We start from the raw sequence: 57,671 nt of genomic DNA, 5'->3' as shown, positions 1-57,671 counted from the left end.
TTTCATAGCCTTGATGTGATCTCTTAGATAATCGATCCTATAGTCATCTTCAACATAGCCATTCTCATCAGGATTATCCTTGGCTCCAAGACCATTTTCCACAACAAACAATGGTTTTTGATACCTATCATATATTTCATTCATTGTTATTCTAAAACCTAGAGGGTCAACTTGCCATCCCCACTCAGTTTTTTCCAAGTAAGGATTTTCAATAGTTTTAATCAGATTAGCTTCATCATAATTTGTAGCATCAGCGCCTATAGCCCTTGTTGTATAATATGAAAAAGATATAAAGTCAACAGTATTTTCTCTTAATATTTTTGCGTCTTCTTCTTTCATTTCAGGCATTATACCAAGTCTTTCATATTCTTTTAATTTATAGTTTGGATAGTAGCCTCTTGCTTGAACATCAACGAAGAAGTAGTTGTCTCTATTTGCCTTTTGGGCTGCAAATATGTCCTCAGGTTTCATACTAGCAGGATAATATTCTCCAGCTGCTAACATACAACCTACTTTAATATCCGGATCAATCTCATGGGCAATCTTTGTAGCATAGGCACTAGCCATAAGTTCATTATGGATAGCTTGTGCTCTTACCTTCTCTACATCCTCTCCATCTTCAAAATATAGACCTGCTCCCATAAAGGATGCTGCCAAAATAACATTAATCTCATTAAATGTGAGATAATATTTAACCTTGCCCTTAAATCTTTCAAATATAGCTCTTACTAGATTTTGATAGAAGTCTACCACCTTCCTATTTCTCCATCCACCATATTCTTTTACAAGATGCATAGGGAAGTCAAAGTGAGTTATAGTAATCAAAGGTTCAATATTGTACTTTAAACATTCATCTATCAAATCTTCATAAAAACTCAAACCTTTTTCGTTAGGAGCTTCCTCATCTCCATTTGGAAATATCCTAGTCCAAGCTATAGAAAACCTATATACCTTAAAGCCCATTTCAGCAAATAAGGCTATATCTCCTTTGTACCTATTATACATATCTATAGACTCTTTTGCTGGGTAAAAATGTTCATCATCAAAATCAAACATTTTCTTCCTACCAATAATAATTTCTTGCCTGTCAGGGCCAACTGGACATAAATCTACATTGGCCAGCCCCCTACCATCAACATCATAAGCTCCCTCGCATTGATTGGCAGCAGTAGCCCCTCCCCACAAGAAATCTTCTCTAAAAGTCATTACTTCCTCCTAAATAAATAAAAAGTTAAATTCTAACAGTCACGCTATTGAAGTTATTAGAATTTAACTTTCAAAATTAATTAAGCATCTATTTTCGCTTGTTTTTCAAGAGCTTTTGCACTTATCTTTATAAATGGTAAGTACAACAATACTCCCAAAATTATTATTACTAGCTGAACTAATACCGCTCTTATATCAGCTCCAGTAGCTAGATAAGCATTTAATAAAGGTGGCGTTGTCCAAGGAACCATAACGGTTACCTTGTTAATAAACCCTATTGCAGTCGCTATATAAGCTATTACAATTCCCATAACTGGTGTTAATACAAACGGAATCATCATAGGTAAGTTAAATACAATTGGGAAACCAAATATTACAGGTTCATTTATATTGAATATTCCTGGTAAAACAGAAAGCCCTGCTATTTGTCTATATTGTTTATTTTTTCTAAAAAAGATAAATAAAGCAATTAATAAGCATATAGTTGATCCTGTTCCACCTATCATTCCAAAAGTAGGTACAAATGTTCCATTGATAATGTGTGGTATCTCTTGACCGCTACTTGCAGCCGCCATATTTTCATTCATATTTACTAAAAGTAAAGGATCAAGTATTGTACCATTAACTACTGTTTGGTGGATTCCAAGGGTGAACAAGAAATTACCGGTACTATATATAAGTAGTGTACCTAAAAGAGAAGTATTTATTTTTCTTAATGGCTCTTGGATAATTGTTGCTATTAAAGTAATTAAATCCTTATCAAATAGGGCAAATAAAGCAAAAGATACCAAAGAAAATATAAGTAGAGTTAATATAGAAGGTATTAAGTTATTGAATGAGTTATTTACGGCTGGTGGAACATCTCCTCCTATATTTATCTTAAGTTGCTTAGTATTAGATAACCTTATGAATACTTCTGTTGCCAAAAGTCCTATTATAATCCCACCGAACATTCCTGTAGTTCCTAAGTTTGTATAGGACAATAATCCAGAAGCTTGAATGTTTTCTTGATTTATTCCTGTTACATCTATTACTTGCGGCATCATAACTATAAGTGCAGCAATAGAAATCATAGAAGCAGCAATCTTATGTTCAAAATTCTTATTTGTAGACAAAGTGTATCCTACCAAACCACAAATTAGTAATCCAGACATATTTAACGTTGCATTTTGAATTGATATAGCCCAATACTGAGCTACTTGTATTTGTGCTTCATTTAAAATTTTAGGTAAAATAACTGAGTTTACCAAAACTGCGATTCCTGCTAAAATAAACAAAGGTAGCATTATAGCAAAAGCATCTCTTAGTGATCTCAAATGAACTTGAGAACCAAACCTCATTGATATTTCTGTAAATTTATCAGTAAATGATTTTGATTTTGTATTTGTCATCTTATTTCTAGGTCCTTTCCGTTAGATTCATATACTTGCTTTATATAATTAAAGCTTTTCTTTTTTATCCTCTTTAGATCTCTCAAATCATGGTTTCCCCTATTTACATACACAGTGCCATATCTCTTTTCCATATTTCCAGATGAAGATAATATATCAATGAGTCCCCATCCTAAATATCCTATGCACTCTACTCCCATATCCATAGCCTTTAGCATAGCTTCTATATGAGATTTGTGGTAACTAATTCTTAAATCATCCTCTATCAGCTCACCTTCCTTGTATTCTTCTCTAATACCAATTCCATTTTCAAAAATAAATAAAGGAAGGTTGCATCTATTATATATATCAAGCATAGATATTAATAGACCATCAGGATCAATTTCCCAATTCCACTCACTTCTATCAAGATATTGATTATCAACCATAGATGAAGTGTCAAAAGGATCATAATCATGTCCCATATATTTTATAGTTTGAGATTGATAGTAAGAAAAAGCAATGAAGTCACTTTTCATTCCGTTTATCAACTCTATTTCATCGTCTGACTTATCTAAAATTACTTCACGATTTTCTAAGTATTTATCGAATGTTTTTAAATATCCCTTGCCATTAAAAATATCTAAATACAATTTATTTGAAAAATCATCGTAAATATTTCTTAAATAAGTGTCCTCTGGTTTTGAAGAACTTGGATAAAAAGTAGAGTAGGCTAACATTCCACCAATTTTAAGATCTTCATATTTTTCGTGTATATATTTTTCTACCTTTGCATGAGCAAGAAAAGTATTGAATTGTATTTGATATAAATTGGTTAAATTTTCCTCTTTATTACTTCTAGCTATAAGAAAAGCACCAGTTGTAGAATATAAGTTATGTTCATTGAAAGTTATCCAATATTTAACTTTCTCATGATATCTATCAATTACAATTTTTGCAAATTTAAAGAAATAATCCACCACTTCTTTTGATGAAAATCCGTTATATTCTTCACTAAGTTTTAACGGCATATCAAAATGGTATAAACAAATAATAGGCTCTATGTGATTCTCTATTAAACAATTTATCAACCTATCATAAAATTGTAATCCCTTTTCATTTATTTTACCAAATCCATCTGACAAAACTCTTGACCATGATACTTGAAATCTATAGGCATTTACTCCCATTTCTTTCATTAATTCTATATCTTCTTGGTATCTGTTATATTCATCAATAGCCACCTTCCAATCACTTGTATTTTCAGTGGCCTCTCTTATATCATAAACAGATTTTCCTTTACCATCAATATTGTATCCACCTTCAGTTTGCATTGAAGATGTTGAATTTCCCCACATAAATTTCTTATTCATTTATATATCCTAATTAAATATTTTCAGTTATTATATCCTGCATATTCTTAACTCCCATAGGTGTTGGCGCATAAGCATTAAATGGTATTTGAGCTATCTTTTTACCTGTTTCATCTGCTCTTTTTTTATAGTCATCATACAACATCCTTATTTGGGGGCTAACTAATATCATTTCATAAGTATCAGAAGTAAAAATATTTTCGCTATTTCCACTTGTTGTTGCATCAACCTTGATATCAATTCCTTCTTTTTCTAAACTTTCACTTACTTTTTTAGCCATCAAGGAACTTGACATTCCTGCATTACATATTAAAATAACTTTTCTCATTACTTTCCCTCCATCTTACTTAATTTCTCATATAAGTTCATAAATCTCTTAGCATTTTCCATTGCTGTTATAGCCATTGTTAGGTGATCTTGGGCGTGAATTAGGATTATATTTATTTCATTCTTTTCTCTATTAGCTTCTGCTGTTAGTAAATCTGTTTGAATTTGATGGCAAGCTAAGAATTCTTCATTTGCCTTATCTAAAGATTCCTTAGCTCCTTCAAAATCATATTTTTCAGCCTTATCCATTGCTTCACTTGATAGACTTCTGGATTCTCCAGCATGAACTATTATCTGAAAAGCAATTTCATATAGTTTTTCACTATCCATCTTCTTATCCTCCCAAAAATATTCTCTTAAACTCTTCTATATTTTTTGATTTTTTAGCTTTTTCTACTTGACTATCTTTATTTAAGAATTCTCCTAATTTTTCATAATAAGCATTCATTTCTCCAATTTCATCTCCTACAAATAAGGAGTAGATCAAGCTTACCTTTTCGGCTTGCCAGTCTATAGGATTTTTAGGAATTAATACTATTGAAAAGCTGTCCGTATCTACATTGTTTAGGATATGTGGTAAAGCCACGTTGTTATAGGCTGTAAAGGACATTTTTTCTCTTTCTCTAAATTGTTTTAGTATTTCTCCAGCATCCAAGTTGGCTTTGCTCGATGCTATTTCTGCTATGAATTCTAAAGTCTTTTCTTTGTTTTCTAAATTACAGTCTTTGATAAAGATAGAATTTTCAAATATTTTATCAATTTCTCTCCTAGCATTTTCATTAATAATACTATCAATGTTGTCGAAGTCTCTTTGTTTAAATATTACATCTACATAGACGATAGCTGTACTTGTATTAGCTTTTATGTCAACAGATGACACAATAAAGTCAAAGCTATCAAGGTCTACCTTATCGATATTATTTAAATCAATGAGGGTTAGTTTGTTGATTTGATCTTTATACTTTTTTTCTATCTGGGTCTTCATTATTTGAGCTGAGGAATTGCCAGAGCCGCATACTACTAGGATGTTCCTCTTTTCATTTAGTGGACTTTCCATAGCTGATGCAAAATGAAGGGCTAGGTAGCCAATTTCATCATCTGGAAGGTTGGATTTGTAAATCTTAGTTAAAGGTCTACTTGCTATTGTTGCCAACATAAAGGCTATTTGATTGTTTTTGATATCATCCATAATCGGATTTTTCATTGGCATGCCATAACGCAGCCTCTCAATCAAGGGACCCAAATGCAAGGATAGGGCAAAAAACAAATCAATGTTAGACCTAAAATCATATTTTGTAACCTTGTAGACTTCATCAATCATTTTTTGAGCTAGAGATGATACTTCAGGAGAAACTTTCTCATAGTTGGTTACGGCATTTTTTGTAATCAAATGCATTGTTAAGTAGAGAATTTCATCTCTAGGAAATTCTACATCAATATTTTTACTTAATTCATCTACCACAATTTTTGCTATATTAAATTCATCATAAGTTATTATCCTATTTGATATATCCTCGGATATTTTAATAAATTTACCATCTCTTATTCTAAGTATGGATATATAAATATGGATTACTAGGTTTTTGAAGTTAACATAGGGTAGATAATAGGATTCTGGAAATTTTATATTAGAAATTATATCTTGTATCTTATAAAAAAGGTCCTCATCCTCATCCTTAGCAAAAATCTCTGCGTCTTCTCCTATTTCATTTCTTATTGCAAGTCTTATGGCTTTCTCATCACCAGATATTTTCATTCCATAGTAGGGTTTACTAATAAGTTTTATATTATATTCACTTAGAAGCTTTCTTACTTTTTTTATATCTTTATTGATTTGAGAAAGTGAAACATAAAACATATCCGCTAATTCTTGTTGCTTAATATAAGAATTAGAAAACAGAAGGAGTTTTAATATACTCTCTATTCTAAATTCTTTATTAGGATTTTCTTGATGAAAATATGCGTATTTGAACCAGTCGTGTTTCAGGAATTCTTTGAACATATCCTCATCGTATATCTTAAATATATAACCTTTTCCTGTTTCTGATTTTACTATCGCCCCCTTATCTTTTATGTAGGAATTTAAAATCCCTATTTCTTTTTGAATGGTCTTTGAACTAAGTTCTAAATTATCTCCAATTTCTTGTGATGTATGAAAGCCATAGTCACTTGTTAGAAAATCAAATATTTCCTTAATTCTTGTCTCAATCATATAATCACCCTTAATAATAAGTATAATAAATTCTTATGAAACCTCAACACAAACATTTTCCTTAACTTCTATATATCACTTGTTAGGAATTTTATTATATTATTTTAAGCAATATCTATCCACTATCTTATACATTGCAAATATCCATATCTTTTGTATACTATTAATGATATAAAATATAAGGAGGGATTTTGTGAATTGTATTATTGCCCAATCTGGTGGGCCTACTTCTGTTATTAATTCATCATTAGCTGGTGCTATTAAGGCGGCTATTGATTTTGGTTATGAGCATATTTACCTTAGTCTCCATGGAATTGAGGGAATTTTGAAGGTCGATTTTAGGGAAGTTGATAAGGATAAGTTTGATGGGATTATTGATAGGCTAAAGTCTAGGCCTTCTTCTATCCTGGGATCTTGTAGGTATAAGTTGGCTGATGATTTTGATGATCCATCTTACGAGAAGATTTTTGCTAATCTAAAGTCACTAAATATTGATACCTTTGTTTATATAGGTGGTAATGACTCTATGGATACTGTTACCAAGCTTAATTCTTATATGGAGGAGAAGGCTATTACAGGGATTAATGTTGTAGGTTGCCCTAAGACTATTGACAATGATCTTAATGGGATGGATCATTCTCCAGGTTTTCCTTCTGCTGCCAAGTTTATTGCCACTACTCTAAGGACCTTGAGGACTGATGTGGATATTTATGATCTTAAATCTGTCACAGTCGTTGAAATTATGGGCCGCCATGCAGGCTGGCTGGCTGGATCTTCTCTAGTAGCCAATTATGATTACCCAAAAGACCTTGTAAATTTGGTCTATCTTCCTGAGATGGATAAGTCTATAGATGAGATGATGGATGAGATAAGTGAGAAATTAGCTCATGAGAATAATCTTATTATCGCCCTAGCTGAAGGCTTTAGGGATAGGGATCTTGCCCTTGACAAGATTATGTTTGACCATGCCAAAGACGGTTTTGCCCATCCTATAGTAAGTGGTGTCGGTATAAGGCTTGCTGATTATATCAGAAATAATCTCGGCATCAAGTCCCGTTGTGTTGAATTAAATATCCCTCAAAGGACTTCTGCTATTATTAGTAGGGTTGATGCTGATGAGGCCTTTAATCTTGGCTATAGGGCTATGAAGCTTGGTAGGGATAGGACTGATTTGGTTCCAGTTTTGAGAAGAAAGTCAAGCGATCCTTATGAAGTTTTCTATACAGAGGTTAAGCCATCAACCATAGCCAACAAGGAGATGAAGATCCCAGAGGCTTGGCTTAAGGATTTTGAGACCCTAGAAGCTAATATGATTTCTTATACTCTTCCCCTAATCCAAGGAGAAGTTGACCAAGTTTACGAAGATGGTATGCCTGTCTTTGTAGACCTTGACGTCTTTATTAAGTAAGAATTTATAAGACTAGAAAAATGGACCAGTAGAATCCACTCGGATCTTTCTACCAGCCCATTACTAGTCTTTTTTATTTAACTATTACAGCTATTCCATCAGGTATTACTGTAACTATTGAGTCCTTACCCATTATTTCATCTGCCTTTTCCATAGCTTCATCTAGGCTCTTAGCTGGAATGAAGTGGAAATCTTCTAGGATCTTGCTATCGTAATCTGATACAAAGATTACTGCCTTAGCCTTTAGGAGAATTCTACATAGGATTTGTGATTCCCATTGATCAGGAATAGTTTCGATTTTTGGAGTGTCTAAGAATTTTTGGTAGAGTTTTTCTACATCTGGCTCTTCTATGAAGGCATTGTAGAAAGCATCTCCACCTGTACCATCTCCAGCCTTACTAGCTACTATGATTACACCGCCATCTTTGAGGCTGGCTTCTGCTGCAGTCATAGATTTTACAGTTTGATAGATGTTTTGATCTAGTGGATAGCCACCGTTGGATGTGATAACTATGTCTGCTTCTTTCTTGTCAACGCCTGCCTTATCCTTTAGCCAATCTGTACCTACTTGGTGGGCCTTTTCAAGGTCACCTGCTACTGCATAGATTATTTTCTTTTCAGAATTTATTACTACATTTACGATATATTCAAGACCTAGGGCCTTGGCAGCTGCTACCATGTCTACGTGGATAGGATTATTATCAAGGTTACCAGTTCTTGCGTATTGGCTATTGATAAACTCTGCATTGTGGTTATACATTACTGCCTTTCTTGAACAACATCCTGGGAACACGCTCTTTCTTCCACCAGAAAATCCTGCAAAGAAGTGAGGTTCTATAAAGCCCTCTGCTACTAGGAGATCAGCTTCTGCTGCTAGTTTATTTACAACTATATCTCCACCTGAAGGAAGTTTTTCGTCAAGGGTAACTAGCATTGACTCGTCATCACAGTCGTGGATATAGATATTTTCATTATTATATATTTCTTCTCCAAGCTTGTTAACTAGCTCTTCCTTAGAAGAATTTCTGTGGCAACCTGTTGCAACTAATAGGGTAATGTCAGCATCAGGGTTTCCTTCTCTAATTTCTTCTAGCATAGGAGGCAAGATAAACTTGCTTGGTACTGGCCTAGTATGGTCGCTTATTAATATAACTACCTTGTCCTTGCCAACAGCAAGATCTTTTAGTTTAGGAGATTCGATAGGGTTCTCCATGGCCTTTTTTACAAGAGTCGCTTGGTCATCTGTTGGGGTGTACTCTTCCAAGTGACTGGTTAAAATCCCTAAAATTCTACTATCATCGATTTCAGTTTCTTGATAAGTTTTGTCGTATGGTACTTTTATATTCATATAAACTCCTTCTGCCCTCCTTCATGAAAAGCTTTTTCTTGTTTTTATTATACAAAGCCGGGTCGATTTTTTCAAATTTTTTATTAACTTTATTAGATACTTTATCTTCCCTTGATTGTAATCTTTCTAATATTTTTCATATTTTCAGAGATTATAAATATATATAAGTCCTTTTCACTTCTAATGCTAGTTGCAATAGCTCCGTCTTTTTCTTCTATTTGATAATCATTTATAACTTCTTTTATTTCTATAGAATCTTCTTCTAGCAAATCTTTTCTTAGCTCTTTTCCATTTATCCTAATAGAAGAAAGGTCGGTGGTTTCTGATACAGTCGATGTTAGCTTGATAGATCGTATCTTTAAATTATCTATTTTACTCATATCTCCTACAATTTTTATAAAAGTCGCCTTAAATTGGTTAAATTCATAAATTGTTTTTTCTTCAAGGGTCATTTTATTTTTATAGAAAATTTCACGATAAGAGGAATCATCTTCTGATATAAAAAACCTATATACTTGGTCTTGACTAAGGATTTCTATATCACCGATTAGCTGTTGGGTGTCAAAATAATAAACAATCTCACCCTCTTCTAATCTTTTCCCCAAAGCAAAATCTTCTATATAGGCACCTTTTTTGTAAGTTTCTTCTATAACTTTGAGTTTTAATGTAAGAGGAAGTTTTAAATTAAAGTCTTCTACATGAGCTCTTATATTAAGCTCTCCTTTTTCCCAAAGCTCATCTATAGAAAAATTATCATAAAAAACTTTCGATCCTGTAGGCAATATTTGACCCTTATTGTCTATAAGAGAAGTTTGCTTAGGTAAAATCAAATCCTCATAAGGGTAAATATTTTTGGTTAAATTCAAAGCTTCTAACCTATATGACCTATCCTTTAAATTATTTAATATTTTATTCTTAAGTAAGCTAGGCCCTTCTACTTTATCATATGTTCCTATCTTCTTTTTAAATGAATTTTCTAAGTTTATCCTAGTTTCTCCAAGGTCTTTGTTTTTTGCAGTAATCTCTATAGGTCCTGACTTCAAGGCCCTTACTACAAGCAAAAGTCTTCCTCCATAGGCTTTCTTATGGTCTGTCAAAAAATCACTAAAATCGCTTTGTAAGCCATTATCAAGGGCTAGTATCTCCGCATTTGGCGAAACTTCTATATGAATTTCATCATCCCTGCTATCGAGTATATCCCCCCTAGTATCTACTATATCAATGCTTATAAAGTTAATATTATCATAGCCATCTCCCATATTTTCATAATAAGGACTTAAGCTAAGTCTAGGAGCATCTTTGATACTTGTTATAAAATTTCTTCCTATAGTATTTTTTATTACATGGCCATCATTATCATAGGATATGGCCTTTATTGCCCCTTCTTTAAAAGGAATTTCCCAGGTCATAACTAAAGATTCATATCCTTTTTTTCCACAAACTTTCCTATAAGTATGGCCTGCCTTAGTTTTAATTTCTTCTAGGCTTTGTTTTCCCAAAGACTTCTCTTTTCCCTTTTCATCAATGAAAATAAGTTCTACCTGATGGGCATTTGTATAGACTGTAATAGGAATATCTCCCCCTATTTTTTCCATATCCTCTTTGTTATAGCTAGGAAGAATATGTGTTGTTATATCCTTATCATTCCATTGGGACCTATAAAAATAATATGAGTCCTTGGCAAAGCCTGCTAAATCAATTATTCCAAAGAAAGAAGACCTAGGAGCAGGGCTCCCATAAAAATACCCCCTGGTTATTCCATTGTATGGTGTTGGCTCTCCTAGATAATCAAATCCTGTCCATACAGCCTCTCCTGCAACAAAGTCCCTTTTAATAACATCATACCAAGCCTCGCTCGCATAGTCTCCCCAGCCTACAGTAGACTTATCAAAAGAAGTTAATCTCATGTCTTCAGATAAATCCCCATCTATCCTATCATAGGTTGCTCTAGAGTTTACAGAGGATACTGATTCGGATTGCCATAAAATCCAGTCAGGATGATCCTTATGAATTTTATCATACTTAGCACCATTACAATAATTAAGGCCAACAATAGCCCCTTCTTTAGTTAGATAATCTTCCATCTTGACAAATATCGGATCATAGCCATCTCTTAGGCTATTATCTCCCAAGGTCAAGATCCTATTCTTATCAATCTGTTTAGAGAAAGTCAATAGATCTTCTAGAATATTTGGATATATAGACCTTTTGGCCTGGTTAGTTCCACACAAGATTTCATTTCCTAAAGAATAGGCTATAATTGATGGATCATTATAGTCTCTTTTTAGAGTTTCCCTTAAATCATATTGGGCCCAGGTCATATCTTCACTTGAAAACATAAGCTGACTTTGACCAATTTTTTTATCGAAGAACCTAGAATAATCGTTATAATCATTATTTTTATCTAAAATCCAACCATCAAATATTTCTTCTATAAGAAGGAAGCCTAGCCTATTAGCAAGGTCTATAAATTTTCTTGAAGCTGGATTGTGAGTTACCCTAATAGCGTTTGTTCCCATATCTTTTAGGATATTAAGCTTTCTTTCGCTTGCTCGGTAGAAGTCTCTAGCCCCCAAAGCCCCATTATCATGATGGAGACATACTGCCTTTAACTTCATATTTTCACCATTTAGACTAAAGCCAGTATCCTTATCAAATTTATAATATCTAAAGCCATAAGGAGTTTGTATGGTATCTAGGACTTTATCCTTTTCTTTTATAGAAGATACCAGCCTATATAAATTAGGATTATCCACATCCCAAAGCTTAGGATAAGAAATTTTAAATTCTTGGATGAATTTTTTTGTTAGATTATTATCAATTATAAGTTTGTCACTTTCGTAAGATTTAATGAACTTATCTTCAAAATATAGGTCATGACTTATAGTAAATTCTCGTCTTATAGGTGATTTGTTTATTATCTTACTTGAAATTTTTATGCTAACTTCAGAATCTCTATCTTCTAAATTAGAAGTGTCTATCCTTAAGCCATAAAGGTCAAAGGCCAAATCTTCTGTTATTATAAGTTTAGCAGACCTATAGATACCAGAGCCTGAATACCACCTTGAAGTAGGAACGGGGTTATCAACCCTAATAGCTAAGGTGTTGGGCTTATCTATATACAAGTAGGAGCTTATATCAAAAGCAATTGGTGTATAACCATGGTGATGACTGCCTAGATATTTACCATTTATATAAAAATCGCTATCACAGTAGATTCCATCAAAATATAAAATATATCTTTTCGCCTCACCTACTATGAATTTTTTCCTATAAAGTCCCACCCCTCCAAGTTTATAAGCACTTTGAGCTTCTCCAGCCTCGCAGTAGGGTCTACTTATAGAATAATCATGGGGTAAATCGATATCTTGCCAAGATGAATCATCAAAAGCCGTTTCAAAAAATCCTGGAGCATCCCCTAAAGAAAATTGCCACAAGTGGTCAAAGTCATATGACCTCTGACCTACGCCTACATATTCTACTTTCCTAATTTCACTATTTATTTTCATGACCATCCTCTCTTATTTCAGGTAGAAGATTTAAGCTAAATTTAAGTTCTCTTGATTTTATTAAATCCTTATGACTTATCCTAGTTTGCCTATATTTTTTACCATCTAGGCTTATACTACCCACAAATTTCTTATGAGGATAGTTTTCTTCTACCCTTATTGTTAACTTATTGTCATTATAAAGATTAACCTCCATCTTGTCAAAAAGGCCTATACCAAGCTCATAGAAGCCACTTCCAGGACTTAGTGGGTAAATTCCCATAGCTGATAAGATATACCAAGCTGCCATAGACCCATTATCCTCATCACCAGGAAAGGCTCTAAAGTCATAAGAAAAATAATTTAACAGTAAATTTTTCACTAGGTATTGGCTCTTCCAAGCCTTACCCACCAAATTATACATATAAGGAAGGTGGAAAGATGGTTGGTTATAAATTGACATTTGCCCAAAATGAGAATCCTTCATTTCGACCATCTCATGGATATCTTCCTTGTAGGCTCCTACTTTATAGGCCGAGTCCATATTTGATAGCCTATCAAGTCTTCTTTCAAAAGCTTCTTTTGAAGTAAAAAGTTCTATTAATTTATCATAATCATTGTAGGTATTATAAGAATTTTGGTAGGCTGAGCCTTCTGTATAAGGAGAGCCCCAGGCTAGAGGATCAAAATCTTTTTGAAAATTCCCATCCTTATCCTTGGCTAGTAAAAACTTAGTTTTTTTATCAAAAAGCTTAGTCCAAGTATGGGAATAATCCCTATACCTATCCCTTATCTCATCTTCGCCTAAGATATCACACACTACTGATATAGAATAATCAGAAAGGCAATTATCTAGACTTTGATTTACTGATTCATAGTAATTACTAGGTATGTATCCTAGGTCCCTAAAGATTTTGCTGGCTAACCTTCCATATTTTCCCTTAGGATCTTCTTTGTTTGAAGTCTCTATCATGGCAGACAAAAAGTCCCTTGCCTTGTCAAGTCCGATACCCTTAGATAAGCTATCTGCTATAATATTATCAACTAAAGTTCCTGGCATCATACCTCTTTCATCAGGTGATAGCCACTTAGGAAGATAAGTTGTTTCCTTGTAGAAATTTAAAATCCCTTCCAAAATATCTTCTAAATCTTTCTTAGCTATAAGGCTTAAAAGTGGAAAGAGAGTTTTTTGTCCATCCCAGAAACCGATATTAGTAAAATATTTTCCCTCATATACTTTCCTATCCTTGGTATTATAGTGGTAGGCCTTACCAGTCTCATCCACTTCATAAAATTTCATAGGGAACAAAAATGCCCTATATACACAGTGGTAAAAAAACTTCACTTGGTCTTCTCTATTATAGGGATCATATTTGGAGAAGTTATCACTGTACGCCTTATTTTCTATCTTAAATATATCAAAATACTTATCCCAAGCCTTTTTACTCGCAGTAATCATCTCTTCTAGGTTATCTGGGCTTTTGTAATAATTATAGGCTGCCATCTTATTTGATATGAAAGATGTAGCAGCTTTTAGCTTTAAATTTTTACTAGAAGTTAGGATATAATAACCATCTCCCTCTTTTTTTAAATCGAAATTTTTATCCAAGCTCATTTTAATATACATGGTTAGCTTATCATCTTCACACTCTGTAAAATTTATTACTTTGCCATAGATATAATTTCCCTTTTTTTCTAAACTAAGACCCTCGGCTCCTAGTCTAATCTTGCCATTAGCCTTGCTATTTAGACTTATGATAAAAGATTCTTCATATCCGCTAAAAGTTAGCTTATCTCCATTTTCATAATTTAAAATAGAAAAATTCGGCCTCAAGATAGACTCTCCCACCTCGTATCTTACATATTCATTTTCTGAGAAGGGTAATATTTCTAGATAAGAAAAATCTCCCATCCAAGGACTTGGCTGGTGGGTTAATCTTAAGCAAAGAAGTCTCCTATCATTTGGATTAAAGAAAAAAGAAGAATCTTCTCTACTTTTTAAAGTTAGATAATTATTGCCATGGGGGCTTCCTACCAAGGGCAGGGTATTCCCATTAGAAAATTCTCTAGTTGAATCACTTCCAAGTCTTATATCTGTATATCTCTTATCCTTTAAAGTATCCTCTATTATACCCATCTTCTACCTTCCAAATAAATTTTGCTATACTTATAGATTAACTCTTTCATAGCTGTGACATCTTTTATTATCATAGACCTTGCCCTATCATCACTTATCCTGGCCTTATATTCATTTTCAAATGATTCTGGTATAGTAAAGGCTCCAAATTGTGAGATAAAATCTTGCCTATCTTTTTCCTTTAAATTCTTCTTTAAAAAATCTATCTTGTCTATTATTTCTAGACCCTCTGCCAAAGACTCAAGCCTAACAGAGCTTGCTGGTCTCTTATCTTTCTTTATATCCTTGCTAGGATAGATAAGGGAAGTATCCCCCGACTCAAAATAATAAAAAGATAAGTCTGACCTAGGATCTTTTACATAAGCGTCCAAGGCCCACCTGAGGAAGCCATCAAAGCCATTTAAGTAAGCATAAATAATTACAAATATCGCCTCATATGAATCTGAATAGATAAAGGTATTTGGATATATACCGCAACAAATATATAAGCTAGTATATAGGCCAACTTCTTTTCTTTCTTTAACATAAGATAGGCAATCGTAATTTATACTTGGCAAGTCAAAGGAGATTTCATCAACCTTGTTATATAGGCTAATATTTTTCTTATCAAAGGATGTTTGGTAGGCAACTTTAAAACTTTTCCCATCTTTATTCTTATATGGTTGCAAAAAATCTAAAGCTTCTTTTACTTGACCTACTTTCCTCTCATCAATTGCTATGTAGGTTCTATCAAAGAGATTTTTTGAATCGAGATGAGCTATAAAATCTCTTAAGAACTTATGCCAAAAATCCCTATCAAAGCCTTCTTTGTCCCAAGGTATGAGAGAAAAAGCATATATTTTCTTAAACTTATCTATCCCTAAATTTACATAAGAATCAAAATGTTCATAATTAAAGCTTAAGTCCTCATGACTTATCCTTACCATAGATGGATATGGATCATAAGTCTGATGGTCCCAAGGCTCATCGATTATACTTGTAGTTAGGGTATCTCCCCTATAAGCCTTATATAAATTAAAAACTTCGCTTAAAATTTCCTTGTGGTCTTCCTTAAAAAAATTTTCATCAGAGATTTCATAATACCTAGCCTCAGAGTATGGGTACTGCCAAAGATTTAAATCAAAATCTGCTCTAGTCTTATCTATTGGTAAGATTTCAAAGGATAAGTCCACTTTTAAGCTCTTATTTAGATAATCTATAAAAAGACTTCCTTTATATACCCCTTTGTCTTCTAAGGATGTTGTAATATAAAGATAAAAATAATTTATAGACTCTCCCTCAAGCCTTAGTGAATTTTCATATTCTATTAGGTCGAAAGCTTCTATTTTAGGGAAATTCTTATCTCCATCTTTGCTAAAAGATCTCCCTATATGTCCCCTTACCTTCTTAATTGTTCTAACTTCTAGCCTATCTTGTTTAATTATAAGATTGTTGGATAAAAAATCGCTAGTCCTTATATTTATATCTATAGGATAAGGTTTCTTATTTGATATTCCATATTTAATAATAAGCTTATCTCCCCTATAAGCGTAGGAGCTAATATTGCTTTCATCTATTTTAAAGTCCTGTACGGATCTTGTTTGTAAAATAAGTAAGTCATCATTTTCAAATATCATAAGTCCTCCTTAGTAATATTGTACAAAAAAAGGCTTTCTTAGCAAAGAATTTCTAACTGGCTAAGTATTTGATTTTTAATATACTATATATGAGTTTTTAAGCACTTTAAATAAAGGACTTTATGTGCTATAATCAAGGTATTCAAGACATAGGGGGAAGTATGAATATAATTATAGTCGGTGCAGGTATAATAGGCTCCTACCTAACAAGCCAACTGGCCGAAGAAGACCACAATATCCTAGTTATAGAAAAAGATAAAGATATATTAGATAGACTACTAGCTGTAAATGATGTGATGGGAATTTTGGGAGATGGAACCGATCCTAAAATCTTAAAGGAAGCTAATATCAAAAACTGCGATATCTTCGTAGCCCTTACCCTAGAAGATGACATCAATATTATAGCCTCAGTTATGGCCAAGAACCTTGGTGCTAGATATACCATAGCCAGGGTAAGGGAACCAAAATATACCAATGATGTCGAATTCATGAGATCATCCATGGGCGTTGATAATATTATCAATCCTGAATACTATGCTGCCAAGGAAATTCAAAGGACCCTCAAATACCCTAAGTCCCACAGCGTAGATTCCTTCTTCCATGGTGCAGTTAATATGATCCAGCTTGAGATCAAGAAAGACTCCGCTATGCTAAATAAGTCCTTGATGCAACTTTCTATGGAAGGCTACCTCAAGGATGCACTAATTTGTATAGCAAGGTACAAGGACAATATATTTATCCCCGCAGGTAATCATGTTCTTAAAGAAGGTGAGTTTGTCCATATTGCAGCAAATAAATCAGTCCTTAGTAGGATTTATAAGTCTGAAGTAGGAGATGAGGGGTCTATAAAAAAAGTAATGATCATAGGGGCATCCAGGATTTCCTACTACCTTACCAATTTGTTACTAGAGAGAAATTTTGAAGTTACCATTATGGAGATTAACAAGGAAACTGCAATTTCTATCCAAGAGGCCTTCCCAAAGGCTGTAGTTATCAATACTGACGGAGCAAATCCTGATGTCCTTACAGAAGAGAGGGTTACATCCTACGATGCAGTAATCGCCCTTACTCCAACTGACGAAGAGAATATTCTCATCTCCCTTCTAGCCAAGAGACTGGGTATCAGTAATATAATAACCAAGGTAGATAATACCAAGCTTCTTAAGATTACCGGCCTACTAAATATTGACGATGCCATTACCAGTAAGCGTGCTGCCAGCGACTTTGTCCTAAGACTAGTTAGAAGCAAGGAAAATGCTAACGGCTTTTCCATCAAAAACCTATACAGACTAGAAGATGAAAATGTAGAGGCTATAGAATTTAATATCATAGAAGATAGCAAGATTATAGGCAAAAAATTAAAGGACCTTCCTATAAAGAAGAACACCCTAGTAGCCTACATCAAGGATGGCCCTTATGGCAAGATTTCCATAGCCAACGGTAATTCTACTATCAAGATCGGCGATAGGGTCCTAGTTATGACAACCAACAAGGATTTCTCTGAAATTGATAATATATTGGAGGAAGAATGAATACAGGTATTATAAAATATACTCTAGGAAAATTGCTAGTAATCTTGGCAGGTCTTATGTGCCTACCCCTTATAGTCTCCCTCATCTACAGGGAAAATATGATAGATGTCTTATCCTTTAGCTTGCCCATATTAATTTCATTTGGACTAGGCAAGTACCTTCAAAAAAAGGGCGATAGTAGTGGAGATTTTTACCTAAAGGAAGCTATGTTTATAGTTGCTGCTGGTTGGATTATCTTCTCCTTATTCGGGTCCTTGCCTCTACTAATGACCCCAGAAGAATACAATACTCCCATAGATGCTATCTTTGAGATGGTATCAGGCTTTACCACAACAGGAGCAACAGTTGCAAGAAGTGTAGAGTCCCTGCCTAATTCTATAATATTTTGGAGATCCCTCTCCCACCTAGTAGGAGGTATGGGAATCTTGGTCTTTACCCTGGCAATTCTACCAAAGACCAACAGGAACTCATCGCTCATAATGCAAGCAGAAGTCCCAGGACCAACCTTTGGTAAGATAACATCCAAGCTATCAGATACAGCCAGGGCCCTCTATATAATTTACCTAATAATGACACTAGTAACTGTAGTCTTTCTCTTGTTTGGTGGAATGAGCCTATTTGACTCCTTGATCCATGCTATGAGTACTGCAGGAACGGGTGGCTTTGGTAACCGAGACCTATCTATCGGCTATTATAATTCAAGATATATAGAAATAGTTTTGTCCATAGCCATGTTTGCCTTTGGGGTAAACTTCAATGTCTACTACTATTCTATCTTTAGAACCCTAAGAGAGGGAACTGATAGTGAAGAGCTTAGAGTCTACCTAGGAATCACAATTGGAGCGAGCCTCCTTATCTTCCTAAATATCTTCTCAAGCTATGCAGATAAGTCCTACGCCCTATCAAACTCCTTCTTTGCCGTAACTTCAGTTATGACAACGACAGGTTTTGTATCAGCTGACTTTGGCACTTGGCCCCTATTTTCAAGACTGATATTAATATTCTTGATGTTTATTGGAGGATGTGCAGGATCTACTGCAGGAGGACTCAAAGTATCGAGAGTTATAATATTGGTAAAACGTGGTATCAACCAAGTAAGGCAATCCCTCCATCCTAGGAGAATAACCATGACTAGACTCGATAAAAAAAGAGTGGACGAAGAAACCGAGACATCAGTTGGCAAGTACTTTGCACTTTTTATCCTAATCTTTGTAGTCCTTATCCTAATAGTTGCCCTTGATGTAAATGACTTCCAATCAGCCTTCACAGCAGTAGCAACCACCTTCAACAATGTAGGCCCTGGTATAGGAGAATTTGGTCCTCTGGGAAGCTTCGCAGAAATAGGCCTCCTATCAAAGATATCCCTAACCATAGCCATGCTAATGGGAAGACTAGAAATATTCCCAATCCTCCTTATGCTAAGCCCTTACACCTATAGGGACCTAAGATCAAAAAGCAATAAATAAAGATTGACGGGGCTATTGTAAGAACACTGTGTTTACAACGCCTCAATATTGTAATATTCTTTAAGCAAAGGAGATTAACTATGGCTACAATTAGAGAAAATGGCACCTCTTTTAAATTAAAACTAAATTTCCCAATCAAGGAAACTATAGAATCTATAGATGTAGGAAGAAGAATAGCTACGGATAATAGTCTATAATTCTATGATAATATGATGATTTGAGGAAGGCTCTTGAAGTATAAAATAAAATTTACCAAAAATTTAAAAAAGACCTAAAATAAGCTAAAAAACAAGGAAAAGATATTGATAAGCTATTCGAACTTGTAGGCAAAATTGCTAAGGCTGAAAGACTAGATGAAGAATATAGAGACCATTTATTAAATGGAAACTATAAGTGGACTCGAGAATGCCATGTAGAACCAGACTTTTTTCTAATCTATGAGAAGTTTGATGACATTTTGGTTTTATCACTCGTAAGGACTGGATCTCAGTCTGATTTAATTAAATAGAATGTTTAGCACCTATCGAAAGGTAGGTGCTTTTTTGATTCCCAAAATTAGGAGGCGAAGTATTGGTAATGATAATAAAAGGATGCCACCCCTTAGTTTTAGGACAGCATCCATAAAATTATTATATTTTTCACTTGGCATCTATTAATTTTGTTGGCTTAGCCTAGGATTTTTAATTAAAAAACTTCCTTTCGATTCTTTCTTTGATGGCTTCGACACTGAAGCCTAGTTCTTCGATTACTTCATCTCCCTTGCCTGAGATGCCAAACCTATCGATAGCTATGTTTAGACCATTTGATCCTGTCCATTCTCCCCAACCGAAGCTAGATGCCATTTCTATGGATACCTTTCTTACATTTTGTGGGAGGATTTTTGCCTTGTAGGACTCGTCTTGGGACCTAAATAGTTCCATGGATGGCATGGATACAACTCTTACTTTTTTGCCGTCTGCTTCTAGGGCCTTAGAAGTATCTAGGGCTAGGGCTACTTCTGATCCTGTTCCTATTAGGATTAGGTCAGGGTTTTCTGCATCTTTTATGATGTAGGCACCCTTTTCAATTCCTTCTACTTGCTCTGTTTCTTCTAGATTTCTTACATTTTGACGGGTTAGGGCTAGAACTACTGGGCTTTCCTTACTCTCTAGGGCTATCTTCCAAGCAAGCCTTGTTTCATTGGCATCTGCTGGCCTAATAAGGATAGCATTTGGAATTGATCTTACCATGGCAAGTTGTTCGATTGGCTCATGGGTTGGACCATCTTCTCCTACAGCTACACTATCATGGGTCATAACATAGGTTAGTGGAAGCTTACCTAGGGCAGATAGTCTTAAGGCTGGTTTTAGGTAGTCTATGAAGACAAAGAAAGTAGATACATAGTGGAAGGAACCTCCATGGGCCATAATTCCATTTCCTATAGCAGCCATGGCAAATTCACGAACTCCATAGGCTACATTACGACCTACTGGATTTTGATCTGTCATAGCATCTTCACCACTTATATTAGTTTTGTTAGATGAAGATAGGTCAGCACTTCCACCCCAGAAGTTTCTTGTAAGTTTGGCAATCTCTTGGATTATCTCTCCACTTGATGACCTGGTTGCTATATCCTTCATGGAAGAATCATAGGATTTAATTTGATCCATAAAGTTCTCAGGTAATTTTCTATTAATTCCCATCATTAGTTCTTCGTAGTCATCAGCATAGGATTCTTTATAAGATGCTAAAAGTTCTTCCCAAGCTTTTTCTTCTTCCTTACCCTTGGCTAGAACTCCTTGTCTAAAGGCATCGTAGACTTCTTCAGGGACTTCGAAGTCCTTGGCTTCCCAGCCATAAACTTTCTTGGCTGCCTTGAAGTCATCTGCTCCGATTGGCGCTCCATGAACCTTGTTAGTGCCTTGATTTGCTGAACCATAGCCTATAATAGTTTTAATTTCGATTAGGCTTGGCCCTTCCTTATTTTCCTTGGCCTTTTCTATAGCCTCATAAATATCTTCGAGATTATTGCCGTCTTCAACCCTTAGATAATTCCAGTTAAGAGCCTTTGCCCTCATTTCAATATTTTCAGAGAAAGAATCTGATAGGTCTCCATCAAGGGAAATATTATTTGAATCATAAAGAACGATTAGCTTGTTAAGGTTTAGATGACCTGCAAAGCTCATTGCTTCATAGGAAATACCTTCCATCAAGTCCCCATCCCCACATAGGGCATAGGTGTAGTGGTTTATAATATTATAATTTTCCTTGTTATATAGACCTCCTAGGTGCTTTTCAGCTAAAGCAAGACCTACAGCTTGACCTATTCCTTGGCCCAAAGGACCTGTTACAACCTCAACCCCTGGTGTAACTCCCCTCTCAGGATGACCTGGAGCCTTAGATCCTACTTGTCTAAAATTCTTTAGTTCATCAATAGATAGGTCATAGCCTGCTAGGTGCAAGAGAGAATAAAGCATGGCAGAACCATGACCTGCTGACAAAACAAACCTATCCCTATTAAACCAATCAGGGTTTTCAGGATTAGCCTTCAAAACTTTATTAAACAAAACATAAGCCATAGGAGCAGCACCCATAGGTAGACCAGGGTGGCCACTATTAGCCTTTTCGATTTGGGCAATTGATAAAGCCCTAATTGCATTAACTGCTAATTGATCGTTATTAGTAAACATGAAATCTCCTTTTTAAATCTTCTACTTATACTTTACTATAAATCGTTTTATTTTTAAGGAAAAAGACCCATAGCCGAAGCTACAGATCTCAAAATTATTTTCCTTCAAAAGCCTCCCAATCTTTCTTAAACTTATCGATGCCTTGGTCGGTCAAAACATGGGACCATAGCTTTTCAAAAAGATTGCCAGGAACTGTCGCTATATGGGCACCAGCAAGAGCTGCATCTTCGAAATTCTTGATACTTCTAATAGATGCCGCTATAATCTCACAATCGAAGCCATAGGTATCTATTATAGTCCTTATATCATAAACTAGCCTCGCTCCGTCTTCCCCCATATCATCAATCCTTCCCATAAAAGGAGAAACATAACTTGCCCCAGCCTTCATGGCCATAAGAGCTTGGGACAAGGAGAAAATCAATGTACAATTTGTCCTAACGCCTTCCTTGGATAGGATATTAATTGCCCTTAGTCCATCTTCAGTCATGGGGATTTTGACAACAATATTATCTGCCCACTTACTAAGATCTCGTGCCTCCTTGACCATGGACTCATAGTCATAAGAAGTAACCTCAGCTGATATCGGACCCTCGACAAAAGATGCTATCTCAGAAATAACTTCCTTAAAATCCCTCCCCTCCTTATTGATAAGAGAAGGATTAGTAGTAACCCCATCACATAGCCCCAAATCGTTAATTCTTCTAATCTCATCAACATTCGCTGTGTCTAGAAAAAACTTCATAACCTACTCCTTAAAAATATAAAACTGGAATCAAACAATCTCATATACTATATTTAACTCAAACAATTCTTTCCTATCCTTTACTATCTTATTTATCCTAGAATTCACGCTATTAGGTATAAATTGAGGCTCTATACAAAAGCCTTTTCTAGCTTTGCTAACCTCACTTTCAATGATATTGCTCCCTGTATAAAATTGAAAGGCTTCTTGGTCAGAATAAATATTTAGGACAATATTCTCATGTGAGACTCGGGCAAGTTTAATTATATCTTTATCCTTAGAATCACTGATGTAATTTATATCATAGCCATAAGTTCCGATAGAAGAATTTTTAAATTTCTTCATCATATCACTTAAATAGCTATCCTTTCTAAGGTCAAATTCTGTCTGATTAACGCTGTCAATAGATCCAATAGGAATTTTTTCTTCATCAAAAGGAGTATATTTTGAACTATAAATCGTAAACTGATGGTTATCCATAGTATCATCATCGCTCAAATTAAAATAAGTATGATTAGTGATGTTCATAATAGATTTCTTAGCTGAATTAGAAATATATTTTATTTCTACTTTATTAGAATTAAGTCTAAATTGAGCCTTCACATCGCTTAAGAAGGGGTCGGCTTTATAAAGGCTCAAAACTATTAGATCATTGTTAATTATTTCCTCAGTCCAATATTTTCTATCAAAACCATATTTCCCAGAATGAAGATTAGAGTTTCCATCATTTTTCTCCCAAATCATTTTCTCTCCATCTATTACAAATTCAGCGTTTTTTATTCTATTAGCGTTTGGTCCTATTGTAGCACCATAGAAATTCTTATCTTCTAAGTACTTTTCATTACTTTCATAATTAAGGACAATATTTCTCTTATATTTTTTAGAATAAATTTCTTTAATCCTTGCCCCATAATCGATTAGTGTAATACTTAGATAATCATTCTCTATAGTAAATTCTTTCGTATTATAGCTCCTGCAATTTCTTATAAACATCTTTTAAAGATTTATAGGTGCTTCTATAGATATCATAGTATTTACTATATTCTTCATGATAACCTCGATTGTACATATATTTTTTATCATTTTTTATTGCAATATTAACTGCACTTTTTATATCCTTATATCTTCTTGATCCTACAGATGCCAATATAGCAGCTCCTAATGTTGTACCTGATCCCTCTTTTAAAGTATAAGTATCCAACTTAAAATTATCACTTATCATTTGGCAAAGGATTTTACTCTTACTTCCTCCTCCTGTTAATGCCATTTCTTTAATATTAACATTAGCAGTTTCTCTCATAGCATCTAGACAATCTCTCAAGGAGAATGAAACTCCTTCAAATATTGACCTTGATATCTCTTTCCTACTATGAGTATTGGTTAATCCTATTAGGGTTCCCCTAGCATAAGGATCCAAGTGTGGTGATCTTTCTCCCATTAGATAAGGCAAATATACTAGCTTATTTGATCCTATCTCAACTTCATCAACATCTTTATTTACCTTTTCTAAGTCTTCATTTGGGTAAAGATTTCTCTTTAGCCATTCAAGAGAAAGCCCAGCAGCTTGAGTTACTCCCATTACGTGCCATTCATTTGGTATAGCGGCACAAAAAGTATGATATCTACCTTGATTATCAATAACCATATTTGATGTATGAGCAAAAACTACACCACTCGTTCCAATAGTTGTAAAGGCATCCCCGTCTTCTATAACACCACACCCTATGGCTGCAGCTGCATTATCTCCTGCTCCAGCGACTATGCTAACCTTAGCCGAAAATCCATACTTTAATGCTATATCTTCCTTTAAATACCCCGTTACTTTACAAGACTCATATACCTTAGGTAGAAGTGAGTAAGGTATTTCCATTTTTTCCAATAGATCTTTATCCCAGCATCTATTTTTTATATTTAACATTTGCATTCCACTAGCATCTGATACATCTGTTGCGAAGTCCCCTGTTAAATAAAATCTAATATAATCCTTAGGTAGTAAGATCTTATTACACTTATCAAACAAATCTTTTTCATTATTTCTTACCCATTGAAGTTTGGCTAAAGTAAATCCTGAAGATATAGGATTAGCAGTCGTTTTGATTATATAGTCATAACCTAATTTTTCAGTAATTTCTACAACCTCATCACTACTTCTTTGATCTAGCCACAAAATAGCATTTCTTAAAACCTTGCTATTTTGATCAAGCATTACAAGTCCATGCATCTGACCAGTAAGACCTATACTCTTTACTACTTTCATCTGATTAGGATAATCATCCTTTAGATTCAAAAGAACAGTGTTTAAGGCATCTATCCAGTCAGAAGGATTTTGTTCTCCCCAACCATTTTGAGGCTCAATAATATCATATGAGCTGGTTTGGGCACCTATAATTCTGAACTTTTCATCATACAAAATAACCTTTATAGATGATGTTCCTAAATCTATTCCGATAAAATTCACTTTTATCACTTCGCTTCAGGATACTCGTTACATAACAACCTATATGGTGCTTCATCTTCCTCTATTTCGGGGAATCTACCAACATCTTCATAGAATCTGTTATCATTATCATCATCATTGCATTTAGAAACTTCTCCAACTAAAACTGATCCTGTACCTTGTTTTACAGAAAATTTATGATATTGATGAGGCCACAAAGTAATGCTTTCGCCTGGTTTTAATTCTATTGTAGTTCCAGGCTCAACATAATATTTTCTACCATCAGAATCCACCAAAACTCTTTGATCTGAAAGTCCACCATCACCATCATCATTATAAACTGTTATCTGAAGCACCCCTCCATACCTATTAATTATATCTTCTGATTTATTCCAATGGAAATGAAAAGGGAAAGTTTGTTCTTCTTTTATCATAATTACTTTTTCTGCATAAACCTTATTATGTGTACTATTGAATTTGGGATTACTATTACCATTTCTACAGGTAAATAAAGAAAAACCTACTTTTTCAAAATTATTTAATCCCGCATCAGTAATGTCCCATCCTAATTTATTACTTCTAATTTCATCATATTCATCACTAATATTTTTCCAATCATCAGGAGTCCATTCGGAAAATGGAGGTAAAGTTATATGTGCCTCCTCTAAAAATTCTTCCATATCTTTTATAGCATTATTTATTTCAGATCTTTTCATAATATCTCCTTTGTTCTATTCCTCTTATATTAATTGTAAAAGAATATACAAAGATAAATTTATCCTTGTATATTACATACATGATTTTATTTTATTTACTTAACTGAACGTTAAATTTTCTATTTCATCTTCTTCAATAGATTTAATATCTTCAGTAGGTAATGTATTCATCTTTTTTGAGTCCCTTTTTAAAAATTGCAATACTATCGCAAAAACTAACGATCCTATTATTAATGCTAAAAGCCATAAGAAAGGATTATTGAATCCTGGCATTGCTATTAAACCTCCTGAAGGAACACTTGATTCTACTCCCCAATAACCTATTAAAGCTCCACTTACAGCTGAGCCTATACCAGTGCAAATTGTTATTCTTATTAGATCATTTAATATTATTGGAAATGATCCTTCTGTTATTTGGAAGCATCCCATTACAAACGCTGTCTTTAAAGAATCAACTTCTTTATTTGAAAATAAAGAACTCTTACCTCTTAATTTAGAGATAAAGTATCCTATTGTTAAACCAAAAGGTGCTATCATGCTCGCTTGAATTAAATTTGCAATTATACCACCATAACCTTCACTCAAGGCTCCAGCACCAAAAGTGAATACAACTTTATTAATTGGACCTCCATAATCTATTGAAGATAGTACTCCTACCAAAGCTCCGAACAAGACTGATTGACCCTGGTTATTTCTCATACTCTCTAATAAGTTGTTTATAAAATTTGTTAATGCTATTATTGGTATACCAACTGCATATTGCATTACTAATCCAGTAACTATTGTAACTATGAGTGGTAATATAAGCTGTGGCAACAATCCTTGTAACCATTTTGGTAATTTTGCTGTTTTTAAAATAAAACTAGTCAAAAATCCTACTAAAAATCCTGTTACTATTCCACCTAAAAATCCATATCCGTTAAATTTACACAATAATCCCATAGTAAAGCCTGGGGCTATACCCGCTCTATTTGCTATAGAATATGATATTCCTGTAGATATAATTATAGGAATAAATCCAAGAGCCGTTGCTCCTAATGTACTAAATAAATTCGGAATAGAAATCGTTTCTCCAGTAAGTTCTATAACACTACCACCAAGTAAATTTCCTATTACCATTAACATACCGGTTGAAGCAACATAAGGAATCATAAATGCTATAGCGGTCATTAAATGCTTTCTAAAATTTATATTTTTCATGTTTTACTCCATAATCATTTTTTCGATTTTTTGTATTATTTTATCTGCTGAATTTATAACTAATCTTGTTGGCACTTCAACAACTTTTTTATTATCAAATCTATCTCTCTTTAAAATGCTTACATCTACTGCTAAAATCACTACATCAGAAGAGTCTATATCTTCTTGAGATAATTCATTCTCTATACCAATAACACCCTGTGTTTCTGTTTTTATTTTATGTCCTCGATTTTTTGCTGCTTCTATTAATTTTTCTTGTGCAATATATGTATGAGCTATTCCTGCTACACATGCACAAACACCTACTATCTTCAAAACCATCTTCCTCCTAAATAAAACATTCTATGATATCTTTTTTAGTTTTAGAACTTAACAATTTTTTTAAAGTTTCTTCATTAGCTAATTTTTTAGCCACTTCTGATAAAAGTTTTAGATGATTTCCAGCAAATTCATTATTGTTTTCAACAACAAACATAATTATCATTTTTACACCATTACCATCTAAACTTTCCCATTCTATCGTATTATTAAGTTTTGATATGCATAATGTAGTTTTAACAACACTATTACTTTGACCATGAGGAATAGCAATATAATTTCCTATCCCCGTCTCTCCTAAACTTTCTCTTTTATAGACATCTTCTAAAAAATCTTTCGAATCTTTTATATAATTATTGTCATATAAAGTATTAGCCATTTCTTCAAGTGCTTCTTCTTTATTTTTACTATTAAGGTTGAGAAGAATTAATTCCTCTTTTAATACATCTCGTAAATCCAATTTTTTTCTCCTAATATAATTTTAATTTATCATCAGATCTAAATAATTTTATCTTATGTTCAATAACTTCTTGCATTTTTTTAATACATCTAGGATATATTACATTTGGTTCTCTAACCCCTTTGTCAGTCAATACTTCTCTGCACTCCTTATAAAAAGCCGCTTTAATATCTGAAGAAATATTAACTTTATTTATACCATTTCTTACTGCTTCACTTATCTCACTATCTGGATTACCTGATCCGCCATGTAAAACTAAAGGAATATCAACTAATTGTTTAATTTCTTTTAAAATATTTATTCTTAATTTAGGTTCAAAACCTTCTGGATATAATCCATGAGCAGTTCCTATAGCAATAGCTAAAGTATCACAATCTGTTTGTTCTACAAAATCCTTGGCATCTTTTGGGTTAGTATAAATAATTTCATCTGCACCACCCTCTACACTTTCTTTATCTTGTCCTATAGTTCCTAATTCTGCTTCTACAGAAACATTAAGAGGTCTTGACATAGAAATTATTTCTTTTGTTAATTTTATATTTTCTTCAAAGCTTAATAAACTAGCGTCAATCATAACTGATGTAAATCCATCTCTAATTGCTCGCAATATTTGCTCTTTAGTAGAACCATGGTCTAAGTGTAATACAACAGGTAATTTTGATTTATTCGCTCTATCCTTAATCATTTCTACGAAACTATCACCTATAAATGATAATTCATCTGGATGTATTGCTATAATGACTGGAGAATTCAATTGCTCACACTTTTCCATAACTCCATTAAACATAGGAGCTGAGGATATATTAAAAGCAGGCACTGCAAAATCGTTTTCTTTAGCTACTTTCAAAATTTGTTTCATATTTACTAGCATAAAATCTACCTCCAATGTAATAATATTTCTTTTTAACGCGCCAAAAAAGAATTTTATGAAATTTTATTTCTTATATGAAAGATGTACCGTTTTTTTTTATTTTGTCAAATCCTTGCCAACTTTTTTTTAAAAAGTATATTATCTATACAATAAAGTGAGGATAATATGAGTCTGTTAAATAAAAAAGTTCTAGATACCATACGAGATAAATATAGCGATCTATATTCTGCTGAAAAAAAAGTTGCAGATTTTATTCTTAATAACCCTAATAAATCTGTAAATATGAATGTTAGTGATTTATCTAAAATCTCAAAAGTTAGCGAGGCTACAGTTGTTAGGATGTGCCAGCATTTAGGGTTTAAAGGATTTTATCAAATGAAATTACTACTAATGAAAGATATTGGAAGTAATCACAAAAATAACGAGAATATTAATAATCCGATAGAATTTATTAAATCTAAAAGGTTTTCAACATTTGAGTCTATTAATTACGAAGAAAATTTAAATTCTATTGAAAAATTAATTAAATCAATTCAAACATCAAATAATATTTATATTGATGCAGCAGGAAATACTATTCCTATAGCTAACGACCTAGAGTTTAGACTTAATAGACTTGGTTTTAGAGCTTTTACATCTCAAGTATCTGAAAAAATTATAAATTATATTATTAACGGTGAGGATAATGATATTTTTATTTCAATTAGTAACTCAGGGCTATCTAAATCAGTGTTACAATCATCAGAAATTGCTAATAATAAAAATTTAAAAAGTTTTGCAATAACATCCGATATTTCTTCTCCATTAGCTAAGCAATCGGATTATTGTATATTTTCTGGCAATAATTATCTAGTCAAATATAACCAATTTCATGGTACAGAATCTCACATAGGTGAACTATTTATTAATGATATAATAATATTTTCACTTTCATACATTCTTAGCAAAAGTAAAACTGAAGGAAAACTTGACTCTGAATTAGAATATTTTTCATCTTGGAAAATGTAGCGTATTAAAACTATCTATATTATATAGTTTTTTAATTTTTGATATAATGTTCAATAGATTCGCTTCATTACATGAAATACACAATTTTCGATTTTATAATTAAATAACTATGGTGATGTTGAAAAGAAAATTATAATCTTATTAACATCACCAATATTATTTTATATTTTTTCCTTAGTCCATCAATTTCCTAAACATTGCTATTACTTCTTCTTTTGTGGCTTCACGTGGGTTTCCTCCATAGCAAGCATCGTTTAGGGCATCTGTTGCTAGTGTATCTAGATCTTCTTCTTTTATTTTGTCTAGTTTGGTTGGGATTCCTACATCTATTGATAGTTTTTCAACTGCATCTATTGCTGCTTGACGGTATTGGTCTTGCTTCATTTGATCAACTCCATCTACTCCCATTGCTCTAGCAATTTCTTTGTATCTTTCTCCAGTATAGTCACGGTTAAATTCCATTACTATTGGCAAGAACATTGCACAGGCTACTCCATGTGCTACATCATAGTGAGCAGATAGGGTGTGAGCCATTGAATGGTCGATACCAAGTCCCACATTTGAGAATCCCATACCGGCTATATATTGGGCAAGAGCCATTCCTTCTCTTCCTTTTTGTTCGTTATTTACTGCACCTCTAAGGTTTTCTGATATAAGTCTAATTGCTTCTAGGTGGAACATATCTGTCATTTCCCAGGCACCTTTTGTTATATATCCTTCGATAGCGTGAGTTAGAGCATCCATTCCTGTTGCTGCTGTAAGTCCTTTTGGCATGGATGACATCATGTCAGGATCTACTACCGCAATTAGTGGTATATCATTAGGATCTGCACAGACGAATTTTCTTTCTTTTTCAGTATCTGTTATTACATAGTTTATTGTAACTTCTGCAGCAGTACCAGCTGTTGTAGGTACGGCAATTATTGGTACACTAGCATTTTTGGTTTCTGCTTCTCCTTCTAGGCTTCTTACATCTTCAAATTCAGGATTAGCTATTATTATTCCAATAGCTTTTGATGTGTCTATTGATGATCCACCACCAATTGCTACGATACAGTCAGCTCCAGATTTTTTAAAGGCTTCTACACCATTTTGTACGTTTTCTATTGTTGGATTTGGTTTTATGTCTGAGTATACTTCGTAAGCTATTGAGTTTTGATCTAATAAATCTGTTACCTTTGTGGAAACGTTGAATTTGATAAGGTCAGGATCTGTTGCTACAAAGACTTTTTTGTAGCCTTGGTTATTTATTTCTCCAACTATTTCTTTTATAGCTCCTTTACCATGATATGAGATTTTGTTTAGTACTATTCTATTTACCATTTTTTCCTCCAAATTTTATATGGTTAGCATTTTATATTTACTAAGAATATATGATATTTTCATTTCGAGATTATTATACAATATATTAAATAATTTTGTCAAAATAATATTTTACTTTTTGCACATAGAAAAAGCGAGTGCCTAAACCCGCTCATTGGTTTTCTATTTGTTTAGCTCTTCTACAAAGGCTTTTACGTGGGCTGGGAGGTCTTGTGGAGACCTACTTGTTATTATTTTGTCGTCTACTACGACTTCGCTATCTTCCCATTTTGCTCCAGCGTTTATGATATCATGTTTTATAGTTGGGGTTGATGTTGCTTTTTTGCCATCAAGTATGCCTGCATCTGCTAGAACCCATGGGCCGTGGCAAATTGCTGCTACAGGTTTTTGTTGGTCGTGGAGGTTTTTGATGAAATCTACTGTTTCTCGGTGTTTTCTCATGCCATCTGGTGAGTATCCTCCTGGTATATAGGCTCCATCGAAGTCATCTGGATTGGCTTCTTTGCTTGAGATGTCTGATTTTACTAGATATCCTGCCTTTGATGGATATTCTTTGTCTTTTTCGCTTCCTACTAGGACTACTTCAAAGTCTTCTCTTAGTCTATAGTATGGGTATATTAATTCGCTTTCTTCGAATAATGCTTCTACTAATACTGCTATTTTTTTCATAGTGTCTCCTTTTTTCTTTATATCTGTATTCTTTATTTACTTACCCATGATGACCTAAGTTAAACATTTTAGGAAAGCCCATAGTAAAAGAGCCACCTAGGGCAGCTCTTCTATTGTTCATTATAGAATTTTTTGGCAAGGATTAGTGAACCTTCAGAAGGATTAGTGTATGGATCTTTGATTTTGATTTGGTTAGCAGATTTTTCTTCGATTTTTTCGATTAGTATCTTACCTAGGTTAAAGATTCCACCCGAGTAGGATACTTCTACTTCCCCACTGAAGTTTAGTCCAGCTATTATGGAGTCTATTACTAGGGCTCCTTCTGTAGCTATATCATCAAGGATTTCTTTTGAGTATTTTTCGTCCTTGTCAATGGCTTCTCCGAGAAGTTTTGATAGGTCTGCTATCTCATCTCTTCTCATTTTCTCTGCCTTGTCTATTACTTCCATATCGTCATTTATTCTCATACGGTCTTTAATCATTTGATAAAGGTCAGTTTTTTCATAACGACCATCGCTCATTTTTGTAAAGATGTTTAGGAATTTGAGTCCTATATAGTAGCCACTACCTTCATCTCCTAAAAGTGGTCCCCAGCCACCTGATCTCATAGACTTGCCTTCTTGGTCAACTCCATAGCCTATTTGGCCTGTTCCTAGGACTAGGTTAATGCCAGGATTGGCGTTTAATGATCCTGCCCAACCGTTTACGCAGTCGTTATCAACTCTAAATCTATCAGATTGGACTGCTTCTTTGATGCCCTCATGGATGTAGGCTTCTGTATCTGGGTATTGGCCATAACCTGGCGCTGCTACGAAGGTGTAGGCTATGTCTGATGGGCTGATGCCCGCTTCTTTACATACTTCTCCTACTCCTGCTTTCATTGTTTCAAAGAATTCTTCTTTGCTAACTTGTTTTGGATGTATAGTTTTTTGTTTTGATTCAAATCTTTGTCCGTCTAGGTCTAGGAGGAAGGCAGTTTTTGTTCCGCCGCCATCTACTCCTAGAAATATTTTTTTTGCCATGGTTATCTCCCTTATTTTTTCTTTATTCTCTTTCTTGTATCTAGGGCAACGGTTAAGATGATTAGTATACCCTTGATGATGATTTGTACATAGGAGTTAAGGCCTATGTATAGTAGTCCGTAGTTTATTACTTGAAGGATTATAGAACCTAGGACGATGCCTGGTATTGTTCCTATACCGCCTGAGAAGGATACACCACCTATGAGGCAGGCTTCTATGGCATCGAGGTCGTAGGATTCTCCTGTGGTTGATGTTACTGATCCTAGTCTAGGGCCTTCCAAGAATCCTGATAGTCCGTACATGATACCTGATATTAGAAATACTATCATTATAGTTTTCTTGACATTGATACCTGATACTTCTGCTGCTTCTGGGTTACCACCTACGGCAAACATATTTTTACCTAGGACTGTCTTGTTCCAAATAAACCACATAACAACTGATGCTATGGCAGCATAGATTATTAGGTAAGGAAATTGGAGGTCAGTTCCTGGGATCTTGAATCCTCCCCTTACTATATTAGCATACTTGTCAGCAAAGCCTCCTATAGGTTGAGGTCCGAAAGGGTTAGATGCTATAAATATTTGCAAGATACCAAAGATCGCTAGTTGAACACCAAGAGATGCTATGAAGGCATGGAGTCTTAGGTAGGCAACTCCAAAACCATTGATAGCACCACACAAGGCACCTATAGCTATTGCAACAAAGAGTCCTGCAAATATTGAAGGATTCTTTATGTTAGGGAAGAACTTTTGAGTAAAGTCTGGACTTTGGAGCAAGGCTCCTGCCACAGCTGCAGTAAATCCTACAATCCTACCAGCAGAAAGGTCAGTACCAGCGAGTATCAAGAGTCCTCCAGTTCCAAGGGCTATAAATAGTCTGGTTGATGTTTGTGATAAAATATTGATTATATTTCTTGGATTTGTAATAAATGTCGGATCAACAATAATAATTCCCAAAATCAAGAGACCAATTATTATGATCAAGGCATTATTTAATATAAATTCCTTAAAATTAAATGATTTCTTAGTTTGTGTTTCCATTTTTTCACCTATACGTATTTTGCTTGTAAAGCCATGATTTTTTCTTGGGTAAGGTTTTGATCGTTTTCTTCTATTCCTGCAAGCCTGCCATTACTCATAACCATGATCCTGTTACATACCATTTGTAGTTCTGCCATCTCTGAAGATATGAACAAAACTGATTTTCCTGTAGATGCAAGCTCTGTTATTAGCCTATAGATCTCATACTTTGCCCCTACGTCTATACCACGGGTTGGTTCATCTAGAAGCAAGATGGATGGATCTGTAAGGAGCCACCTACCTATAATAACCTTTTGTTGGTTACCACCTGATAGGTTCATAATCTTTGCCCTTTGGTTAGGGGTCTTGACCTTCATAGAGTCTATTACCTTGTTGGTACTTTCCTTTAGGAGCTTATCATTAACTATTCCGTTTTTGCTATATTTCTTTAGATTAGCTATGGTTGAGTTAAATCTTATATCAGCATATGGAATTATACCTGTAGCCCTACGTTCTTCTGTTACTAGGGCAAAGCCGTTTTTGATAGCCTCTGCTGGGTTCTTGTTACTAACAACCTTTCCATTTACCAAAATTTCGCCTGCTTCTTTTTCTCTAAGGCCAAAGATTGTTTCGACTAGCTCTGTCCTCCTAGATCCTACTAGGCCTGCTATGCCCAGAACCTCTCCTTTTTTTACAGAAAAGCTAACGTCCTTTATAGTAGGTTGGTATCTTCCTGTGAGGTTCTTAACTTCAAGCATTATTTCATCTCTGATATACTTGTCAGTATGGAAATTCTCATCCTTTAGCTCCCTACCTACCATAAGTCTTATGATTTCGTCCTTGGTAAGATCAGCTGCCTCTCTTTCTGTGATGAATTTACCATCACGCATTACTGTTACATAATCAGATATGGATAGGATTTCTTCCATCTTGTGGGATATGTAGATTATTCCTACTCCCTCATTTCTCAACCTATTAATAATTTCAAAAAGCTTCTCTACTTCATTTTCTGTAAGTGAGCTGGTAGGCTCATCTAGTACTAGGATTTTGGCATCGTAGGATACTGCCTTGGCTATTTCTATAAGTTGTCTTTCGGCAACTGAATATTTTCCGATGATTTTTTTGGGGTCAAAGTCAAGTCCTAGTCTATCAAATAGGTCTTGGGTTTCTTTATTCATCTTCTTTGAGTCAACCAAGCCGTACTTACTAGGGAAACGGCCAAGCATTATGTTTTCTGCCACAGACCTCATAGAAACTTGGTTAAGCTCTTGGTGAACCATGGCAACTCCAGAATCCAAGGCATCTTTGGTATCCTTATAGGAAACCTTCTCCCCGTCTATATAGATATCTCCGCTATCTTGCTTGTAGATACCAAATAAACATTTCATAAGAGTTGACTTACCCGCACCATTTTCTCCCATTAAAGCATGGACTGTGCCTCTTTTTAAGGTGAAATCTACCTTATCTAGGGCCTTAACTCCAGGGAAGGTCTTGGTAATACCCCTCATTTCTAATAAATTACTCATAATTTCCTCTTTTTTAAAATGAAGGGGGGAATCATCTCCCCCTACAAATTAGCTTATTTACCTGTATAAACTTGATAGTCAATTCTTATAGACTTGTTGTCTTCTGCAAGTTTGTAGTCTGTTCCTTCTACAAAGTCGCCATTTTCTAGTTTATTTTTCATTGTGTCAATCAGAGCCTTAGCCATGCCTTCAGCGTCTTGTTTAACAGTACCTGACATAGTTCCCTTGTCGATTTCTGCTACTGCAAGGTCTGTTGCGTCTACTCCAACTACAACCATATTATCTTCAGAAGATCCTGTGTTTAGACCAACTGCTTGTAGGGCTGAGATTGCACCAATTGCCATATCATCGTTATTAGATATAACTGCATCAATGTTATCTTGGTTGGTTTGTAGCCAAGTATCCATAGCTGTCTTAGCTTGGTCTGTACTCCATTTCGCATCTTGGAAGGCTACTTCATTAACTTCAATGCCAGCTTCTTCTATAGTTTTTACACTATATTCTGTACGAGCCTTAGCTTCTGGGTTATCAAGTCCACCATTTAGCATAACGTAATCTAGGACTCCGTTACCATTTCTGTCCATCTTACCTTCTTCCCAAAGCTTGCTAATAATTTCACCTTGCATAACACCTGCTTCTGGAGCATTTGTTCCTATGAACATAAAATTATCTAGGTCTTCTTCGCTAAGTGATTCAGTCATATCCCTGTTGAAGAAAGTTGTAGGGATACCTGATGCCTTGATGGTATCCATAGCTGTTGGGGCTGCTGAGATATCTACTATGTTTAGCAAGATACCATCTACGCCTTGAGCTGTAATGTTGTTAATTTGGTCAGTTTGAGTTCCTTGGTTATTTTGCCCATCTTGGAAAACAAGTTCAATAGAATCATCAGCTTCGTCTATTTTTTCAAGAGCTTGACGTACTGAAGCTATATAAGTATCAGATCCATTATACAAGAGTACAGCTATTTTCTTGCTATCTCCACTAGAAGAAGTTTCCTTGGTATCTGCTGATTCTGTGCTAGCGTTTTCTGCTGGAGTACTAGTTGCTTCTTCAGTATTTGCTCCTTCATTGCTGCCACCAGCACAAGCTGTTAGACCCAAAGAAAGGGCTGCCATTAGGGCAAATCTTGAAATTTTTTTAATATTCATAATTCCCTCCTGTTGAATATTATTATAAACGATTTCTTGAGGATAAAATATAAAGTAATCCCCTTGATTTTGGAGATAGTGCAATGATAAATCTCCCTTAATCATAATAATAAAACTAAAAAGGACTTTTGTCAATAGTCATTTAAGAACTTTTACAAACATTTTCAAAACCCCTACCAATAATTTTTTGCTTTAAAATCTTTAAAGGGGGTAAGTATATAAGGTAGGAGTATAACATGAAGATTATTTTAGCAGTTGATAACAATTGGGGAATAGGACTGGATGGAGATATGCTCTTTCATCTAAAGAAGGACCTCTTACATTTCAAGGAGGAGACTCTAGGCTCCCTATGCATAATGGGTAGGAAGACCTATGAATCAATAGGATGGCCCCTTCCTAAGAGAGAAAATCTTGTCCTCACCAGGGACAAGTCCTACAAGGAAGATAGGATTGTGGTTTTTAATGACCTATATGACCTCTTGACTTATGTGGATAATTCACCCAAGGAGGCCTATGTCATAGGTGGAAATGAGATAATAGAACTCTTGCTCCCCTACTGTGATGAGGCTATTATTACAAAGATTGACTCTATTAGGGAAGCCGATACCTACCTCCACAATTTTGATGAAGATCCAAGCTGGGAGGTCTATAAGGAGTCTGAGCCTCTTTACGAAGATAATCTAAAGTTTACTTATGTATATTATAGGAGGATAAAATGAGTAAAAAAGTTGAATTTTTTGTTAGTGACAAGTGTCCACATTGCGAACCATTTATAGAAGATAGAAAAGCTAACCCAGAAAAATATGAGGGTATTGAATTTGTTAATATCAACGAATCAATGGCAAATCTTAAAAGATTTCTAAAATATAGGGACACACTTTCAGCTTATGATATTGTAAAAGAAAGCGGAAGCGTTGGTGTGCCAACTAAGGTAATTGACGAAAGCGAAGTAGAATTTGTTAAATTCGAAGGTGATAAGCGCAATAACAATGTTTGCGAAATAAACTTTGACCGTTAATTTACTTCATAATAATTAAAAAGGGATTCCTGGTTGATAGGCTATTTAAACAAGCTATCTTCCAGGGAGCCTTTTGTTTTTATATTCCCTTAAGTTTTCTCCTATTTAAGTCCTTAAATTCTGCCCTAACTAATAAGACAGATATTATAAAGGCTAGAAAATCAGCTATCGGACCAGTAAAAATTATTCCATAGATCCCAAAGAACCTTGGCAAAATTAGGGCCAATGGTACGAAGAAAATCAACTGCCTTGATAAGGATACTAGGATACCCTTGTGGGGCTTACCTATGGATGTGAATAAACTTGAACTTATGGCTTGAACTCCATTTATAAAAGTCATCATCAAGAATACTCTAAAGAAGATTCTGCCAAACTCAAAATATTTCTCATCTCCTCCACCAAATAGACCCAATAATTTATTAGGTATTAATTGAAACATCAAGAAAGCTACAAAGAGTATGATGCTAGCTACCATGGTACTTATTAGGTAGGTCTTCTTGACCCTTTCATATTCCTTGGCACCATAATTATAGCTAACAATTGGCTGCATACCTTGGGATATACCGATAGCACAGGAGAAGAATATCATATTCAACTTCATGCCAATCCCTACAACAGCTAGGGGTATTTCTGCTCCATAAGGACTCAAAGGTCCATAATGAACATAGGAATTATTGATGACTATTTGTACAAAAAGAATAGCTATCTGATTAAAAAATGGTGCTAGGCCAAGTTTTGCAATATTTCCCATATAGGAGATGGCGATTTTAAAATCATCAAGCCCTATCTTTACAGTCTTAAAATGGAAGCAATAGCCTATAACAAACAAGGCTGAAATAATTTGCCCAGCAACTGTCGCTATAGCTGCCCCCTCTACTCCCATATCAAAGCCAAAAATAAAAATAGGATCCAAGATAAGGTTAATAATTCCACCGATAACACTTGCAAACATTGAATATCCTGGAGATCCGTCAGCCCTGATTAGTGCAGTACCAGCATTTGTAATTATAAGAAAAATAAATCCGTACGAAGTTATAGAAGTATAACTTATAGCATAATCCATTATTTCATCTGTAGCCCCGAAAATACGAAGCATATTAGATAGAAAAATCCTTACTAAAATCGTTATACTTAGACTTATGATAAAAATCATAAAGAAAGAATTCACTATATATTTTTTAGCTTCTCTTTCTCTCTTCATTCCCATATTCAAATTAAAATTTGCAGATCCACCTATCCCTATAAGTAATGATACGGAAACGCATAAAGTTACCAAAGGAAATGATACATTAGTTGCCGCATTTCCTAAAAATCCTACACTATTTCCTATAAAAAATTGGTCTACTATATTATAAAAAGCACTTACAACCATAGCTATAACAGACGGTATAGCAAATTTTGCCAATAAACGAGGAATACTCTCCGTTTCCAAAATATTTTCTTTATTCACTTTAACCTCCTATTAAAAACTCCTCTATTATTTTACTATAATATTCTTGAATTTCTTACTAATAGAAAATCCACCATACTTACATAAGCCATAGCAGATTGTTTTGATTCATTAGGATAGAAAATTAGTGGTATATAATCATTACTTTTATTTATAATTTTTGATATCTCTTAGTTTACAAATATAAATTTGGTAGTATAATTTTCAATGTGATTTTATAAATTTGAATTTTTTTTTATTTTTATTAGTTTTAGGAGGTTATATGGAAAGGAGAGGTTTTAACAGTAGCTTTGGGATGTTGATGGCTGCTGTTGGTAGTGCGGTAGGCCTTGGTAATATATGGAGGTTTCCCTATATAGTCGGTACTAATGGAGGAGGAGCTTTCCTCTTGGTTTATATTAGTATTTTGGTTTTTATAGGTCTTCCCATCCTCATTAGTGAGATGGTCATAGGTCGTAGGGCGAGGAGCGATAGTGTGGATTCTTTTAAGAAGCTTGCTCCAGGCAAAAAACGGTATATATCAGGACTTATTTCTGTTATCGCTTCATTTTTAATTTTGGGTTTTTATTCGGTTGTTGCCGGTTGGTCCCTAGAGTATCTAATAAAGAGCATAACCAACCAATTTAGTGGAAGTAGTCCTCAGGTGATCGAGACCATGTTTACAAGTTTTACCTCATCACCTATTAAGCCTATTGTATGGACTTTTGTATTTTTATTTGTAACTATATTTATAGTAAAGTCTGGAGTTGCTTCAGGTGTTGAGAAGGTATCGAAGTTTGCCATCCCCGTTTTATTTTTTATAGTACTAGTTCTTGGCATAAGGGGACTAACACTCGAAGGCGGGATGGATGGACTTAGGTTCTTGTTCTATCCAGATTTCTCCAACTTTACCATGGAGGGCTTTTTGGCAGCCTTGGGCCATTCCTTCTTTACCCTATCCCTTGGTGTTGGTATTATGATAACTTATGGGTCCTATGCCAAGGATGATGAAAATATAGGAAAGAGTTCCTTGCTTATATCTATCTGTGATACAACCATCGCCCTTATAGCAGGTATAGCGATATTTACTTCAGTCTTTACCTTTGGGCTAAACCCAGGTGAGGGTCCAGGACTAGTCTTTGTTACTCTTCCTAATGTCTTCCCATTGATGCCAGGTGGATATTTGTTTGGGGTAGCCTTCTTCTTGCTCTTAGCCCTTGCAGCCTTGACATCTACCATATCGCTTTTAGAAACTCTAACAGCCTTTGGCATTGATTCTATGAACTTATCAAGAAATAAGGCGGCCATAGGAATAGGAGTTTGTGCCTTTGTGGTTTCCATTATATCTTCCCTATCCCTTGGAGATACCTTCTCCATCCAAATAGGAGGCTTGTCATTTTTTGATTTTGTAGATAAGCTAACATCAAACTATATGCTAACTATAGCTTCATTTATAGAAATAATCTTTTTGGGTTGGTTCTATAAGAGGGAATATTTGAAGGATGAGCTTACCAACCACGGCAAAATCAAGGCATCCTTTTTCAAGGTCTATTACTTTATGCTGAAGTATGTAGTTCCTATAGCCATGGTTCTTATTATTCTTTCTTCCTTTGGAATATTAAAATCTGCATAAAAAATGATGGGCAGGAGTTATAATCGCTTCTGTCCATCAATCTGTCGATTTTAATCTTTATATTTCTTGTATTTTACATAGGAATTGGCTGCCATCAGTATCGCAGCCCCTACTATCAAAAAGGAAAATTTGTTCCCCTTTGATATCTGAAGTCCTCCCAGGATAAAAAGGAGGATAGCTGTAACAAGGCTGGTCAAAAATTCCAAGCCTTCTAATTTTTTCTTATCCATCTTAGATTGTTTGATCTAGTGTTTTCCAAGAAAGGAGAGCACATTTAACCCTTTGAGGCATATTTTGGATGTTCTTGAAGGCTACAGCATCTTCCAAGAGGTCATATTCCTCATCGCTTACATCTTCTCTTTTTATCATTCTGACATAGATATCTGCAAGTTTCTTGGCTTCTTCCTTGGTTTTTCCTATTATTACATCACACATAACTGATGTAGCTGCTTGGCTTATAGCACATCCCTCACCAGTGAAGGCAGCATCTACTATCTTGTCTCCATCGAGCTTTAGTTGAAGGACTATCTCATCCCCACAAGAAGGATTGTGACCTGGCTCAGTTATATCTGCATCTTCGATTTCATGCTTATTTTCTTGGTTTCTAGAATGATCTAAAATAATTTGACTATAAATTTCTTCCATATCCATTATAGACCCATCACCTTCCTTACGTTTTTTAATTCTTGGGCAAATTTTTCTACTTCTTCCCTGGTATTATAGATTGAAAATGAAGCCCTGGCTGTTGCACTTATTCCCAGGTACTTGTGGAGGGGCATGGCGCAGTGGTGACCACTCCTTACTCCTATCCCCTTGCTATCAAGTATAGAGGCTATATCATGAGGGTGGATATCATCAAAGGTAAATGATAGGACAGAGCCTGTCTTAGCCTTTTGTGGATAGAAAATTTTTATATGGTCTATATCCTTTATTAGAGAATAGGCATAGTGGCATAGGTCATGCTCATAGGCATAAATATTATCCATACCAAGCTTGTTAGTATATTCTATGGCAGCCCTTAGTCCTATAACTCCACCGACATTTTGTGTACCTGCTTCAAACTTGATAGGAGGCTTTTGGAAGGTAGATTCTTGCTCATATACATATTCTATCATATCTCCACCCAAATTGAAGGGATCGAGGTCTTCTAATAGGTCATATTTTCCATAGAGTATCCCTATTCCCATAGGCGAGAACATCTTGTGACCAGAAAAAACTAGAAAATCACAGTCTATATCACTTACATCGACCTTGACATGGGGAATAAGTTGAGCGCCATCTACTATGGCTATGGCATTTTGCTCATGGGCCCAGCCTACTACTTTTTTGATATCTATAAGCTCTCCTGTTATATTGGATGCCCCTGTTATTGATACGATTTTGGTGTTTTCCCCAATCTTTGCCCTTAGGTCTTCATAGTCTAGGGAGTAATCACTATTTAGGTAGGCATAAACTAGTTTAGCTCCAGTTTTCTTAGCAACCATTTGCCAAGGAACTAGGTTTGCGTGGTGTTCTAGGATAGTAATTAGTATCTCATCACCCGACTTTAAATTCTTTAAACCATAGGAATAGGCAAGGAGATTTAGAGATTCTGTGGAGTTTTTGGTAAAGACTATTTCATTATTAGACCTTGCTCCAATAAAGTCCCTAACCACTTCACGGGTATTTTCGTATTCTTCTGTTGCCTTCCAACTTAGATAATGGGCTCCCCTGTGAGGATTGGCATTTTCATACCTATAGTAATTATTTACCCTATCTATTACATAATTTGGTTTTTGACTTGTAGCTGCGCTATCTAGGTAAATTATATCCTTGCCAACTCTATTCGCATCTAGGTAGGCAAAGTCTTTTCTAATTTCTTCTACGTCCATATTAGTCCCTTGTGTTCATCTTGTGAACCTTAGTTTTAATTTGTTCTCTAAGCTCATCATCTTCTATCTTGTCTATGGCAGGGGAGAAGTTTGCTTCTAGCATCATTGCCTCAGCTTGTTTCTTGCTAAATCCCCTGGTCATAATGTAAAATAGCATATCCTTGTTTAGCCTACCAACACTTGCTGCGTGGTTACCCTCTACTTCCTTCTCTTCATTTAGGAGGATTGGGGCTGACTTGTTGATTACACTATCTGATAACATCATTGAGTAATCTCCAATTTTTCCATTGGCCTTATGGCAGCCCCTTCTAAGGTCTACTACCCCTTTGAAGTTTTTGACTGCCTCATCCTTTAAGGCTCCATTGAAGTAGCAAGAAGAGTCAGTATCTTCTCCATAGTGTTCATTAGTTACTAATAGGTCTAGGAAGTCCTCTTTTTCCTTAAAGTAGGCCCCATCAACTACAAGCTTACTCCTATTTCCCTTTAAGATATTATCAATGTTGACTAGGGACTTGCCTGCTCCAACCTCTATATAAGCAAGATCTAGGTAGGCTTCTTCTTCTAGGACTGAGCCTATAGAATTTAGGTTTATGGCCCCATAGCCAAGGTTTGTTACGAGGATAAGTTTTACCTGAGAATTTTTCTTTAGGTTAAGCCTTATCTTTGAGTTTAAAAAGACATTAGCTTCCCTATCATCAAAGATTGACACTATAAAGGATGACTTGGATCCTTCATTTGCATTTATTTGGATAGATGAAACTAGGGTGTCATAATCCTTGTTTAGCTCTAGATTAATTATTTCTGTATCCCTTGTTCCTTCTATATTGTAGGTTAGGGCATAGTTATTGTACTTTTCGTTTTCTGCGTTTATTTCATCTGATAGACCTACCCTATAAGGAGAAAAAGCTTCCTCTACTTCAGCTATTTTTTCTGCCTTAGACTCTTTGAAGTAGGATTTCTTCTCCAAAGCAAGGTCTTCCTTATCCAAAAAGTTTAGGCCAAGGTGTGCCCAGGTAGGCATTCTCATTTCGTTAATTCTTGCCATCAGCCGTTTGCTCCTTCAAGTTCCATATCTATAAGTCTATTCATCTCAACTGCATACTCTAGTGGCAACTCTCTTGATATAGGCTCTGCAAAACCTCTTACTATCATTGATTTTGCCTCATCTTCTGGTATTCCTCTTGTCATTAGGTAGAAGATTTGACCTTGATCGATTGATCCGATCTTTGCCTCATGTCCACAGTCGACATCATCATTTCTAATATCTAGAACAGGAATTGTATCTGATTGGCTCTCTTCTGAAATCATAAGATTTTCACAGTCTACAGTAGACTTAGAGCCAGCAGCCTTTTTCTTCATTTGAACTAAGGACCTAGTCATAGACTTGCCTGTTCCTGCAGTAATTGACTTGGTTAAGGCTGTTGAATAGGTATTTGGTGCAAGGTGAATCATAGAGCAACCATTGTCAATGTATTGGCCATTTGATGCAAAAGTGATTCCTGTATATTCGGCACTTGCTCCTTCTCCTACCAAGACTGATGTTGGATAAAGCATGGATACCTTGGATCCAAAGGATCCTGAAACCCAGATTACCTTACCACCCTCTTGGACTATGGCCCTCTTTGTGTTTAGGTTGTACATATTCCTTGACCAATTTTCTATAGTTGAGAACCTTACTTCAGCGTTTTTCCCTACAAAGATTTCAACAGAACCTGCATGGAGGTTGACTACGTTATACCTTGGGGCACTACATCCTTCGATGAAATGAACCTTGGCATTATCTTCAGCTATAATCATAGTATGTTCAAATTGACCTGCTCCAGGTGCATTTAACCTATAGTAGGATTGGAGGGGAATATCTACCTCAACTCCTTCTGGAACATAGATTAGTGAACCACCTGACCATACAGCCCCATGGAGGGCAGCATACTTGTGGAGGGTTGGTGGGATAGACTTTTGGAAGTAAGCCTTCACTATATCCTCATGGTTTCTGACAGCACTGGAGAAATCCTCAAATATTACCCCTTGGTCTGACAAGTGTTTTTGGATAGAGTGGTAGACTTCCTCACTATCATATTGGGCACCTACCCCTGCCAAGGACTCTTGCTCAGCCTTTGGTATCCCAAGCCTATCAAAAGTATCCTTGATTTCTTCAGGTAAGGCCTCCCAGGATGACTTCTTGTCAGTCTTAGGCTTAACATAGGTTGTTATATCTTTCATATCAAGCTCAGATAGGTCAGGTCCCCAACTTGGGTTTTCTAATTTCTCATAGATAGCAAGGGACTTTAGCCTTCTCCTACGCATCCAGTCCGGTTCATTTTTCTTATCTGAAATCTCATTTACAATTTGTGCATCAATACCCTTATCGGTAATATCTGCATATTCAAAGTCATTAAAGAAGTCGTAGTAGCCCCTATCTAGCTCCTTTAGCTGATTCTCTATATTAATTTCTTTCATCTTATACCCACTCGTATCCTTCTTTTTCAATCTTATCCATTAGACTGTCATCACCTGTTTGAAGGATCTTGCCGTCTTTTAGGATATGAACATAGTCAGCCTTAATATTTTGAAGCAATTCCCTATGGTGGGTTATAATAATTACTGATTTCTCTTCATTTTCTAAGAAATCTCTAATTCCATTACTTACAATTCTTACTGCGTCGACATCAAGACCTGAATCAGTTTCATCAAGGAGGGCAAGCTTAGGATCTAGGATCTTCATTTGCAAGATCTCGCTTTTTTTCCTCTCACCACCTGAAAAACCTACGTTTACATATCTTTGAGCATAATCTTCTGAAAGATTAAGATCTTCCATCTCTCTTTGTAATTGCTTATTAAAAGCTAATATTGATGGTTTCTTGCCCTCTACTTGCTCCTTAGAAATCCTCAAGAAATCATTTAACTTAACCCCTGGAATCTCATCAGGACTTTGGAAGGACATAAAGATCCCCCTTCTAGCTCTCTTATCTACACTCTCTTCTGTTATATCTTCATCCTCAAAGTAAATCTTACCTTGGGAAACTTTATATACAGGGTTTGCCATAATAGTATTCATCAAGGTTGACTTTCCGGACCCGTTAGATCCCATGATAACGTGAACTTCACCCTTGTTTACTACTAAATCTATTCCCTTTAAAATCTCCCTATCTCCTACTTTGACATGAAGATCTTCAACTTTTAATAAATTATCCATTTTAACCTCTTTTTGCATAAAAATTTAACAAATTCTAAGTAAAGTATACTCTTTTACTAGGGATTATCAAACCCTCCCTCTTTACAGTGTACCCCTTGAAAAATAAAAAAACGAGCTAAATAAATAGTTCGTTTTATGTAAGTATTCTAAAATATTAAAGACTTATTAACCTTGCTTCCTAGTAATCATATAGTTTATTTTCGATTAGGTCAATGAGTGAATCCACAGCTTCTTTTTCTTCTTCCCCATCTGCTCTAATGTTCAACTCATCTCCCTTAGAAGCACTCATGCTAAGAACTGACATTATAGATTTAGCATTATAAGATCTACCAGCCTTAACAACAGTAATGTCACATGGGAACTTGACAGCTTGTCTGATAAAGATAGAAGCTGGTCTAGCATGTAAACCTATTTCATTAGTTAGTGTTACTTTTTGTTCGTACATAGTACCTCCTTTGCTTAATTTTATAATTATATAGTACTTTTATTTAAGAAAAATGCAAACGTTTTTTGAAAATACTTGAAATTTAGATTTTTAACTATCTTTGATTACCCTTAGGTGAACTTATCCTTTGTAGACTTATTTTATTATTTAAAATCAAATCATTTTAATATTGGATAGGTTGTAAAATTAAATCGAAGAATTAATTAAAAACTTAATGGAGCTTAATACTAGACCTAGAAAACGCCTAAATTATCAAGCTCCATTCGATTTATTTATGCACGAACTTAGTTTGATTTAGGTGTCGCGTTATTATTTGCAATTCATCTTTAGGAAAATTAGACACCGTCCTACTTGACTTTACTAAGTAATATCTCCTTAAGGTCAATGAGCCTATCAAGGTTTCTCTCATAAAAATATTTAAAGGATTGGCAGAGCTTATTTAACCCGTCGTCATCCCTATACCTAAAACACCCTCCCCTACAAAGTATAAGGTAAGGGCAAGTCTTGCACTTGAGGTTTAGATCAAAGGACTTTTTTACAAAGTTATAAGCATTTTTAGAAAAGATTATCTCACTTATCCTTTTATCTCCAACACGACCCAGGGCAAAGTCATCCCTAGCATAGAAATCACAAGGATAAATTATCCCGTCAGCTTCAATAGTTATATTTACCGAACACCTCCCCACCATCTCACAGGCTTCGGGCATCCTCCCCATTAAAATCAATAGTAGGTTTTCAAAAAATCTAATGGATGTAAATTTCCCTTTCTTTATGTCCTCATACCAATTATTAAAAAGCTCATCCAAAAAGACCCCATAGTCATAACCTTCTAGGCTAATCCCCTCATATTTGCCATCAATTGGGTCAATTACAGGGATAAATTGCATGTAGGATATGCCAAGTTTCTTATAAAAATCATATACCTCGCTAGCCCTATGGACCATAGACTTTGTTACAACAGTTAGGATATTAAAGTCAATTGAATTTTTCTTTAAGAGGTCGACTGCCTCAAGAGCCTTATCAAAGGTAGGTTTATTTTCCCTATCAAGTCTTAGGTTATCGTGGATTTCTTCAAGGCCATCTATAGATAGGCCGACTAGGTAGTTGTATTTTTTAAAGAGGCTAAGCCAATTTTCATCTAGAAGAGTCCCATTGGTTTGGATGGCAAAGCTAAGTCTAGTGTGGTTTTTGTTATAGCCTTCAACCAAGTTATGGAAGTTATTAAAAAAATCAAATCCCGCAAGGCTTGGCTCCCCTCCTTGGAAGAGAAAGTTTATGGAGTCATAGTCATCGGTAAAGACGTCTTTGACCAATCTCTCTAGGGTATCATCTTTCATAAGCCCATAGGTAAATTTCTCCCTATGCCTTGCCTGGTCTAGGTAAAAGCAGTACTTGCAAGCGAGGTTACAAGTAGCTGATGCTGGTTTTATCATCAAGTTAAGATTTTTCATTATTTTGACCTTCCTTCCTAAGTTTTCGCTTCTTGGCTAAATTTTCAAAAAAATAAGACCCTATACAAACTTGTATAAAGCCTTAAGTATTTTAGCCTTCCATTTCGGAAAAATCTTTTAATTTTCCTAGGGCCTGGTTTTCTATTTGCCTTATCCTCTCTCTAGATAGGTTGTAGATCTTACCTATCTCCTCTAGGGTCTTTGGTTTTTCGTTATCTAGACCATACCTATAGATTATAATTTGCTTTTCTCTTTCTGTTAGTTGGTCCAAGGCCTTTATAAGGAATTCTTCCATATCCTTCTCTAGGATAATCATATCTACTGGGGTTGACTCGTCACCAACCATATCCATTAGCTCATCTCCTGTAGAGTCTTCACTATCGAGGTTTATGTTTAGGGAAGTTGAGTTGACTTGGTTTCTATTGATAAGGAAGAGGTCGTCTGCTTGCTTTTTGTCTATGCCCTCATTTTCTAGTATCTTGTAAAGCTCTTCATCGCTTGCTTCAGGGTTAGCCTTCAAAATTTGTTTTAGCTTGTTAAGCTTTAAGTACTTGCCTGCAGGAATCCTTATGGTATGTCCTTCTTTGTTGATAGCCTTTCTTATGGCCTTATCTATCCACTTGTAGGCATAGGTTGTAAACTTGTAGCCAAGGGAGAGGTCAAATTTCTCTGCTGCCCTTATCATACCAAGCATGCCTGATTGGACTAGGTCTTCTAAGTCTAGGTCATTGCCATGGGACCTAAAGAAGTAGGACGCCCTACTCCTTACAAGACCTTGGTTTTTTTCTACTAGGGCAGCCAAGGCGTTTTGGTTACCCATTTGGAATTGACTAACTATCTCTTCATTACTTAGGTCAGATAGCTTCATCATGTCTTGGCGTTTGATAGGCTTTATTGAGGCAGGATTTCTCTTAGCAAGCCCACCCTCAAAGTCATCTTCCTCGTCAAATTCTTCTTCGTAGTCTTCTGATATATAATCTATTAATTCGTCTTGTTCTTCTTCGGACAAACCCTCAATTGTAGTTGATATTTCCTCTTCGCTTAGCTCATCAGCATTGAGGTATTCCCTTAATTTTTCTAGAGTTTGTTCATCTTTTAAATTTATTTTATCCATTCTATCACCCATTTTGAATTTATTTACCTATCCTCTTCTTCCAAAGATCTTTTTAGCTCATCTATCTTTTGAGACAGGTCGCTTGATATTGGGAAGGTGGTGAGGTTTTGGCTAAAGTTAACCCTCTTTACCTTTTTTATCTTGTTTCTGAGTCTATCTAGTTCTAGTTTTAATTCATTAGAGCTAACTCTCAAAGCTCCCCTTCCATAAGCCTGGGTCTGGATTGCAGCATCATCTGTTACAACTTTTATATTGTGATGCCTGTCAATCTTTGCTACTTCCCTTTCAATATAGCTATCTGCCGTTTGAAATCTCTTGGTATAGACGATCTTCATCCCATATTTTTCTTCATAAGTTTCTTTTATCCTATCAAGGTTATAGGCATCGAAGACTATGGTTACTTCTTCTCCAGACAAGGATTTGTATTCTGCCATTTCTTCTATAAGGCTATCCCTGGCATGGGAGAGGTTTTCTTTGGATATGTCTCTAAGCTCTTGCCGTTTGTTGATGACATTGTAGCCATCTATAAAGGTAATATTTCTTTTAGTGAAAGCCATTTTGCCTCAAGACCTCATAGATTGCTATCCCTGCAGCAACTGATGCATTTAGACTATTCACCTTGCCTAGTATCGGTATATTAATAAGCATATCACAATTGTCCCTTACAAGTCTAGATATGCCCTTACCTTCATTGCCTACTACTAGACAAACCTTGCCCTTTAGGTCTACATTAGGGAGGCTTTCTTCTGCTTCTCCTGCCAGTCCATAAACCCAAAATCCTTCTTCCTTGAGGTCTTTTATAGTCCTAGTGAGGTTTTTTACCCTGGCTACCTTCATATTGGAAATAGCCCCTGCACTTGTCTTATATACTGTAGGATTTACACTAGCTGACCTCCTATCAGGAATAATCACTCCTTCAAAGCCAAAGCTCTCTGCACTTCTTATTATGGCCCCTAGGTTATGAGGATCCTCTATCTTATCGAGGATAATCAATCTAGTCGCCTTAGCTAGGTCTTTTATGTCTGTGTATTCGAAGGATTTTACTTCTGCCATTAAACCTTGGTGGTTTATATCTATATTATCAAAAAATCTCTTATCTACAAAATCTATTTTTATATTTTTAGCTTGAGCCCTTGCTATTATTTGATCTAGGATTTTTGAATTTTGTTTTAGGATATATATTTTCTCAAAGACGATATCACTATCTAGGGCATCTAGGATTGGCTTTCTTCCATAAATCTTATCCATTACATAAGCTCCCACTTGACCCCATCACGGCTATCTTGGATCCTAACTCCCATAGCGGATAGGTCATCTCTAATCTTATCAGCAAGGTCATAATTTTTAGCCTTCTTGGCAAGATTTCTCTCTTCGATTAGTCTCTCTATCGTTTCTACATCTATATCAGAGTTTTCTTTCTTCTTTGCCACAAGACCTAGGACAGAAAAGAGATCCTTGTAGAGGGCAAAGACTTTTTCAAGAAATTCCCTACTTGATTCCTGATCGGGCTTGGTATTGATGAATTTTGCCATATCAAATAAGACTGTTATACCATCAGCTGTGTTTAGGTCATCATCCATTACTTCTATAAATCTTTCTTTAAAGGCTTCTAGGTCTTTTTCCATAGCCTTTTCTTCATCGCTTTCTGCCTTATCTTCTGCATTTTCTATAAGCTCTTCTAGCTTGAAGTAGGCATTGGTTAGTCTTTGGAGGGAGGCCTTGGCTTGCTCTATTATCTCCCTTGTAAAGTTTATAGGTTGCCTGTAGTTTGTTGTCAAAAGGTAGAACCTAATTATTCCTAGGTCGTATTCTTCTTTGATATCACGAAGGGTAAAGAAGTTACCCAAGGACTTACTCATCTTGGTTCCATCTACTTGGATCATGCCATTGTGCATCCAGTAATTGGCAAAGGTCTTTTCATTAAGTCCTTCTGATTGGGCAATTTCATTTTCGTGGTGGGGAAATTCTAGGTCCTCTCCACCTGCGTGGATGTCTATAGTTTCTCCTAGGATTTTCTTAGACATGGTTGAGCATTCTATATGCCAACCTGGCCTACCCTCTCCCCAAGGAGACTGCCAGCTTACTTCTCCATCAAGCTTGGTCTTCTTCCATAGGGCGAAGTCTACTGGGGACTTTTTCTTGGCTCTATCCTTATCATCAAGTCTATTGCTAGCTCCGCTTATGAGATCCTCTATATTTTTTCCTGAAAGCTTGCCATAGTCATAGGCCTTGGATACATCAAAGTAGACATCTCCATCAGACTCATAGGCTACCCCCTTATCTACTAGGCCCTTAACAAAGGCAATTATATCATCCATAACCTCTGTTGCCCTAGGGTGGATAGTATTGTCTTCATCGATATTTAAGTCCCTAGCATCTTCCATATAGGCTTTGATATACTTATCACTTACTTCCTTGGTTGTAATATTTTCTTCTATTGCCTTATTTATTATCTTATCGTCTACATCAGTAAAGTTGACCACATATTTTACATCATAGCCCCTATAGGTCATATATCTCCTAAAGGTGTCAAATACAACTAGGGGTCTAGCATTACCTATGTGCATATAATCATAAACAGTAGGCCCACAGACATACATCCTGATTTTCCCATCTTCTATAGGGGTAAATTCTTCTTTTCGTCTTGTAAGCGTGTTATGAATTTTCATTAAAAGTTTTCCTTTACGTATTCTAGTCTTTCTTTCATCTTAGCCTTGCCCATGATTTGGAAGGCATTAGATAGTTCAGGACCATGGACAGATCCTGTGAGGGCTGCCCTTACTGGGAACCATAGGTTCTTGCCCTTGATACCTGTTTGCTTTTGAATCTTCTTCATTACGGAAGTAGCAAATTCTTCGTCTACTTCATCTATTGCTTCAAGCTCTCCTATGAAGGCATCAAAGAGTTTCTTGGCATCGTCAGTCTTTATAGCATCAAGTGCTTCTTCATCATAGTCAATATCGCTATCAGCTAGGTAGTAATTTTTAGCAAGCTCTGGAGCATCTGAGAACTTGTCTATGGCTGATTGCCAGGTTGCAGCAAGGAGGTTTAGCTTCTCATCTGGGTAAGACTCATCTATAAGTCCAGACTTTATCATATATGGTTTAATCTCTTGGGCAAGCTCTTCAACTGGAAGCTCCCTTACATAGTGGCCGTTGATCCAGTCAAGCTTTTTCTTGTCAAATACAGCCCCAGTCTTATTAACCCTATCAAAGTCAAATTGCTTAGCTAGCTCTTCTATAGTGAAAATCTCTTCTTCGCTATCAGGTGACCAACCCAAGAGGGATAGGAAATTGATTAGACCTTCTGGCATATAACCTTCTTCTATGAAGTCCTCTACCATTCCATCTCCATTTCTCTTTGAATACTTCTTGTGGTCCTTGTTTAGAACGGTTGGTAGGTGGATATATTCTGGTGCTTCCCAGCCAAAGGCTTGGTAGAGGTAAACGTGCTTTGGTGTTGATGATATCCACTCATCTCCACGTACTACGTGGGTAATACCCATCAAGTGATCATCCACTACTACTGCGAAGTGGTAGGTTGGATAGCCGTCTCTCTTGATAAGGACTTGGTCATCTTGGTCATCAGTATTGAAGGTAATCTTGCCCTTTATCCTATCATTGAAGGTAATGTCTGTATCAGCTGGTAGTTTTAGTCTAACTGTGTGGGCCTCGCCATTATCTACCCTTCTTTGAGCCTCTTCCTTAGGGATAGAACGGCATAGGCCATCATACTTTGGAGTAAGGCCGTCAGCCTTTTGTTGCTCTCTTACCTTGTCTATTCTTTCTTGGCTGCAGAAGCAATAGTAAGCCTTGTCCTCATCTATAAGTTGCTTGATATACTTATCATAGATTCCCTTATCAACCCTTTCTGATTGGATGTAAGGACCAAATTCACCCTTTTGGCTAACTTTTCCATTTTCGTCTAGGACTACTCCCTCATCTATCTCAACTCCAGACCATTTTAATGCCTCAAGGAGGTTCTCTATAGCTCCTTCTACATAACGGGTCCTATCTGTATCTTCAATTCTCAAAATCATATCCCCACCAGTGTGTCTTGCATATAGGTAGTTGAACAAGGCTGTCCTTAGTCCTCCTATATGAAGATAACCAGTTGGTGATGGTGCAAATCTAACTCTAACGTTACTCATTATCTTCTCCTTATATCTTAAAATCTCTTATATACTATGTTTCTATTATATATTATTTTAAAGAATTTTTTAAGTAGTAAATGTAAAAAAGGCTTAATATTAGATTATAATCCTTCTCCCAGACCATAAAATAAAATTCGCCTTCTTTTTATTATACCCAAAATTCCAAAATTTAATTATACTTTACATAAATCCTTTTAAAAGTTAATTTTTTTTATTTAGAAAGTCTTAACTTCTTTTTTTATTTACTCGAACAAAAAAGTCGACCACCTGGGACGACTTTCCTTTGATTACTTACTAAAATTATTTTCTCTTTACTTTTTTGCCTAAATTCTTTGATTGGGAGCAGTTTTTGCAAGCGCCTGCATCTCCCCCATCCTTAATAAAGTTATTGTAAACTATATATGAGCAAAGGGCAAGTATTCCTATTAGTATAATCCATGATTGTATATTCATCTTATCTCCTTTATTCTTCTCGGTAATTTCCCTTCCTAAATATCAAATATCCCATTAGTATTATAGCGACTAGGACAAGGCCTGTAGAAAGCCCAAAGTTTCCTGTTTGGACAAACCTCGCTATATTGTAGAATATAAAGCTTATTACATAGGCAAAGCCCATTTGGTAGCCTATAGTTGCAAGGGTCCACTTCATATCATTCATCTCAGTCTTTATAGCTCCTACTGCTGCAAAGCAAGGCATGCAGAGCATATTAAAGAGCAAGAAGGAATAGCCAGCTACACTATCTCCTATTATTATATTGAAACCTTCTAGAAGGCTCATAGTTCCTGTAGTATCTACACTTGTATTTAGCAAGACCCCTACAGTTGATACTACATTTTCCTTAGCAACAAAGCCCGAAATCGTAGCAACTGCTGCCTGCCAGGAGCTAAAACCTAGTGGGGCAAAGATATAAGAAAGCAAGGACCCTAGGTGGGCAAGCATACTATCTTCTGTCCTATCTCCTACCAAGTCTAGGCTAAAGCTAAAGTTTGACAAGAACCATATTATAATTGTTGACAATAAGATTATAGTTCCTGCCCTCTTTACATAGGCTGACGCCTCGTTGTAGACTTCCCTTACAACAGATTTTAGCCTTGGTATGTGGTATTCTGGTAGCTCCATTACAAAGGGAGCTGGCCTTGAGGCAAAGCTCTTAAACTTCTTTAGGATAAGGCCAGAAAGAATTACTGCCAATATCCCTATCATATAGAAGGAAAAGGTAACCCAGGCCTGGTTTTCTCCAAAAAATATCCCTGCTACCATAGCTATTACAGGAAGCTTTGCAGAGCATGGCATAAAGGTAGAAGTCATTATAGTAATCCTTCTGTCCCTGTCATTTTCTATGGTCCTAGATGCTTGAATCCCTGGGACTCCACATCCTGTAGATATCATTATCGGGATAAAGCTCTTACCAGATAGTCCAAAGCTCCTAAAGATCCTATCCATGACAAAGGCAACCCTTGACATATAGCCTATATCTTCAAGGAGACTTAGGAGTGTAAAGAGGACTACCATCTGAGGCAAAAATCCAAGGACTGCCCCCACACCAGCAATAATTCCATCACTAACAAGGCCCACTATGGCTGGGTGGACATCAATCGCATCAAGGATATTTGCAGCTCCTGGTGCTAGGATGTTTTCAAAGAATCCATTGACTGCATCGGTTGCGTTCGTTCCAAGTGTCGCTATGGATAGGTAGTAGATAACAAACATAACCAGGGCAAAAATCGGAAGGCCCAAGTACTTACTTGTTACTATCCTATCTATCTTGTCGGTCTTAGTCCACTTTATTGGCTTTCGTCTTAGAATATTATCCTCTATACCAGATAGGGTATCATACCTTTCTGTGATTATGATTGATTCAACATCATCGTCATAGCTCTCCCTAAATCTTTGTCTTATCTCTTCTATCTTTGTGAGCTTATCAGGACTTAAAGAAAGATCTGCCATCATATCTTCGTCTTTTTCAAAGCACTTTATAGAATAAAATCTCGCAAAGTCCTCATTCAGATCTTCTGCAAAGAGATTTCTAATTTCTGCAAGCCCCCTCTCCATATCATGTGAAAAAGTTAGAGGATGGGGATATATCTTCTCATTCCTTGCAGCAATGATGGCTTTTTTTAGCTCATCAAGACCACCTTCCCTATTGGCAACTATCTCTACTACCCTAACTCCCAAAAGCTCTGACAGCCTCTTAGTATCGACATAATCGCCATTGGCTTCTAGGATATCCATCATATTTAGGGCAATAATAGTCGGAATCCCAAGCTCCAAGAGTTGGCTTGTAAGGTATAAATTTCTGATAAGGTTAGAGGCATCGACCAAGTTAACAATCAAGTCAGGCTTGTTTTTAATCAAGTACCTCCTACTTACAATCTCCTCCATTGTGTATGGAGAGAGGGAATAAATCCCTGGTAGGTCCTCAATAACTATATCCTTATGACCCTTTAATTTTCCTTCTTTCTTATCGACAGTAACCCCTGGCCAGTTACCCACCTTTTGGTTGGATCCTGTTAGGGAATTAAAAAGCGTAGTTTTGCCTGAATTGGGGTTACCTGCCAGCGCTATTTGGAAGGTCATAGGCTATCTACCAAAATATTTTCGGCATCGGCTTTTCTTATAGTTAGCTCAAAGCCCCTAAGCGATAATTGGATAGGGTCCCCAAGAGGTGCCTTCTTCCTAACTAGAACGGTAGTTCCCCTAGTAACCCCCATTTCCATAATCCTTCTCTTGGTAGCTCCATGGCCCCCGACTTTTTTTATTTTTGCAGATTTTCCAACTGGAATATCTTTTAAAGTCATACTTATCACTCCTTATCTTAAATATATACCTATCAGTAGATATATTACTTGCTAATTCCTTAACATTCTTTTCAAATAAAAATCATTATCAATGGTTATATTAATTTTACCATATCTTCTAGCAAATAAAAAGATTTTCCAGGATAGACTATCCTAGCTCATGATTATCCTTTTATTATCTAAGAGATTTATTCATATCGCTTGCTTATTTATTTTAGCCTACTTGTTAAATATATAGTTAATGTAGTTGTCTTTTACAACTCTAATGATAAAGTATATATATAAATATGTAAGGAGACCTTATGGAATTTATTTGTTTTATTAATATTTTTTATAGGTATGGAAAGAAGATTCTGGAGGATATCTTGGAAGAGAATGATATTTCTATGCAAGAGCTGATTGTTCTTCTGGTTTGTGATGAAGCTCCCGGGATTTTTCAATATAAGCTGATTGATTTTACGGGGATTGATAAGTCTAATCTTTCAAAGCTTATGAAAAGGCTTGAAGAGAGAGATTTGATTTATAGGATTGATAGCGACTCTTCCCTCGGGCAAAAGGAATGCTATATAACAGATAGAAGTTTGGATATGATGCCTTCCCTTAAGGAGGCTATTGATGAATGGCTTAGCATTATAATGGATGGTTTTGATAAGGATGAGATTGAATCTTATAGGGCTATGTCTTGCAAGATTTCAGATAATATTTTCAATAAATTAACTAAGAGGTGGTAGATTTGGATAGGAAAAAAGTTAGTGTAATAGGAGCTGGCATGGGAGGCCTCTCGGCTGCAATCGAGCTAGTCGATAGGGGCTACGATGTAGAAATTTATGAGCAAAATAGTGAGCCTGGTGGCAAGATGGAGAGGATTTATGTAGGTGGGATGCCCCTTGATGTTGGCCCTACCCTTGTTATGATGCCAGAAGTCTATGAAGAGGTCTTTACCAAGGTAGGCAGAGATCCCAAGGACTATATTAAATTTAGGGAAGTAAATCCCATGTATGATGTTTATTTTGCAGAAGACTATAGGTCTTATAGGCTAAATTCTGACCTCATTGACCTAATGAAGATAGCAGAGGGCTTTGGTGATGGAAGTGATGAGGGATTTTTGTCTTACCTCGCCGATATCTACAAAAGATACAAGATCGCCCTCAAGTATTTTATAAGAAGGCCCTTTAGGCACAAAAGAGATATCTACAATCCAAATATGCTTATTCAGGCCCTTAGGCTTAAGACCTTCGATTCTGCCAAAAATATGATGGCCAAATATATTCCATCTAAAGACCTTCAAGAGATGCTAAGTTTTCAGACCCTCTATATAGGAGTATCTCCTTCTAATGGCCCATCCCTTTACAATATCATCCCTATGATAGAACTCTTGTATGGGGTGTGGACCCTAGAAGGTGGGATGCACTCCATGGCAGAGGCTATGGCAAGGCTATTTCTTGAACTAGGTGGCAAGATTCATTATAATTCCAAGGTGGAAAAGATCTTGGCAAGTGATAAGAAAGTCAAGGGGATTAAGATAGGAGATAATATAGTTGAGTCTGATATAGTTATTTCTAATGCCGACTTCCCTTATACTATGAACGAGCTAATTGATGATGATTCCATCAAGGGCAAGTACACCGAGAAGAAGATCGACTCTATGGATTATTCTTGTTCCTGCCTTATCTTCTACTGGGCTGTCGATGGAGTCTATGATGAGCTAGCGGGTCATACCTTTGTAGTTAGTAAGGACCTTGATAAGAACCTAGAACAAATATTTGCAGGAGACCTCTTGGAAGATCCTTCTATCTACCTATCTATCCCTTCAAAACTAGACCCAAATACAGGCAAGGATAATAAGTCATCCTTCTACCTCCTAATTCCTGTCCCAGAGCTTGGAGTAAAGAAATTTGACTATGACCAAAAAACTGTTGATTATTTTAGGGAAAAGGCCCTAGAAAAA

Annotated in this window: 51 protein-coding genes and 1 pseudogene (2 of these 52 cut by a window edge); 10 read left to right on the top strand and 42 right to left on the bottom strand. The window is 35.6% G+C overall.

Annotated features, from left to right (window positions below):
* From MUN42_RS00815 to MUN42_RS00790, 6 genes are all read right to left on the bottom strand, one after another.
* Positions 1–1,206, bottom strand: the 5' portion of a protein-coding gene (locus MUN42_RS00815) for a 6-phospho-beta-glucosidase (RefSeq protein WP_243342374.1). The gene continues 216 nt to the left of window position 1, outside the view; 1,206 of the gene's 1,422 nt are visible here — the first part of the coding sequence; the start codon lies at positions 1,204–1,206; its stop codon lies beyond the left edge, outside the window.
* Positions 1,207–1,286: 80 nt separating this feature from the next.
* Positions 1,287–2,597 carry a PTS transporter subunit EIIC gene (locus MUN42_RS00810; protein WP_243342373.1) on the bottom strand — a complete coding sequence of 437 codons (1,311 nt, stop codon included), beginning with the start codon at positions 2,595–2,597 and terminating at the stop codon, positions 1,287–1,289.
* On the bottom strand, positions 2,594–3,949 hold the full coding sequence (locus MUN42_RS00805; protein ID WP_243342372.1) for a glycoside hydrolase family 1 protein: 1,356 nt from the start codon (positions 3,947–3,949) through the stop codon (positions 2,594–2,596). The genes MUN42_RS00810 and MUN42_RS00805 overlap by 4 nt, the downstream gene beginning before the upstream one ends.
* A 13-nt stretch (positions 3,950–3,962) precedes the next feature.
* Positions 3,963–4,277: a PTS cellobiose transporter subunit IIB gene (locus MUN42_RS00800; RefSeq protein WP_243342371.1), complete on the bottom strand. Its 315-nt coding sequence runs from the start codon at positions 4,275–4,277 to the stop codon at positions 3,963–3,965.
* Positions 4,277–4,606, bottom strand: a complete 330-nt coding sequence (locus MUN42_RS00795) for a PTS lactose/cellobiose transporter subunit IIA (RefSeq protein WP_243342370.1) — start codon at positions 4,604–4,606, stop codon at positions 4,277–4,279. The genes MUN42_RS00800 and MUN42_RS00795 overlap by 1 nt, the downstream gene beginning before the upstream one ends.
* A 4-nt stretch (positions 4,607–4,610) precedes the next feature.
* The gene (locus tag MUN42_RS00790) at positions 4,611–6,488 is read right to left on the bottom strand and encodes a BglG family transcription antiterminator (RefSeq protein ID WP_243342369.1); all 1,878 of its coding nucleotides are present in this window, start codon (positions 6,486–6,488) and stop codon (positions 4,611–4,613) included.
* Between the two features lie 193 nt (positions 6,489–6,681).
* Between MUN42_RS00790 and MUN42_RS00785 the strand changes: the two genes are divergently transcribed.
* Positions 6,682–7,896, top strand: coding sequence for a diphosphate--fructose-6-phosphate 1-phosphotransferase (locus tag MUN42_RS00785; RefSeq protein WP_243342368.1), 1,215 nt, complete (start codon positions 6,682–6,684; stop codon positions 7,894–7,896).
* A gap of 73 nt (positions 7,897–7,969) precedes the next feature.
* Here the strand turns inward: MUN42_RS00785 and larA are convergent, their stop codons facing one another.
* The 4 genes from larA to MUN42_RS00765 all read right to left on the bottom strand — a co-directional run bounded on the left by larA (position 7,970) and on the right by MUN42_RS00765 (position 16,485).
* Positions 7,970–9,244 carry a nickel-dependent lactate racemase gene (gene larA, locus MUN42_RS00780; protein WP_243342367.1) on the bottom strand — a complete coding sequence of 425 codons (1,275 nt, stop codon included), beginning with the start codon at positions 9,242–9,244 and terminating at the stop codon, positions 7,970–7,972.
* Between the two features lie 101 nt (positions 9,245–9,345).
* Positions 9,346–12,753: a sugar-binding domain-containing protein gene (locus MUN42_RS00775; RefSeq protein ID WP_243342366.1), complete on the bottom strand. Its 3,408-nt coding sequence runs from the start codon at positions 12,751–12,753 to the stop codon at positions 9,346–9,348.
* Positions 12,740–14,869: a GH92 family glycosyl hydrolase gene (locus MUN42_RS00770; RefSeq protein WP_243342365.1), complete on the bottom strand. Its 2,130-nt coding sequence runs from the start codon at positions 14,867–14,869 to the stop codon at positions 12,740–12,742. The genes MUN42_RS00775 and MUN42_RS00770 overlap by 14 nt, the downstream gene beginning before the upstream one ends.
* Entirely contained in the window at positions 14,860–16,485 is a 1,626-nt protein-coding gene (locus MUN42_RS00765; RefSeq protein WP_243342364.1) for a DUF4091 domain-containing protein, read from the bottom strand. Before MUN42_RS00765 ends, MUN42_RS00770 begins: the two co-directional genes overlap by 10 nt.
* Before the next feature lie 161 nt (positions 16,486–16,646).
* On the opposite strand from MUN42_RS00765, the gene trkA reads away from it, so the two are divergent.
* The 3 genes and pseudogenes from trkA (at position 16,647) to MUN42_RS00750 (ending at position 19,991) form a co-directional block, all read left to right on the top strand.
* Positions 16,647–18,017, top strand: a complete 1,371-nt coding sequence (gene trkA, locus MUN42_RS00760) for a Trk system potassium transporter TrkA (protein WP_243342363.1) — start codon at positions 16,647–16,649, stop codon at positions 18,015–18,017.
* On the top strand, positions 18,014–19,483 hold the full coding sequence (locus MUN42_RS00755; protein WP_243342362.1) for a TrkH family potassium uptake protein: 1,470 nt from the start codon (positions 18,014–18,016) through the stop codon (positions 19,481–19,483). Before trkA ends, MUN42_RS00755 begins: the two co-directional genes overlap by 4 nt.
* Positions 19,484–19,713: 230 nt before the next feature.
* Positions 19,714–19,991: pseudogene (locus MUN42_RS00750) on the top strand (type II toxin-antitoxin system YafQ family toxin).
* Positions 19,992–20,163: 172 nt separating this feature from the next.
* On the opposite strand, the gene tkt reads toward MUN42_RS00750, so the two are convergent.
* The 9 genes from tkt to MUN42_RS00705 form a co-directional block, all read right to left on the bottom strand.
* Positions 20,164–22,152: a transketolase gene (gene tkt, locus MUN42_RS00745; protein WP_243342361.1), complete on the bottom strand. Its 1,989-nt coding sequence runs from the start codon at positions 22,150–22,152 to the stop codon at positions 20,164–20,166.
* A gap of 94 nt (positions 22,153–22,246) precedes the next feature.
* Complete coding sequence (fsa, locus tag MUN42_RS00740) at positions 22,247–22,894, bottom strand: fructose-6-phosphate aldolase (RefSeq protein ID WP_243342360.1); 648 nt, start codon at positions 22,892–22,894, stop codon at positions 22,247–22,249.
* A gap of 30 nt (positions 22,895–22,924) precedes the next feature.
* The gene (locus tag MUN42_RS00735; RefSeq protein WP_243342359.1) at positions 22,925–23,887 is read right to left on the bottom strand and encodes a hypothetical protein; all 963 of its coding nucleotides are present in this window, start codon (positions 23,885–23,887) and stop codon (positions 22,925–22,927) included.
* Positions 23,859–25,352 (bottom strand): xylulokinase, encoded by a 1,494-nt coding sequence (gene xylB, locus MUN42_RS00730; protein WP_243342358.1) that lies wholly within the window; start codon positions 25,350–25,352, stop codon positions 23,859–23,861. Before xylB ends, MUN42_RS00735 begins: the two co-directional genes overlap by 29 nt.
* Before the next feature lie 5 nt (positions 25,353–25,357).
* Positions 25,358–26,047, bottom strand: coding sequence for a D-lyxose/D-mannose family sugar isomerase (locus tag MUN42_RS00725; protein ID WP_243342357.1), 690 nt, complete (start codon positions 26,045–26,047; stop codon positions 25,358–25,360).
* 99 nt (positions 26,048–26,146) lie between these two features.
* Positions 26,147–27,247, bottom strand: coding sequence for a PTS fructose transporter subunit IIC (locus MUN42_RS00720; protein WP_243342356.1), 1,101 nt, complete (start codon positions 27,245–27,247; stop codon positions 26,147–26,149).
* A 3-nt stretch (positions 27,248–27,250) separates the two neighbouring features.
* Entirely contained in the window at positions 27,251–27,568 is a 318-nt protein-coding gene (locus MUN42_RS00715) for a fructose PTS transporter subunit IIB (protein ID WP_243342355.1), read from the bottom strand.
* 7 nt (positions 27,569–27,575) lie between these two features.
* A complete protein-coding gene (locus tag MUN42_RS00710; RefSeq protein ID WP_243342354.1) occupies positions 27,576–28,025 on the bottom strand; it encodes a fructose PTS transporter subunit IIA in 450 nt (149 codons plus the stop codon).
* A gap of 10 nt (positions 28,026–28,035) precedes the next feature.
* Complete coding sequence (locus tag MUN42_RS00705) at positions 28,036–28,896, bottom strand: ketose-bisphosphate aldolase (protein WP_243342353.1); 861 nt, start codon at positions 28,894–28,896, stop codon at positions 28,036–28,038.
* 165 nt (positions 28,897–29,061) lie between these two features.
* On the opposite strand from MUN42_RS00705, the gene MUN42_RS00700 reads away from it, so the two are divergent.
* On the top strand, positions 29,062–29,904 hold the full coding sequence (locus tag MUN42_RS00700) for a MurR/RpiR family transcriptional regulator (protein ID WP_243342352.1): 843 nt from the start codon (positions 29,062–29,064) through the stop codon (positions 29,902–29,904).
* A gap of 174 nt (positions 29,905–30,078) precedes the next feature.
* Here MUN42_RS00700 and fucO read toward each other — a convergent pair whose 3' ends face one another.
* The 6 genes from fucO to MUN42_RS00670 form a co-directional block, all read right to left on the bottom strand.
* Positions 30,079–31,227, bottom strand: coding sequence for a lactaldehyde reductase (gene fucO, locus MUN42_RS00695; RefSeq protein WP_243342351.1), 1,149 nt, complete (start codon positions 31,225–31,227; stop codon positions 30,079–30,081).
* Positions 31,228–31,389: 162 nt separating this feature from the next.
* Entirely contained in the window at positions 31,390–31,896 is a 507-nt protein-coding gene (locus MUN42_RS00690) for a type 1 glutamine amidotransferase domain-containing protein (protein WP_243342350.1), read from the bottom strand.
* 110 nt (positions 31,897–32,006) lie between these two features.
* A complete protein-coding gene (locus MUN42_RS00685) occupies positions 32,007–32,918 on the bottom strand; it encodes a BadF/BadG/BcrA/BcrD ATPase family protein (RefSeq protein ID WP_243342349.1) in 912 nt (303 codons plus the stop codon).
* 11 nt (positions 32,919–32,929) lie between these two features.
* A complete protein-coding gene (locus tag MUN42_RS00680; protein WP_243342348.1) occupies positions 32,930–33,961 on the bottom strand; it encodes a beta-methylgalactoside transporter in 1,032 nt (343 codons plus the stop codon).
* An 8-nt stretch (positions 33,962–33,969) separates the two neighbouring features.
* Positions 33,970–35,466, bottom strand: coding sequence for a sugar ABC transporter ATP-binding protein (locus MUN42_RS00675; RefSeq protein ID WP_243342347.1), 1,497 nt, complete (start codon positions 35,464–35,466; stop codon positions 33,970–33,972).
* Positions 35,467–35,519: 53 nt separating this feature from the next.
* Positions 35,520–36,617 (bottom strand): galactose ABC transporter substrate-binding protein, encoded by a 1,098-nt coding sequence (locus tag MUN42_RS00670; protein ID WP_243342346.1) that lies wholly within the window; start codon positions 36,615–36,617, stop codon positions 35,520–35,522.
* A gap of 236 nt (positions 36,618–36,853) precedes the next feature.
* Here MUN42_RS00670 and MUN42_RS00665 point away from each other — a divergent pair, with 236 nt between their 5' ends.
* Both MUN42_RS00665 and MUN42_RS00660 read left to right on the top strand, forming a co-directional pair.
* A complete protein-coding gene (locus tag MUN42_RS00665) occupies positions 36,854–37,336 on the top strand; it encodes a dihydrofolate reductase (protein ID WP_243342345.1) in 483 nt (160 codons plus the stop codon).
* Positions 37,333–37,635 (top strand): hypothetical protein, encoded by a 303-nt coding sequence (locus tag MUN42_RS00660; RefSeq protein WP_243342344.1) that lies wholly within the window; start codon positions 37,333–37,335, stop codon positions 37,633–37,635. Before MUN42_RS00665 ends, MUN42_RS00660 begins: the two co-directional genes overlap by 4 nt.
* Before the next feature lie 79 nt (positions 37,636–37,714).
* Here MUN42_RS00660 and MUN42_RS00655 read toward each other — a convergent pair whose 3' ends face one another.
* Complete coding sequence (locus MUN42_RS00655; RefSeq protein WP_243342343.1) at positions 37,715–39,085, bottom strand: MATE family efflux transporter; 1,371 nt, start codon at positions 39,083–39,085, stop codon at positions 37,715–37,717.
* A gap of 262 nt (positions 39,086–39,347) precedes the next feature.
* On the opposite strand from MUN42_RS00655, the gene MUN42_RS00650 reads away from it, so the two are divergent.
* Positions 39,348–40,697, top strand: coding sequence for a sodium-dependent transporter (locus MUN42_RS00650; protein WP_243342342.1), 1,350 nt, complete (start codon positions 39,348–39,350; stop codon positions 40,695–40,697).
* A 50-nt stretch (positions 40,698–40,747) separates the two neighbouring features.
* Here the strand turns inward: MUN42_RS00650 and MUN42_RS00645 are convergent, their stop codons facing one another.
* From MUN42_RS00645 to MUN42_RS00570, 16 genes are all read right to left on the bottom strand, one after another.
* Positions 40,748–40,927, bottom strand: coding sequence for a hypothetical protein (locus tag MUN42_RS00645; RefSeq protein WP_243342341.1), 180 nt, complete (start codon positions 40,925–40,927; stop codon positions 40,748–40,750).
* A gap of 1 nt (position 40,928) precedes the next feature.
* Entirely contained in the window at positions 40,929–41,348 is a 420-nt protein-coding gene (gene sufU, locus MUN42_RS00640) for a Fe-S cluster assembly sulfur transfer protein SufU (protein ID WP_243342340.1), read from the bottom strand.
* Positions 41,348–42,568, bottom strand: coding sequence for a cysteine desulfurase (locus MUN42_RS00635; RefSeq protein ID WP_243342339.1), 1,221 nt, complete (start codon positions 42,566–42,568; stop codon positions 41,348–41,350). Before MUN42_RS00635 ends, sufU begins: the two co-directional genes overlap by 1 nt.
* Position 42,569: 1 nt before the next feature.
* Complete coding sequence (locus tag MUN42_RS00630) at positions 42,570–43,613, bottom strand: SufD family Fe-S cluster assembly protein (RefSeq protein WP_243342338.1); 1,044 nt, start codon at positions 43,611–43,613, stop codon at positions 42,570–42,572.
* A complete protein-coding gene (sufB, locus tag MUN42_RS00625) occupies positions 43,613–45,025 on the bottom strand; it encodes a Fe-S cluster assembly protein SufB (protein WP_243342337.1) in 1,413 nt (470 codons plus the stop codon). The genes MUN42_RS00630 and sufB overlap by 1 nt, the downstream gene beginning before the upstream one ends.
* Before the next feature lies 1 nt (position 45,026).
* A complete protein-coding gene (gene sufC, locus MUN42_RS00620; RefSeq protein WP_243342336.1) occupies positions 45,027–45,761 on the bottom strand; it encodes a Fe-S cluster assembly ATPase SufC in 735 nt (244 codons plus the stop codon).
* A gap of 178 nt (positions 45,762–45,939) precedes the next feature.
* Entirely contained in the window at positions 45,940–46,206 is a 267-nt protein-coding gene (locus tag MUN42_RS00615; RefSeq protein ID WP_243342335.1) for an HPr family phosphocarrier protein, read from the bottom strand.
* A 347-nt stretch (positions 46,207–46,553) separates the two neighbouring features.
* Positions 46,554–47,657: an anaerobic sulfatase maturase gene (locus tag MUN42_RS00610; protein WP_243342334.1), complete on the bottom strand. Its 1,104-nt coding sequence runs from the start codon at positions 47,655–47,657 to the stop codon at positions 46,554–46,556.
* Between the two features lie 91 nt (positions 47,658–47,748).
* Positions 47,749–48,771, bottom strand: coding sequence for a sigma-70 family RNA polymerase sigma factor (locus MUN42_RS00605; RefSeq protein WP_243342333.1), 1,023 nt, complete (start codon positions 48,769–48,771; stop codon positions 47,749–47,751).
* Positions 48,772–48,794: 23 nt separating this feature from the next.
* A complete protein-coding gene (locus MUN42_RS00600; RefSeq protein WP_243342332.1) occupies positions 48,795–49,328 on the bottom strand; it encodes an NYN domain-containing protein in 534 nt (177 codons plus the stop codon).
* On the bottom strand, positions 49,315–50,019 hold the full coding sequence (gene rlmB / locus MUN42_RS00595; RefSeq protein ID WP_243342331.1) for a 23S rRNA (guanosine(2251)-2'-O)-methyltransferase RlmB: 705 nt from the start codon (positions 50,017–50,019) through the stop codon (positions 49,315–49,317). The genes MUN42_RS00600 and rlmB overlap by 14 nt, the downstream gene beginning before the upstream one ends.
* Positions 50,019–51,440: a cysteine--tRNA ligase gene (cysS, locus tag MUN42_RS00590; protein ID WP_243342330.1), complete on the bottom strand. Its 1,422-nt coding sequence runs from the start codon at positions 51,438–51,440 to the stop codon at positions 50,019–50,021. Before cysS ends, rlmB begins: the two co-directional genes overlap by 1 nt.
* Positions 51,440–52,921: a glutamate--tRNA ligase gene (gene gltX, locus MUN42_RS00585; protein ID WP_243342329.1), complete on the bottom strand. Its 1,482-nt coding sequence runs from the start codon at positions 52,919–52,921 to the stop codon at positions 51,440–51,442. The genes cysS and gltX overlap by 1 nt, the downstream gene beginning before the upstream one ends.
* Positions 52,922–53,224: 303 nt before the next feature.
* Positions 53,225–53,377 carry a hypothetical protein gene (locus MUN42_RS00580; RefSeq protein ID WP_243342328.1) on the bottom strand — a complete coding sequence of 51 codons (153 nt, stop codon included), beginning with the start codon at positions 53,375–53,377 and terminating at the stop codon, positions 53,225–53,227.
* 10 nt (positions 53,378–53,387) lie between these two features.
* On the bottom strand, positions 53,388–55,502 hold the full coding sequence (gene feoB / locus MUN42_RS00575; RefSeq protein ID WP_243342327.1) for a ferrous iron transport protein B: 2,115 nt from the start codon (positions 55,500–55,502) through the stop codon (positions 53,388–53,390).
* Positions 55,499–55,723, bottom strand: coding sequence for a ferrous iron transport protein A (locus tag MUN42_RS00570; protein WP_243342326.1), 225 nt, complete (start codon positions 55,721–55,723; stop codon positions 55,499–55,501). Before MUN42_RS00570 ends, feoB begins: the two co-directional genes overlap by 4 nt.
* Positions 55,724–56,025: 302 nt before the next feature.
* On the opposite strand from MUN42_RS00570, the gene MUN42_RS00565 reads away from it, so the two are divergent.
* Positions 56,026–56,454, top strand: coding sequence for a MarR family transcriptional regulator (locus MUN42_RS00565; RefSeq protein WP_243342325.1), 429 nt, complete (start codon positions 56,026–56,028; stop codon positions 56,452–56,454).
* A gap of 2 nt (positions 56,455–56,456) precedes the next feature.
* Positions 56,457–57,671: the 5' portion of a phytoene desaturase family protein gene (gene crtI / locus MUN42_RS00560; RefSeq protein ID WP_243342324.1), read on the top strand. Its footprint extends 282 nt past the window's final position; only the first 1,215 of its 1,497 coding nucleotides appear in the window; the start codon lies at positions 56,457–56,459; its stop codon lies off the right edge, out of view.

Origin of the sequence: Anaerococcus sp. AGMB09787 (genome assembly GCF_022808955.1) — a bacterium.
Classification (GTDB): domain Bacteria; phylum Bacillota; class Clostridia; order Tissierellales; family Peptoniphilaceae; genus Anaerococcus.
Note: the sequence above shows the minus strand (reverse complement) of the source record. Positions and strands in the feature narration are given on the sequence as shown.

What these genes read in the sequence shown, in the direction of transcription:
- MUN42_RS00580 (WP_243342328.1), bottom strand. Translation starts at nt 53,377, where the DNA reads ATGAATATACAATCATGGATTATACTAATAGGAATACTTGCCCTTTGC.
- MUN42_RS00705 (WP_243342353.1), bottom strand. Translation starts at nt 28,896, where the DNA reads ATGCTAGTAAATATGAAACAAATTTTGAAAGTAGCTAAAGAAAACGAT.
- MUN42_RS00795 (WP_243342370.1), bottom strand. Translation starts at nt 4,606, where the DNA reads ATGGATAGTGAAAAACTATATGAAATTGCTTTTCAGATAATAGTTCAT.
- MUN42_RS00680 (WP_243342348.1), bottom strand. Translation starts at nt 33,961, where the DNA reads ATGGAAACACAAACTAAGAAATCATTTAATTTTAAGGAATTTATATTA.
- larA (WP_243342367.1), bottom strand. Translation starts at nt 9,244, where the DNA reads ATGAATATAAAAGTACCATACGACAAAACTTATCAAGAAACTGAAATC.
- MUN42_RS00725 (WP_243342357.1), bottom strand. Translation starts at nt 26,047, where the DNA reads ATGAAAAGATCTGAAATAAATAATGCTATAAAAGATATGGAAGAATTT.
- MUN42_RS00700 (WP_243342352.1), top strand. Translation starts at nt 29,062, where the DNA reads ATGAGTCTGTTAAATAAAAAAGTTCTAGATACCATACGAGATAAATAT.
- MUN42_RS00735 (WP_243342359.1), bottom strand. Translation starts at nt 23,887, where the DNA reads ATGTTTATAAGAAATTGCAGGAGCTATAATACGAAAGAATTTACTATA.
- MUN42_RS00610 (WP_243342334.1), bottom strand. Translation starts at nt 47,657, where the DNA reads ATGAAAAATCTTAACTTGATGATAAAACCAGCATCAGCTACTTGTAAC.
- MUN42_RS00630 (WP_243342338.1), bottom strand. Translation starts at nt 43,613, where the DNA reads ATGGCAAGAATTAACGAAATGAGAATGCCTACCTGGGCACACCTTGGC.
- MUN42_RS00615 (WP_243342335.1), bottom strand. Translation starts at nt 46,206, where the DNA reads ATGTACGAACAAAAAGTAACACTAACTAATGAAATAGGTTTACATGCT.
- MUN42_RS00770 (WP_243342365.1), bottom strand. Translation starts at nt 14,869, where the DNA reads ATGGGTATAATAGAGGATACTTTAAAGGATAAGAGATATACAGATATA.
- MUN42_RS00790 (WP_243342369.1), bottom strand. Translation starts at nt 6,488, where the DNA reads ATGATTGAGACAAGAATTAAGGAAATATTTGATTTTCTAACAAGTGAC.
- MUN42_RS00665 (WP_243342345.1), top strand. Translation starts at nt 36,854, where the DNA reads ATGAAGATTATTTTAGCAGTTGATAACAATTGGGGAATAGGACTGGAT.
- MUN42_RS00715 (WP_243342355.1), bottom strand. Translation starts at nt 27,568, where the DNA reads ATGGTTTTGAAGATAGTAGGTGTTTGTGCATGTGTAGCAGGAATAGCT.
- MUN42_RS00675 (WP_243342347.1), bottom strand. Translation starts at nt 35,466, where the DNA reads ATGAGTAATTTATTAGAAATGAGGGGTATTACCAAGACCTTCCCTGGA.
- MUN42_RS00690 (WP_243342350.1), bottom strand. Translation starts at nt 31,896, where the DNA reads ATGAAAAAAATAGCAGTATTAGTAGAAGCATTATTCGAAGAAAGCGAA.
- MUN42_RS00765 (WP_243342364.1), bottom strand. Translation starts at nt 16,485, where the DNA reads ATGATATTTGAAAATGATGACTTACTTATTTTACAAACAAGATCCGTA.
- MUN42_RS00805 (WP_243342372.1), bottom strand. Translation starts at nt 3,949, where the DNA reads ATGAATAAGAAATTTATGTGGGGAAATTCAACATCTTCAATGCAAACT.
- MUN42_RS00565 (WP_243342325.1), top strand. Translation starts at nt 56,026, where the DNA reads ATGGAATTTATTTGTTTTATTAATATTTTTTATAGGTATGGAAAGAAG.
- MUN42_RS00755 (WP_243342362.1), top strand. Translation starts at nt 18,014, where the DNA reads ATGAATACAGGTATTATAAAATATACTCTAGGAAAATTGCTAGTAATC.
- gltX (WP_243342329.1), bottom strand. Translation starts at nt 52,921, where the DNA reads ATGAGTAACGTTAGAGTTAGATTTGCACCATCACCAACTGGTTATCTT.
- MUN42_RS00645 (WP_243342341.1), bottom strand. Translation starts at nt 40,927, where the DNA reads ATGGATAAGAAAAAATTAGAAGGCTTGGAATTTTTGACCAGCCTTGTT.
- MUN42_RS00685 (WP_243342349.1), bottom strand. Translation starts at nt 32,918, where the DNA reads ATGGCAAAAAAAATATTTCTAGGAGTAGATGGCGGCGGAACAAAAACT.
- MUN42_RS00600 (WP_243342332.1), bottom strand. Translation starts at nt 49,328, where the DNA reads ATGGCTTTCACTAAAAGAAATATTACCTTTATAGATGGCTACAATGTC.
- cysS (WP_243342330.1), bottom strand. Translation starts at nt 51,440, where the DNA reads ATGAAAATTCATAACACGCTTACAAGACGAAAAGAAGAATTTACCCCT.
- MUN42_RS00720 (WP_243342356.1), bottom strand. Translation starts at nt 27,247, where the DNA reads ATGAAAAATATAAATTTTAGAAAGCATTTAATGACCGCTATAGCATTT.
- feoB (WP_243342327.1), bottom strand. Translation starts at nt 55,502, where the DNA reads ATGACCTTCCAAATAGCGCTGGCAGGTAACCCCAATTCAGGCAAAACT.
- MUN42_RS00800 (WP_243342371.1), bottom strand. Translation starts at nt 4,277, where the DNA reads ATGAGAAAAGTTATTTTAATATGTAATGCAGGAATGTCAAGTTCCTTG.
- trkA (WP_243342363.1), top strand. Translation starts at nt 16,647, where the DNA reads ATGAATATAATTATAGTCGGTGCAGGTATAATAGGCTCCTACCTAACA.
- MUN42_RS00570 (WP_243342326.1), bottom strand. Translation starts at nt 55,723, where the DNA reads ATGACTTTAAAAGATATTCCAGTTGGAAAATCTGCAAAAATAAAAAAA.
- sufC (WP_243342336.1), bottom strand. Translation starts at nt 45,761, where the DNA reads ATGGATAATTTATTAAAAGTTGAAGATCTTCATGTCAAAGTAGGAGAT.
- MUN42_RS00670 (WP_243342346.1), bottom strand. Translation starts at nt 36,617, where the DNA reads ATGAATATTAAAAAAATTTCAAGATTTGCCCTAATGGCAGCCCTTTCT.
- MUN42_RS00810 (WP_243342373.1), bottom strand. Translation starts at nt 2,597, where the DNA reads ATGACAAATACAAAATCAAAATCATTTACTGATAAATTTACAGAAATA.
- fucO (WP_243342351.1), bottom strand. Translation starts at nt 31,227, where the DNA reads ATGGTAAATAGAATAGTACTAAACAAAATCTCATATCATGGTAAAGGA.
- MUN42_RS00660 (WP_243342344.1), top strand. Translation starts at nt 37,333, where the DNA reads ATGAGTAAAAAAGTTGAATTTTTTGTTAGTGACAAGTGTCCACATTGC.
- sufU (WP_243342340.1), bottom strand. Translation starts at nt 41,348, where the DNA reads ATGGATATGGAAGAAATTTATAGTCAAATTATTTTAGATCATTCTAGA.
- MUN42_RS00605 (WP_243342333.1), bottom strand. Translation starts at nt 48,771, where the DNA reads ATGGATAAAATAAATTTAAAAGATGAACAAACTCTAGAAAAATTAAGG.
- rlmB (WP_243342331.1), bottom strand. Translation starts at nt 50,019, where the DNA reads ATGGATAAGATTTATGGAAGAAAGCCAATCCTAGATGCCCTAGATAGT.
- MUN42_RS00635 (WP_243342339.1), bottom strand. Translation starts at nt 42,568, where the DNA reads ATGGACGTAGAAGAAATTAGAAAAGACTTTGCCTACCTAGATGCGAAT.
- sufB (WP_243342337.1), bottom strand. Translation starts at nt 45,025, where the DNA reads ATGAAAGAAATTAATATAGAGAATCAGCTAAAGGAGCTAGATAGGGGC.
- MUN42_RS00650 (WP_243342342.1), top strand. Translation starts at nt 39,348, where the DNA reads ATGGAAAGGAGAGGTTTTAACAGTAGCTTTGGGATGTTGATGGCTGCT.
- MUN42_RS00775 (WP_243342366.1), bottom strand. Translation starts at nt 12,753, where the DNA reads ATGAAAATAAATAGTGAAATTAGGAAAGTAGAATATGTAGGCGTAGGT.
- tkt (WP_243342361.1), bottom strand. Translation starts at nt 22,152, where the DNA reads ATGTTTACTAATAACGATCAATTAGCAGTTAATGCAATTAGGGCTTTA.
- fsa (WP_243342360.1), bottom strand. Translation starts at nt 22,894, where the DNA reads ATGAAGTTTTTTCTAGACACAGCGAATGTTGATGAGATTAGAAGAATT.